This window comes from Diaphorobacter sp. LI3 (assembly GCF_022807955.1).
In the GTDB taxonomy this organism is placed as follows: Bacteria; Pseudomonadota; Gammaproteobacteria; order Burkholderiales; family Burkholderiaceae_C; genus Diaphorobacter; species Diaphorobacter nitroreducens.
The window spans coordinates 3157149-3212672 of the sequence record NZ_CP094346.1 but is presented as its reverse complement, the minus strand read 5'-3'; the positions used below and the strand labels follow the sequence as shown (position 1 = coordinate 3212672).

Sequence of the window (55524 nt, the reverse complement as noted above, 5' to 3'; positions counted from 1 at the left end):
TGGAGTATGTGGTGCTTGACCTTGATGCCGTGAAAGCGGGAATCACGCTCAGCGAAGATGACCTGCGCACCTATTACAAGGAAAACCTGAATCGCCTCGCGGGCAAGGAGGAGCGCCGCGCAAGTCACATACTGATCAACGCCAGCAAGGACGCCCCTGCGGATGCGCGCACCCAGGCCAAGGCCAAGGCGGAGGAACTGCTCGCGCAGGTACGCAAAGCGCCGGGCAGCTTCGCGGAGATTGCCAAAAAGGAGTCGCAGGACCCGGGCTCAGCACCGTCCGGCGGTGACCTCGGTTTTTTTGGCCGGGGAGCCATGGTCAAACCCTTTGAAGACGCCGTTTTTTCCATGAAGAAGGGGGAGATTAGCGACGTAGTGGAAACCGACTTCGGCTTCCACATCATCCTGCTTTCCGATATCAAGACTCCGCGCCAGCCCAGTTTCGAGGAGCTGCGCCCCTCGCTCGAGGCAGAACTCAAGCAGCAGCAGGCTCAACGCAAGTTCGCAGAAGTGGCCGAGGCGTTTGCCAATGGTGTGTATGAACAGGCGGACAGCCTGCAGCCCGTTGCCGACAAGCTCAAGCTCAAGATTCAGACGGCCGACGGGGTTACCCGTACTCCGGCTGCCGGCGGCGCGGGGCCGCTTGCCAACGCACGCTTCCTGGAGGCGCTGTTCCAGTCGGACTCGCTGCAGAACAAGCGCAATACCGAGGCCATCGAGATCGGTACAAGTGTGCTGGCAGCCGGCCGCGTTACGGCATACCAGCCCGCCATGACGCTGCCGCTGGACAAGGCGCGCGACCAGGTGCGCGCGATCTATATCGCCGAGAAGTCCGCTGAACTTGCGCGGCAGGAAGGCCAAGCCAAACTGACCGCTTGGAAGGCCGCGCCGGATGCAGCCTCCGGGTTGACTGCTGCGTTGACGGTGTCGCGGGACCGGCTGCAGGATCAGCCTCGTTCCGTGGTGGATGCCGCCTTGCGTGCCAATGTGGACCAACTCCCGGCCTGGACAGGTGTGGACCTTGGTGCGCAGGGCTATGCCGTGGTGAAAATCAACCGCGTCGTTCCCCGGGACGGTGTGGACGACGCTCGTGCGCGTATGGAGCGAGAGCAATACTTGCAATCGTGGGCGTCGGCCGAGGCGCTAGCGTATTACGATTTGCTCAAGCAGCGTTTCAAGGTCCAGATCAAGGCCCCCCGACCGGTGGCCCAGGCAGAGCTACAAAACTAAGCCGGTTACCTCAGAGGGTAGATTTATCAGGCTATAATTCAAGGCTACGGTGGCTGTAGCTCAGTTGGTAGAGTCCAGGATTGTGATTCCTGTCGTCGTGGGTTCGAGTCCCATCAGCCACCCCAAATAACAAAGGCCCCCGCAGCGCAAGCTGCTGGGGCCTTTTGCATTCAACAAGGTTGGTGTGACCGGTGGCCTGACTGAAGAGGCACTCCCGAACAGCAGACTCATCGTGCTGGAAGCCGTTCACCTGCATACGGTTTTGTCCGACGGGAGTGCCAAGTGCAAAGGCACTACAACCAGCACAAAGGATGCCCCATGCCAGCAACCCCCGCCCCTCAACCGGTCCCGCCCGTCCCGCCAAATCCCGGCGAGGTGCCGCCGCGACCTATTCCCATTGATCCGCCCGACAATACGCCGCCCATCGAACTGCCCGGTGACCCTATGCAAGAACCAAGCTAGTGGAGCCTGCAGGTGGTTTAACCCGGCAAGTTGGCTGGTATTTCCTCGTCGGGCTGCCGCGGGGGCGAGGCCGGTGGTGGGGCCGGTGGCAGATCACCGGGCGGGCGCGGTAAATCGTCTGGCACAGTGTGCAGCGGGTGTTCTTTCGGGTCCTGGGGAGTCATGGCGTGAGTCCTGGGAACGGGGCGGGGTACCAAAGGTTGCTCTGCACAGTCGCACCGCACACTATCCTCCCGCCCCTTGAGGCAGATAAGCTGGCATGCATTGGTGCGGCTCGCGAGGCTTCTTGAGCGGTGTCACACGAGGAATGGGCCCCGCAGGGTCGAGGATCAACCGCGAAGGTATGCCCGCAGTTGCGGGAGCCAGCTCGGCTTCCAGCCGTGCAATGCGCTGCCGGTACATCCGTGCCAGTGCAGCATGGTGTTCGGCAGCGTTTTCGTGTTCGAATGCCGCCATTCGCGCCTCATTCAGGCTGGTCTCGAGACGGTGGGCATACATGGCAGCGGGATCAAAGAGGCGCTTGAGCATGGTCTTCTCCTGTGAGGGGGTAGCAAGACCATAGAGCGCGCTACGCGCTGTAGAGTGTCGGACGGCGTCCCGCATTTCCGCCCGACAGTGGCACCTCGGCCGCAGAAAGATGTCTTCGCAGGATGCCGAGGCACAGCCGAAGTGAGGTGGCCTGCCCGGAGGGACTCGAACCCCCGACCTATTGCTTAGAAGGGGTGTTTTGATCGGCTGCAAACCCGCATGAATGCTTGATTTCGCTTGATGTGGGGTATATTTGTCACCCCATTGTCACCCGGGAAGACGGCATGCCTACGATTCGCAAGCGCGGCGATTATCAGTTTCAGGCCATCGTGAAGCGCCAGGGAATCGGCTTCACGTCGAAGACGTTCACGACGCGAAAAGATGCCGAGAAGTGGGCGAAGATCACTGAGGCTGAAATGCTGCGCGGCGCGTACATCTCACGCAGCGATGCCGAGCGCACGACGCTGCGCGAGTGCATCGAGCGCTACAAGACTGATGCGCTGCCTCTGCTGCGCGGCGTGGGCCATGCGTCGCTGCTGAAGAATCTCGATGAGGCGTTCGGTCACTTGTCGCTCGCGTCGATCACGTCGGCCAAGGTCGCCAGCTACCGCGATGCCCGGCTCAAGTCGGGCCGCACTGCGAGCACAGTCAAGAAAGAGCTTGCGAAGCTGTCCGTTATCTACAGCCTCGCGGCGAAGGAATGGGGCATTTCAGGCCTGGTCAACCCCGTGGCCAGCGTTGCAAGGCCGCAAGAGCGCAACGCGCGCACGCGCCGCCTGGAGGGTGACGAGTTGCCCCGGCTGCTGGCAGTGTGCCCGCCGCACATGGGCTTGCTGGTGCGTTTTGCTTTGGAGACGGCTGCGCGCCTGGGCGAGCTGCTTTCCCTTCGCTGGGAGGATGTAAACACCTCGCGACGCGTTGCGGTGCTGCGCGGCATTGATGGGCGGGGCACAAAAAACGGGGATGATAGCCGCGCGGTGCCGCTGTCATCTGCGGCTGTGACTGTGCTCGATGAATTGCGCAAGCTACCCGCCTCGATTGACGGGCGCGTGTTTTACTGGTGGCAGGCTTCGGACTCGATCAGCCATGTCTGGCGCCGCGTGTGCTCGCGTGCCGGCATCGAGGATCTGCGCTTTCACGATCTGCGCCATGAAGCCGCGTCGCGGCTGTTCGAGAAGGGTATTTTTGAGGGCGTCGAGGTTGCAGCCATCACCGGGCACAAGACGCTACAAATGTTGAAGCGCTACACCCATTTGCGCGCTGAAGACTTGGCGCGCAAGATGGGATGACGGGGCATCCGCACCGCTCCCGTCAGGCAGTTCTGAGTTCGTTGAGCAAATCAGGGTGGCGGTCTAGCAATTTGAATAGTTTGACAAGGGCCAACGGCGGTTTAGTCTTGCCGTTCTCGTAGCGCGAGAAGGCATTGACGCCGCCACCAAAGAGTTCGGCAGCCTGCCGCTGATCAAGATCCAGTTTTCGGCGCACCTTGGCGATGTAGTCTGGATCGACATAGGCGGCATTCACCTGGCGCTGAAACAGCCCGATCAACTCGCTATAGCGGTCGCCGTGCTCACGGTTCAGAACAACTTCCCCGCAAGCGGGACAAAACTCACCTGTCACCGCAGGAATAACGGTGGCTTCGCCCTTGTAGGTGTAGGGCATGTCGCGCGTATCGTGGATCAATTCCGCCGCGCCGCAGCATGGGCATCTCATGGTCACAGCTCCTTGAAAGAAACGATTAACACGTCATCAATGACGGTCAGCTTCAGGTACACCTCATTGCCACTCGCCGTCTTGGTGCGATACACGTCCTGCCAGACGCGATGATCGGCATGCGTCGTCATGCTCTTGTAAAAATTTCCAGGCGAGAGCGCCAAGACTACAGAACACATGCCGGCCAGGTCGTTGATGCCAAGCTCCCGAGCCCCGTTGTAGGCGCTGGCTGTAGCCCTAACCTGTCCTGCCTCTACCAAGGCTCTGATGGCTGGCAGCTTGCAATGAGGGGTGCCTTTTTCCATGCCCTATTTTAACCTAATACGTTAATTTGTCAAATAGGTTAAAACCGCCGTGCGCCCTGGTCAACCGGCAGTTTGCACCGATAGGCACCGAAGGGCTTCGATGCCCCTCCCAAGGGGCCTCCAAGGGCCTTCAAAGGGGGCGTCCGTTATGGCCACAGCTCATCTTTCAGCTTGCCAATAACAGCATTCAGGCCGTCGCGCTCGTCCTGGTCGAGTGCGTCTAGGCCACGGTCATAAGCGCCCAGTAGCGCGGCCATTTCGGCGGCGGCGATGCTCACGGTAACGGTGGCATCGCGGGCAATATGGGAGTAGTCGGCTTTGCAAAACATGGCGGCAAGTGCTTCGGTCATCGTTCGCCTTTCTGCCCTGCTGTTGAGATCGGGAGGGCACGGGATGACGCTGGAGATATGCACCAGCCGAAAAAAGCGGCCCGTGTGGTAGGCCAGCTCCAGGACGGCGCCGTCCACGGCTCGGACGGTGTAGATGCCGTCCTGGTAGACAACCTTGCTCCCTGTGGCGACGGCCCCCGTCATTGCTCGCCCTCCCGGCTTGCTGCGCGTGCCGTCGAGATCGAAAGCACCTTCGGCCGCTGGCCAAGAATCACGATTTCGTCCTCCCCCCTGTCGAGTTTTAGCGCCGTGACGTACTGTTTTCCAATCGTCGCCTTGATCAGCAACGGTCGGCCATCCTGCCGGTAGCGCAACAGAAACGGAAAGCGCTCCGCGACATCTCTGTCGAGTGACCAGCTCGCGCCGTACTTGCTGAACGCGTAGCAGCCTCGGTAAATCGTCAAAGTGTCTGGCAGCGACTCGAAAGCCGCGCGCTCTGTGGCGTTCATCATCTGCATGGCAGGGCCGATGCCGACAGTCGCGGCAATGAAGTCTTGCAGCGTGTCAAGGTGCTCCGCTACGTTGTCGAAGCGGCTCCAGTGCTGGCCGAGAATCTTCAGCCAAACGCCCTCCGGCACTTCACAAAAAAGGTCGAGTAACGCGGGCAGCGCGTCAAAGCTGCCACGCTCGCTAGCGTAGCGATTCGCTTCCTCGAAGTTCATTGCTCGCCCTCCCGGCCTACTGCCGCAGCTCGCCGCGCTGCCGCCTTCATGCGCTTGTTGTGCTGGTGCTCCTGCCAGCGGCGGCGCAGCACGCGGCAGGCGTGCACGTACTGCATCATTGCGTATTCCACGCGATGGCGGACACGATTCCATGCTGATGGCGGACAGTGTTCCAGCGTGATGGCGGACAGTGTTCCACGCTGAAGGCGGACAGCATTCCAAACTGATGGCGGACACCTGCGGGGTGTTCTGAGTGACCCGAACGCGGCATACGCTGCCCGGTTTTTTGACCGGAACCAGCGATGCCCACACCCAGGGTCACCATGAGCAAACTACGACACACACTGCAACTGCTGCACCGCGGGGCCTTGAGCACCCGTCAAATCGGTGCCGCCCTCGGCATCTCCAAATCCACTGTCAGCGAGATAGCCAGCTACGCGCGCGTGGCCGGCGTGGACTGGGCACTGGCCCAGAGCCTGAACGACGACGAACTCCAGGCCCGGCTCTACAAGCCACCCGTGGCGCGCGAGTCCCGGCACCTTGAACCCGACCACGCCCACATCCACCGCGAACTGCGCCGACCTGGCGTGACGCTGCAGTTGCTTTGGGAGGAATACCAGCAACAGCACAGCGGGCAGGCGTACAAGTACAGCGCCTTCTGCGAGAAGTACAAGGCCTGGGCCCGGCGCCTGCAGCGCTCCATGCGCCAGACCCACACGGGCGGTGACAAGCTCTTTGTGGACTACGCCGGCCAGACCGTTCCCGTGGTGGATGCCGACACTGGCGAGATACGCCAGGCCCAGGTCTTCGTGGCCGTGCTGGGCGCATCGAACTACACCTACGCCTGCGCCACCGCCAGCCAGAAGACCACCGACTGGGTGGCCAGCATCATTAGCGCGCTGGAGTTCATCGGCGGCGTGCCCCGCCTGCTGGTGCCTGACCAGCCGCGCGCCCTCATGGCCCGACCCGACCGTTACGAGCCCACCGCGCACCGCCTGCTCGAAGAGCTCTGTGCGCACTACAGCCTGGCCGTGATGCCCGCGCGCCCGGCCAAGCCACGCGACAAACCCAAGGTGGAGGTCGCTGTGCAGGTGGTCGAGCGCTGGATTCTGGCCAGGCTGCGCCACCAGACCTTCTTCAGCCTGGCCGAGCTCAACCGGGCGATTGCCGCCTTGCTGGTGGACTTGAACCAGCGCGCGTTCAAGAAGCTGCCGGGCAACCGCACTAGCGCCTTCGCCGAACTCGACCGGCCAGCCCTGCGCCCCCTGCCGCCGGTGCGCATGCCCATCGCGCGCTTCAAACCCGCCCGCGTCAACATCGATTACCACGTTGAGCTCGATGGCCACTACTACTCGGTGCCCCACGCCCTGGTGGGTGAGCCGGTGGAGTTGCGCATCACGGCCGGCACGCTCGAAGTCCTGCACGGCAGCAAACGCGTGGCCGCCCACGCCCTCAATCCCCGACGGGGTGCACACACCACCACGCCCGAGCACATGCCGGCCTCGCACCGGGCGCACCTGCAGTGGACGCCGGCCAAGCTCATCGCCTGGGGTGAGCGCGTGGGCGCGGCCACCGCCGCCGTGGTGCGCTGGCAGATGGAGCACCGCCAGCATCCCGAGCAGGGTTACCGCTCCTGTCTGGGCCTCATGCGCCTGGGCCGTGAGTACGGGGCTGACCGGCTGGAGGCCGCCTGTGCGCGGGCGCAGTCGATTCGCTCACCGTCCTACAAGAGCATCGCCTCCATCCTGGGCTGCGGCCTGGACCAGCGGCCGCTGGATGCGCCGATGGCCGCACAGGCGAGCCTGCCGCTGCACGAGAACGTGCGCGGGCCGGGCTACTACCACTGAACTCCAACGTGCAAGCAAACCTAACAAGGAAGAACCATGCTCAACGAACAGACCTTGAACCAACTGCGCGCCCTGCGCCTGGACGGCATGGTGGCCGCCCTCAGCGACGCGGCCACCCACATCACGGCCAGCGAGCTGCCCTTTGAACAACGCCTGGCGCTGCTGGTGCAGCGCGAGGTGGACTGGCGTGACAGCAAGCGCCTGGAGCGCCTGTTGAAGGCGGCCCGCCTGAAGGTCTCCAGTGCCTGCCTGGAGGACATCGACTGGCGCGCCAGCCGGGGCCTGAGCCGAGAGGTCATCACCAGCCTGGCCGGCGGGGACTGGCTGCGCCATGGCCACAACGTGCTGCTCACCGGCGCCACCGGGTGCGGCAAGACGTGGCTCGCCTGCGCACTGGGGCAGCAGGCCGCGCGCCTGGGCTTCTCGGTGCTCTACACCCGCGCGCCACGGCTGCTGCAGGAGCTGCACGTGGCCCACGGCGATGGCAGCCTGGGCAAACGGCTGGCGCAACTGGCGCGGCTGGACCTGCTCATCCTGGACGACTTCGGCATCGCGCCGATTGCCGCGCACGAGCGAAACGACCTGCTGGAATTGCTGGACGACCGGGTGGGCACGCGCTCGACGCTCATCACCAGCCAGTTGCCGGTGACGGCCTGGCACGCCTGGCTGGACGAGCCCACGCTGGCCGACGCCATCCTGGACCGCATCGTGCACGGCTCGCACAAGATAGCCCTCAAGGGCGAGTCGATGCGCAAGCTCACCAAGGCCGTCTGAGCCGGCCGCGCCGACCGCCATTCCACGCTGATGGCGGACACTTCGGCTACGATTTGAGCGTCACTCAGGACACCCGCGCAACGTGTCCGCCATCGCCTGGAACGCTGTCCGCGATGGGAATGGAATCACTGTCCGCCATCAGTGGAATGCGCAGCATCAGCATTCCGCGAACCAGCACGAAAGCGACTTTGAGAATCATCAGCAGCACGCCGCCGATGACTTTGAAAACCAGTCCGAAGACCGCGACGAACATTTCGATAAGTAGAAGCAGGCCCATTTCGTTTCTCCCGGTGTTGATGACTTCAGCAGTTCGCGGCCACGCCGCGCCCCTGCTTTTTGGTGAGCCTCGCGGGGTCCAGCCGAAGCGGCTGGTCAAGGCCGCTTGCGGCCGCGAAGTCGTTGTGTGGTCTTGCTTGCATGTCCATTTCGTGCCTTTCGTCGTAGTGGATTTCTGCTTTTCGGAGCCGCCTCACAAAGAGCCGGGGCCGCTGGTCGCCGCGCAGCGGCGATGCCGAGTTGCAGCCGACATGACAACCCCACTTGCCCCCGCAGGGGGTCGGGAGGGAGGGATAAAAAGGCCGCTTGCGGCCGGCTTTATGCTCACTCCCGATGGGGTTGGCGTGGCGGGTGCAAATGCGAGGCAAAGCGGCCCAGGCCTGGGCGGCTCCGAAAAGCAGAAATCCACGGCAGGCCCCATGGGTGCGTGCAAGCCGGCAAAGCGAAAAGCGCCCATGCGCTGCAGCTTTGCCCCGTGTCTGCGCAGTCCGCGCACGCGGTCTGCGCCTGGCTGAATGTGAAGAAGCCGGGAGTCGCGCGCAGCGTGTCTCCCGGCTCTGTGTTGCGCCTGCAGGCGCTGCTACTTCTTCGATAGCGTTGGCTTGCCGGCCTTGCGCACGACCTCGCCGCGCAGGTTCTTCGCGCCGTGCATGATGCCGCTGGCAACGGCTCCCGAGCCGCTGCCGCCGCCCCCAATCAGGCTGCTGGCGATGTCCTCGGCCCGCATCAGGTAGAACGCAACAAAGATGATCACGGCCGCGCTGCTCATGAACGCGCCCGCGCGCACCATCAATTCCATGTACCAGGGCAAATTAGGGTCCTTGCCGATGGTCGCCATTTGCGTGGCAAAGTCTCCGATGACGCCCGCGCCCAGCGTGGCCAAGGTCACGCCGATGACCAGCGAAAACCCGTTCGCAAGCATGAAGCGCAGCCAGTTATGGAACAGGTGCGACATGGGTTGCCAGGGCAGCCAGGCCACCAGCAGCGGCCCGAAGATCACACCCAGCTGCAGGGCCAGTAACGGCCCGTACAGGGCCAGCAGCAGGGCAAAGGCGACCAGGCCCGAGATGAAGAAAAGAATCAGGTCGAACAGTGCTTGCGTGAGACTGCCGACGAGGGCTTTGCCGATGCTCGCATCCCCGGTCACGAACTCCCATGCCTTTGACCACGCGCTTTTGCCGTCGTCTTTCTGTGCGCTCGGAAACATGGCGGTGTTGAGCTTTTCGATAGCCGTTTTCACGGCCTCGCCGGCATTCCCGACGCCCGCCGCGTTGACGATGGGGGCCGTTAGCTCAGTTGTGAAAAACTTCGTCGTGGTCTGCATCCACGGCGCCCAGTTCAGCAGCAGCGCAAGCGGAAGGATCAGCACCAGCGCGCCCCGCGTCACGCGCGAGAGTGCGCCGGATACGCTGCCCATCCACCAGTCAAAGACGGCCAAGGCGATATTGATCACCAGCGCCAGGCCAAGGAAGGTTTGGCCCAGGGGCACAAACGCGCCGCTCATGCCGGCCGCTTTCTCAATGAGGGGGTCGAGTAGTCCCGCAATATCGCCGAGTGCCATCTTTCACCCTCCGAAGAAACGAACGACGACGGCATGAAAGCCGTCGATGACCCAGCTGCCGGCCAGCAGCAGCCAGCACAGCAGCGACAGCGGCGCAATGGCGAAGATGAAGGGCTCGCGCCGTGCGAAGTCCACCAGCCAGGCGCGAAGCTGAAAGCGCCCCGCATCGTCGATTGCCGGGTCTTCGTTGGCTTCATCGCGCTGTTCGATCTCCTGCAGGAGCTGCGCGCGGCGCTGCTCGTCGGGCTCGATCAGGCGCCGCAAAAAGTCCTGAAAGTCTTTCTCTTTCTGCATGGCACCCTCACTTCACGAGCTGGTAATCGCTGGGCAGCTTCAGCGTCGGCGCCGCGTCCTTGCGCTGGGCGGCGGCATTGCGCGCGTCCCGGAACCTGGCTTCATCGTCCGCGCGCTGCTGCTCGCGCTCCTGCGTGCGCTGAGCCTCCATCGCCGCATTCGCGTTGGCCTGGGCGATGGAACTGGAGATGTCGCCCAGCAGCGCCTGAACCTGCATGTTTTGGCTCGCCAGGGCTTGCAGGCCGCCCACGTTGGAATTGATGCCGCGCACCGTCGTCGCCTGCTTCTGCACGTCCGCGGCCGTCTTGGAAAGCCGGTTGAGCTTGGCGATTTCGGACTCGTAGGATTGCTGATAGACGCCGCCCAGCTTCTGCGCCGCTGCGGCCTTGTAGCGCAGATAGTCGGCGGGCTTGAGCTTGAGGTTCTCGCCCTCGCGCTTGGCCTGCTCCAACACTTTGACGGCATCCCGATAGACATTCCCGGCCCGGGTCATGGTCTGGTAGGCACTGGCCAGTGCCTGCACCTTCTCCACGGGCAGGCCAGCCGTCAATTCGTTGACCACGGTTTCGGGCAGACTGCGCAGCATCTGCATGGTTTGCTGCGCCGTCATGAGGGTGTTTGCCGTGGTGTCCACGGCCTCACTTACCTGGGCGATCAGTTCGGTGTTGTTGGCGATCTGCGTCCATTCCGTGGCGCCGCCCGTCATGGAGCCGCCCGCGAAGGCGGCAGGGGCGGTGGCGATGGCTGCCACTGTGATGAAGTGCTTCATTGCTGGGACTCCTGTTGCTGTTGCAAGGCTGCGCGGCCTCGCTCAATGACGGTTGCGCGGGCGCGGCGCGCAACGCCGTTGTGCTCGTCGTAGAGCGCTGCAAGGGCGCCGATGCGGGCGACATTGCCCCCGCCGTCACGCACTGCGGCGGCGATGCGGGCGCGCATGGCTTGCTTGTTCTGCTTGTAGTCGTCGCGCGCGGCCATGATCCAACGCTCGCCAGCGCTGGGCGCGCGTGGGCCTGCGTTGGCGGCGGCGTGTTGGCTCTCGGGGTTGGCCATGTCAGCACCCCCAGACGGCCAGGCCGGCAAGCGACAAGAGCAGGACGAGATTCAGCAGCAGGCTACCCACCAGGGCGCCGCCTACGGTGACGCGCCCCAGGCGGGCGAAAACGGCATCGAGAAACTGATCGCGGAACATGAACGGCCTTTCGTAGATGCCACCCCGACTGCCGGGGCGGTTATCTACTTCTGCAGTTCGCGGACATTTTTTGCCGCGCGGTCACATTTCCATGCCGTTATCGCGCGGCGGCTTCGCTGTCGGCGTTGGCGTGGGCGTGCTCATGGTCTTCTGCTGCGTGGCCTGCTTCGCCTGGGCCTGCATCCGCTCGCGCGTCTCCGCGCGCAGGCGTGCGCCCTCGACGGCCGCGCCCAGCTTGGCGCGGATGGATTCTTGAAGCGTGGCCTTGCGGAATCCCTCGGCATTCAAGCCCTTGTAGGCCGCATCCTGGGCCTTGGCCCATGCTTTGCTGGCCATGCCCGCTTCCGGGTTGCGCAGGCGCTCGCGCAGCTCGTCGCGGTCGGCCCCGGCGCGGCGCTGCAGGCTGGTTTCTCGGGAGATCAACACCTCGCGTTTCTCACCGTACTTGATGCCCATGAATTTCTGGTCACGGGTGACGATGGTTGCGCGCTTGGTGGTCAGGCCCAGCGTAGCGGCCTGCCGCAGATCTACCGATTGCGGGCCGCGTGCGTGCAGATCGCGGTGGTACGTGCGCCCGTCCCGGTACTGCAGGAAGCGGTCGCCTCGGCTGTTGTACTCCCACCGGGCGCGGCCCTTCTCAATGTCGCGGTTGATCTTCGCCGCCTGGGGCATCGTGCCCCCGGTCTTGAGTGCTGCGCGTGCTAGATCCGCGTCGTGCTCGCGCTGCTCGGGCGTGCGCCGGTCGCGTATCAGCTCGCGCGCTGGCTGCTGTGGTTCCTGGCTGCGCTCGCGGTCGCGCTCGGCCTGGTCGCGCTGGTAGTCCTGCGCGCGGGTGCGGTCGCGGTCTGCCCATGCTTCATGCTCCTGACGGCGCTGCGCGTCGGTCTGCGGGCGCCGTGGCTGCTCGTCGTCGTGCTCTTGCTCGGCCTGGTTGCCCTTGGCTCCGGCGCCACCCTCGGGGCCTGGCCCGTCGTGGCCTGGCGGCTGGGCGCGCTCATAGTCGGCGCTGGTGTCCTTGTCGCGGGCGCGGCCAATCTCTTTTTGCAGCTCGTCGCGTTGCGCGCTGGTGTGGTGGTAGCTCATGGACTCGCGGTGCCGCGATGCAGCGACGTAGCTCAAGCTGCGGTCGCTCATGGCGCTGTCGTGCGCGACGTGGGCACGGTCAACGGTCACGCCCTGGCTTTTGTGGACGGTCGCGCAGTAGGCGTGATCGAGGGCTTTGTATTGCTTCTGGCTGATGCTCTGCTCCTTGCCGTCGCCATCGCGCTTGAGGGTCAAACGGCCGTCGCGGGCCTCGGTGACTGTCCATGTTTGACCGTTCTTCAGGTCTAAGCTGCGGTCGTTCTTGAGCGTGATAACGCGGTCGCCCACGGCAAATACCTGGGCGCGCTCTGCGCTCTCGGGCGTGCGCTGGGTCGTAAACGTGCGGTCAGGGCCGTGCAACAGGCCAGCGTCCCTGGCCTGTGAGCGTGCGGCCTGGTTGATGGCCTGCACTTCCTGGCGACGTGGGGCCAGGCTGATTGAGGTCTTGCCTTCGCGCAGGTCGTTGACAACGTTGCGCGCGATGGCCTCGCGCATCTGCTCGGGCGTGGCGTGCTCACGCAAGTAGCCGCGCTCCTGCATCGTCTCCAGCGCCTTGCCGGCCTCGCCGTTCTTGAGGTCGGTCACCATCTGGCGGTCTGCCTCGTGGTGCTGGCGGCGGATCTCGGTCATCTCTGCGGCCTGGCCGGCTGCGGTCTTCATGCTGCGCATGGCGCCGCCTGCGTCCACTGGCTGCAGCTGCCGGGTATCCCCGACAAGCACCACCTTGGCGCCGGCCTGCTGCGCCAGGTCGCACAGGCGCGACATGAGGCGAGAGCCTGCCATGCCGGCTTCGTCCACGACGACGACGGTTTGCTTGTCTAGCTGCAGCTCGCCGCGCTCGATGCGCTGCAGCGTGCCGTGAATCGTGTCCGACTTGATCCCGCTGCCTTCCTCTAGGCCGCTAGCGGCCTTGCCGGCCAGGGCGCAGCCGACAACGCGGGAACCGCTGGCCTCCCAGGCTTCGCGGGCCGCGCCCAGCATGTAGGACTTGCCCGCCCCGGCCGTGCCTTCGACAACCGCAAAGCTGTTGCGACTGTCGGTAATGTGGCGCATGGCCTGCGCCTGGTCATTTGACAGCCCTTTCTTTTGAATCAGGTCTTCGACGTTGCGGGAATCCGCGCGGGCGTCGGTGGGCGTGTGCGCAGCGGCTTTGGCATATTGCGCCAGGCCGGTTTCGATTTCCAGCATTTCGCGGCTTGTCCAGCGCGTGTTTCCGTCTTGGTCGCGCAAGCGGATCAGCTCGCCGGAGTTTTCAAGCTCTTTCAACTTTGAAAGCGCTTCACCAGCTCGCATAGAACCCGCTGCACTCTCCAGCATCTTCCGGTGTAGCTGGGGCGTGCTGAGTGTCGATGCGTCAGAAAATGCCGATTCAAGAGATTTGCCGGCCTCCCAAGGGGTCTTCTCTGCCTCGCTATGGCGGATGGCCTCGGCGTCAAAGCCGTGGCGCTGTGCAGCCTCACGGGCCATCTGAAAAGCGGTTTCTCGCGGGTTTTCGGCTTTGCCCTGGCGGGTCGCCAGTTGGTGCATATCGCCTGCGCGCTCGCCTGTCAGTCCGGTTTTTTTCTCGCGCTCGGCAATCTGCGCGGCCCTGGTCGAAAGCTCCTTAGAGATTTCATCGGTAACACCCTTGATTTCAAATGCGCGCCCTGTACGCTCAATTTCAAAGCCCATTCGTTGCAACTCGGCAGCGAATTCGGCTTTGTAATAACCGTCAATCGCCCCGGTGTGCCTAGTGTCAAAATCGACGCGCTTGCCGTTCTCGCTGACGTTTGCAACAACGCAGTGTGTATGCAAATGCGGCTCGCCGCTGCGGTTGCTGCTGTGCTCGAAAGTCGCCGCGACAATTTCATGGTGCGCAACCTTGATGACTCCGGCGTGGCCTTCCCGCTGCTGAAAAGCACCGATAATCTCGGCGTATTTCATGGCGCTTTCAATGCTGCGTTGCTGTGCTTCGCTGATTGCCCTTTGTAATTCAGGGGTGGCGCTGGCCCAGGCGACGGAAACGGATTTCGGCGCGGAAAACGTCAGGTCGTAGCCGGGCTTATGGCGTTCATCGCCTGCATTATTTGAAAGCGCTTGGCCCGTTTTAGGGTCGTAGCCTCTCAAGGCGTTTTCGAGTTCGCCACGGTGAACGATGGAATCCATGAATCCCAAGCGCTCAGAATATGAGCCTATCCATTTTCCAGATGGCTCGTCGTGCTGCTTTGCGGTCGGGTCTTCGGCGCCAATCTGGTAGCCTTCATAATAGCCTGCAACCTTGGAAACACCCCCGGCGGCATTCATTGATTTAATTGATAGCATTTCAAGAATCCTTGTTTGATAAAATACGGTCAAGGTCTGCGATGGTGAGATTGTGGCGTGCGAGTATTTCCAATGCCTGCCGCGCTCGGGTTTCATGTTCCCGTCTCGCTGCTTTCTCTGTCGCTTCGATTTGTTGATCGAGGGCATGCGCCTGCAAAAGCAGGTCATCGCGTTTACGCGATAGGGCCATTAGTTTGTCGTGCATCATGATTTAGGCTGTCGGCTTGGTCTTGGGGAATTTGGCCAGGTCTGCGCCTGGTGCGGGGCCAAATGTGGCCTTGTCCTCGGCGTTCGGCCAAACCTGGTATTGAATGAAATACCTGTGCGCCAGGCGCAGCAAATAGGCGTCTTCCGCTTCCCCGTCGCGCTTGATTGAATCCCCCGCTACGTCGCGGGCGCGGTATTCCCGGAAACTCGGTATGCGCAGGAACTCATTTAAGTTCGTCATCAGCGCGGCAAACGCTGCGGCTGAATCGTTGAGGGCCATTTGAATATCCCTCTGCCCAGCCTCCAGCGACGCCAGGCGTGAATCGTCCATTGCCGCCGCAGGCACGGCAGGGGGTGGGCCGATGGGCTTTGATCCGCCCAGGGAGACGGCGCGCAGGTAATCGGTTTTTGATAGGCGCAGGGTCTTGCAAATGCGCTCGATTTCGGTCATTTCGTCGCCATCGAGGCGAAACGTGATAACGTGTTTTTTACTCATTCGGGCGTCCCTTCGTGTAATACGGCGCAACCCCGCGCCGCTACTACACTTCTGCAGTTCGCGGACATGATTTGTGATACGGCTGTAGAACCGCTGTATGACGCGCAAACCCGCTCCCACATTGGGCGCAGCGGTTGCGGCACACTCACCCTCGGTGGGTAGTGTGCATACCTTGATACTGAGCTTCTGTTGTGTCCTCGGGCTGCTTGGAATCGACGAAAAAAAGCCCAGCGGCAAAGGCTGGGCAAAGGGGTGAAAGCGGCTGCCTAGATCACGTCGTTGGATTCGATGCCAGGCAAATCGGATTCGCTGACGGTGCTTTGTGTTTCCGTAGGTTCTTGAGTCTCGGCGGCTTTGGCTGGTGCCGCAATCTTGATTGCCTCGCGTTTGGCCTTCTGGAAGGTTTCGGCCACCTTGGCGCGGTCGCGGGGCTCCAGCAGGATCGGTGCTGCGGGAATATCGCCGGCCAGGTTGAGAATTGCATTCAGCGTTTCCATATTCTGCAGCTGCGATGGCAGAATAACGCGCTCGGTCGTGATTTGCTGGCTCCAGTTTTCGGATTTGCTGCCGCCCACTTGCATGGATTGCGACGATTCACCGCCAGATTGAATAATGCGGCTGATTTGTTGATCGCCGAGCATTCGGCTCATAATGTCTGCGGTTTCCGGGTCTGGGACTCGGAAAACGACCTGACTGGAGCAGTTGGCCAGCAGGGTAGAGGCGTCGGCCATGCCGTAGGCGCTTTTCAGTTGGGAAACCGTTTGTACGCCAATAACTGCACGGCCACCGTTTTTGCGGGCCTTTGTCAGAAAATCGAGAATGGAGCTAATGCGTCCCAGGCTGGCGAATTCATCAAGGATCAGCCAGAATTTTCGGTTTGCGTCTGCCTCCATCGACAAAATCGACTTGCTGATAATGTCGGTCATCGCGGCAATGATCGGCGCCAGGGTCGAAAGCTGATCGTCGCGGAAATTGAAGAATAGCCAGTTCTGCGCATTATCATCTTGGATAACGCTTTTCAGCGAAAAGCCGTTATTTGCGCCGGCTGCTGGGTCGAGGTACTGGAACGGGCTAATTTTCGTGCCGATGATTCCGCGCACGTTGCCAAACATTCTTTCGTTGCCTTCTGCCACCAGCGGTTGCGCTGGCGTGCCGGCGAAAATCTCGCGCAGCTCGGTGACATCGGCAATGATGGCGATTCTGAAAATATCGGTATTCGTCAGTTTGTTTTGCCAGCAGTGTTTCAGGATTGCGGAGGTTATTACTTGCGCGTATTGGTTCCATTCGGTGCTACTACCCTCGCCATCCGGGATAATGGATTTTGCGATTTGGTCGGCGTCCCAAACGCCTTCTATTTCGGCCAAAGGTGACCAGCCCACGGCGCGGGCATCAAGAGGATTCAGAATCAGGTCGCCGCGATCTGCGTTGAAATATGCCTTCAGGTAGTTGCCTCCAGCGTCGGCCAGAAAAACGCGGTCGCCGCGCTGGGCGATGCTGTCCAACATTTCAGAGATTGCGGCGGCGGTCTCAAATCTGAAGTGCAACACCCTCACCAAGGGTAATGTACGCAAATGGGAACGAGATACGAGCACTTGCAGCCAGAAGACAGAGTGACGCTGGCATCGCTGCGCCAGCAGGGCTGGAGCATCAGGGCCATAGCCCGCCTTCAAGGCCGCAGCCCCAGCACCATCAGCCGTGAGTTGCGGCGCAACGCCTGCCACGGCGGTTACGCCAGCGCGCCTGCGCAGCGTCTGTGCCAGCTGCGGCGCATTCAGGCCAAGCCATACCCCAAGCTGCACAGCTGCGGGGCGTTGTGGACTCTTGTGACCACCATGCTGTGCTGGCTGTGGTCGCCCCAGCAGATTGCACGCACACTCCAGCGCATGTATCCCCAGGACCCAACCATGCATGCCTCGCACGAGAGCATCTACACCGCCATCTATGCATACCCACGCGGTGAGTTGCGCCGCCAGCTCATCGCACTGCTGCGCCAAGGCAAGAGTACACGCCGCCCGCGTTCAGCAGGCTCTGATCGGCGTGGTCAGATTCCAGACATGGTCTCTATCCATGTTCGCCCACCCGAGGTCAATGATCGCGTGATCCCGGGGCATTGGGAGGGGGATCTGATCAAGGGTGCTGGCAACCAATCGGCGGTGGGTGTGCTGGTAGAGCGCTCAACGCGCTTGGTGCTGCTGTGCAAGATGCCTGACGCATCCGCAGACAGTGCGCTGGCCGCGTTCACCAACAAGCTGCGCCAGATCGCACAGCCGATGCGCCAGACGCTCACCTACGACCAGGGCAAGGAGATGGCCCGGCACAAGGAACTCGCCCAAGCCCTTGGCATGCGGGTGTACTTTTGTGATCCGCACAGCCCTTGGCAAAAAGGCAGTTGTGAGAACACGAATGGGCTGCTGCGCCAGTTCATGCCCAAGGGCACAGACCTGAGCATGCATGACCAGGATGCGCTGGACTCCATGGCCGATCTGATGAACAACCGTCCTCGTCAGACTCTCGGCTGGGATTCTCCCTACCAGGCTTTTCAGCGATTCATGGCGGCTATCGCCGAGAAAAGCTCCGCTACCATTCATTGAATATCAACCAGCGGTGTTGCACTTCAGATTTGAGACCGCCGACACTTTTGCCAACGCCGGTTGCGCCTGCAATCAGAAAATGCAAGGCTTCAAGCCGTTCGGGGATTCTTTGCTCCCCGATGGTCAGATCGCCGGTTTCGTTCTTGAGGATCTTTTGCAGTTGTTTGCCGTTAACGAGTTTGGCGCCCCGGATGTGGTCGCCTCCGGCGCCGCTCGCGTCGGCATCGCTACCGCCAAAGTTGAAATGAATGCCGACTTTGGCCAGGACATTCAAGATTAGATAGAAGATCAAGAATTGCGCGATGGCGCCTGCCAGCAGCAGTTGCGGCAAGCTATAAGCGTCGCCCTTTATCGCGCTGCCGGCTGCAACGATAGTGCAGGCCATCAACCATTGACGCACGAGAGGAAAGACTTTGCCATCACGGCCACGCAGAATCCAGTAACCGGCAAAAGCAATGATCCCGGTGATTGCAAATAGAAAAATATTGATCATGTCAGAACCTTACTTTTTGAGAAGAAAAACAACCGGGGGCAAGCCAGCTATTAGCGCCCCGACGATTGCGGCCAGGCCCATTTGAATCAAGCCGCCGTGGTATTTGGGATTGGTGAATAACTCGCGGAAAAAATTAAGGTAGTAGCCTGGGCTTGCAATGCGCCATTGGAGATGCCATTGAATAAACACTGCTACGGCCAGCACTGCGCCCAGTGCGGCCAGGATCAAGGCCCACTTCAAAAGCCAAAACGTCTCGTGTATCTCTTGCCTTGCCATCAATCACCCCTTTCTTGATCGCCCGCCAGGGCGGCGGGCTTGTCTACTTCCGCAGTTCGCGGACATGCGCGCCGGCCTGGTGCTGGGCGTGGGTGTGCCGGCCTGGTGACTGATGGGGCATTGAAGGGACATCGAAGGGGCTTCAATGGCCCTTCGGGTTTTTCCGATTGCCGCTTCCGATGGCGCTTTCGGCTTTGGATTTTGGTTTGCTATTTCCGAAGTGCATTTCCGAATTGAAAACGGATTTCTGAAAGATGCTTCGGAAGTGGACTTAGGAAAATTCGATTGGTGTGTTTCGTATCGCCGCGCCGCCGACTGGGCGTGGCTTTCCCTCTGAAAATGCCTTGGGTCGGCGGTATTTCATATCGTATTGATACGATACGTTATGAATCAATCCGAATCGGATAAAGGTTTCGGAAATCTATTTCGGACTCAGAAACGCATATCCGAAGCGGGTTCGGAAGCTGGTTTATCAGGGCGCGCAGTAAGCCGGGTAGGGGCGCGGGCTCCCGGCCACGCGGCGAGATTGGCCCGAGCACATAGGCCGTGAAGCGGCAGGGCCTGCCCGGGCAGCGCTGGCATGGGCAATGGGGGCGCGCTGGGCACGCTGCGCCCTATGCTGTGGGGCACGTCGCGCGGCGTGGCGGTGACATGGGGCTTTGCCCCATTCTGCGAACCCCACGGGAAGGCCCTAAATCGGGCGCTGGCGGGCCTTTGCGGGGTGCGCATGCGGGGCGGCACCAGAAAAGCCCGTATGGATGCCGTAATGCCCTGTTGCTGGTCTTCTTGCTCATCTGCTCCCGTAGGCCCGCCCCTGCGGGCCTGTTCCCGTCCAGTCGCGCGGCGTGCCCGGTGCCATAGGGCAGAACGTCACCAGCGCGCCTGCAGCAGACTTAGGGCGTCCCGCTGGATCGAACCCTGAGCTATGCCGCAGGGCTTGCAGTGGCGCAGCGTCTGTCGCGTGGCCCTACGCATGCGCCCCGGCCCGGCTTACTGCGCGCCTTGGTCAACTCGCGGCGTAGCCGCCCCCGGCCCGTGGTGGCGGCTGCCGTGGATCTTGGCTTGCAGGGCTGCGATTGACGCTTTGCCGGCCGCTAGGCCCTCTGGGGTCGTCAGCCCTCGGGGCTCGGGCTGGTACACCTGCACCGGCGCCGGTGCAGGTGCGGCACTGGCGGGCGGCGTGAGTTCGCCAGCAGCGGCGCGCTTGGCCAAGCGCAGGGCGTAGCCTGCTGGGGCTTTGACCTTCCCCTCAGCCGCCAGGGCGGGCAGTTGCTCCAGCAGCAGCGCCAGCAAGGCTTGCTGTTCGGGCGTGGCGCCTTCGGCGAGTTGGTCAACTCTGCGGCTAGTCGCCGGGGGCAACTTGGCTTTGCGGGCCGCTTCGCAAAGAAAATTTTCATCGCCACCACCACCATCAGCCGGCAGGCTGCCGGTCTGCTGGTCCCCCTGCGTGTGTGCGTGTGCGCGCGGGGGTGGTGGTGTTTCTTCCTGATTTTTCTCTCTAGTTTTTCTGGTAGCGCCTGGTTTTCCGACGCCCGGATCACCGACGGCCGGGTTTTCAGGCGTCGGTGAGCCGACGCCTGAAAACCCGACGTCGGTGGCGAAAGGCTGCGGCGTGTCGAAGATGTAAAGCTCGGTCAGCCAGCGGCCCCGCTCGTCTTGCCGCTTTTCACGCTGCAGGTAGCCGCGGCTTGCAAGCTCCGCCAGGCCTGCTCGGACAGCATCTCGGCCTTCACGCGCGCTCTCGCGTGCGAGATCATCGGCGTTCATTGCAAAGCCGTCGGCGTTACTGAGCAAGCGCGCTAAAATACCTCGTGCGCGATAGCTCAACCGGCTGTCGCGCAGGACGGAGTTTGCAATTTCCGTCCAATTTTTTTGTGGCCGGGGCGCTCTGATAATCTTGCTCATATCGCACCCCCTGCAAACCCGAAAAAGTCGCCCTGCTCGGCCTAGCCGTTCCGTTAAGGTGTTGCTAAGCCCTTGATTCAAGCCCCTCTGCTTCGGCACGAGGGGCTTCGTTTCTTTGGTCGCTATAAGGGACATGCTGAATTTCAAGCCCCTTTCCCTAGGCGTCGCGCTCGTGTGTGCCGCCAGCTTCCTCACTGCCTGCAACGACGAGCCCGCTCCGGACTTCAGGGGCAGCACTCCCGTGGCATACGGCAATCGGACTGTCTCTCTGAGCGTTGAGGCTTGGCGAGACAATGGCAGCCAGCCTTGTCGTGTCCTTATCAGAGGCGCTGAAGTAACAAATTGGGTCAAACCAACCGGTATTCTGCCGCGGATGACCCTAGCCCCGGCAGTAGTGCTGGCCTGCACAGGGCGGAGCCCGTACCTTTCCTCGGTGAGCGGCGAGGGTGAAGGGGGTGTAGCCGAATGGGAAGAGTCCTCGGGGCCTGAATCGGGAGCCCCCCTCTCTGTCTACCAAGTGCGAGTGAGCTCCCTGACTGCGGACCAAGCTCACCTCGAACTACGGGTCCTACGCGGCAAGTGACTCGCTTGCGTGAGCCACGGGGCCGGAGGGCTTGAGCGACCGAGCGGCAGGCGCGCGGCGTCTTTCGGGCGGTTCGGGAGTGAAATAGATGATGTCTTCGGGCGCTATGGGTCCGCGCGCCAGCCCCAGCCGCATTGCCGGCGTTTTCCCGTCCCGGCCAACCTCGCAGTAGTTGAAGTACGTCCGGAAGATGCCGAGCACCTTCACCAGGACTTCGGGGTTGTAGGCGCTCTTCCCGAACCAGAGACGTCGGTCGGTGTTGGCGCTGGCCACCGCGCGTTCTGCCAGCGTGAGGCCTCGCCGGACCTGCATAAAGAAGCGGTCGACAGCGGTAAGGGTGGCTTTCAGGTGCAGTAGCGCCTGGTGGCTAAGCTGGAGCCGACGCTTGTCCGGTTCGGTTTCGACCGGGTCGATATCGGTCAGCCAGCAAACGGATTTCTCAGGCTCACGCATCTCCGATATGGGATGGCGGAACCAGCGGTCCCCCCACTTGCCGATGGCAACCATGCGCGCCAGTTCTTCCTCGGCAGCCAGAAGTTCTGCAGCCTCAGGGGTTACCCCGTATTTCTCCGCTAAGCGCGCCAGACGCCGCTTGGTTGCACCAACCAGCGCGCGCTTCATGTCCACTGACATATCTTTGAGCACCTTGACATAGAAAGCGTCAGCCGTCCGGTCCAGAACCCTTTTCGGCACGGCCGTCAGAATGGCCGCACGTATGCCCGACTCCTGGTCTGTGAAGAAGCGAATCTTCTTGGCACGGCAGAGCAGTCGAGTGACAAGCTGGATGTGGGCGTACATCACCACTTGCTCATGCAGCAGCATGCCCTTTACGGGGGCACGGGATGAGTTCGCGGGGCCTTCACCATCTTCTATATCGGGGCGACCTAAGGCTGCGTCGTACGTCTCTTCGATGACCGATTCCATAGGCTTTCGGGAGGTACCTCCGCGAGGCGCCGCCCTCTCAGCCGCAGCATTCCAATCAGCCGGTAGCCAGACTCTCGCGTAGCGGCGAAACGCTCTGGCAAGTGCATGGTCGCCAAAGCGAACCATGTCCTTCTCTACGTCAGCAGAGTCCAGCGCAGGGTCAAAGTTGACGTTGACCCCGAACACATAGCCCGTAGCCTGGTCGGCCGTTGCAATGGACAGCAAAAGTGTGTTCTTTCGCACCTTCTTAGAGTGCCAGTTCACCACCAGCTTTTGCCGGTCAACCGACAGATATCTTGAGCCTAGGTCGTCGCGTCCCATGAGGGTTCGCTCACGCTCGCCGGCGAACATCTGGGCCTGCTCATAGAGGAAGTCGATGCGGTCGTATAGCTGGCTGGGGGAGATATCGAGGACCTTGATGATGCGCCGCAGCGGCATGGCGTTCATCAGATGCACCAAGATATCGCGATTGGAGTGACTGCGACGTTGGCGCTTGGTTGACCGGCCGCCGAAGGAGAACGCCTTCTTGCAGCCGACACACTTGAACCGGGGAGTTCCGTGGGCGTTGGTGCCGAAGCGAGTCACATTCTCAAGGGATGGCGCCCCCTCCGATAGAGAGCAGGCCTCGTTCGGACACTGCGGGAGTACTGGTTCAAGGTACTCCGACATGCGCATAAGCTCCTCGGCAATCGCCAAGTTGCTCTGCATAGGGGTGATTTCCTCGCACAGGCGGCACTTCAGTGCCGGCTGGTCCTTACCGGTAGCGACCACGGTGTAGTCGCCTGGGCCAACGGAAGAAGCTGGAGTACCGGCCCCGCCTCGGGCAACCGCAAGCTTGGGCGGTACGCCGAAGTTACCGCACTTGGGGTTCTTGCAGTGATTGACTTGAATACCCGCCGCGGCCGGCGGAAATCTAGGCGGCCACTTAGTCGGCTTTACTGAAGTTGGATGAGATTTTTCCTTGGACAAAGAAACGCCCTAGTCGTTGACTAGGGCGGAATTTTGAGCCATTACAGCTTTCTTAGCAACACTTTAACAGAACGGCTAGCCTGCTCGGCGGCTTTTTCTTTTTGGGCGGCCACAATGCGCCGTGCCTGGCGTAGGCCCACGCGTAGGCTTCCGGCAACGGCTGCAACGGCGTCGCGCTGCTGTGCCCGGGTGCCCTCCTTTGCCTGTAGCTGCAACGCCTGCTCGTCTGCCTCGTCTTGCGCGCCGTCGTGCGCCCACCCGCGCAGCGCGTAGCGTCGCGCCTCCGCCCGGGCGCTGGCAAAAACTTTACGCAGGTCTGCTTCAGGTCCCGCTTCAAGCAGGCGGCGCCAGCAGCCTTGACCAAGATCCTCTCGTTCGCCCGGGTAGGGGTGGGCCTTGACCATCACCTGCAGCGTGGGTGGCAGCGCGGCCAGGGCGCGGGCGTTGAGGTCGGCGCTCATGCTGCACCCCTCTGCCGTTTTGCGGATGCGGCGCGGGTTCATGCGGCACCCCCTTGCCGCGCTGCTGCTGCGCGCTGGCGCTCGATCTGCTCGCGCTTGGTGGGGCGGCCACGGCGGGGCGGCTCGGGTTCAACCGGATCGGGAGCGGATGGGCGCTGCACTGCCGGTTCGCGGTGTGCCGCTAGCCAGGCGAGCACGTCGGAGAGTAGCCAAACCGGCGATTTAGAACCGGGGATGCTGCCGGCCGGGGGCAGCGCCCAGGGGCGCCGGCAGCGGTCAGATTGAAGGCTTGCAACAGACTTCCCGAGCAAAATGCTCAAGTAGTTGTAACCAAAGGATGGGGGGATCGCTGCAACGTCACCGGCAGTGACGTGCGGGGTTTGCTGTGCAGACACGACAAGCTCCTGCGCGTGACGATTAAGTCACGCGAGAAGAGCCTTAGTCTGCAAATGTGCTGCGAAGCTGAGAACTTAGCTCGTCACGCTCTCAGTCTTGTTGCCCGCCGCTGTGCGGCACGCCGTCCAGGCAACTTGTCATGGTTGAGGTTCACGAGCAGTTATCAGACCGTCTTTCTTCCCCGCCCGCCAGCGCTTGAGCACTGGAACTGCGTTCGCAACCTCCCGCAGTGCTACGAATTGTAAAACAGTCCGTGAAAGCAGGCAAGCGAGTGCAAAGAAAATGGGGTGACAAACGCAAAACGTCTGTCACCCCATATCTACGGCGCTTGTCGCCTGGCTTGTCACCCATTTGTCACCCCGACGGGTGACAAGCGAAAGCAAACGAGTGCAATTCAAAGCAAGCCAAAGCAACGAAAAAAGCGCGTAAGCCATTGATTATGCTTAATTAATTTTGGCCTGCCCGGAGGGACTCGAACCCCCGACCTATTGCTTAGAAGGCAATTGCTCTATCCGGTTGAGCTACGGGCAGCTGATGCAGGTATGCGGTGCGAGCGGTGATGTGCGCGCTCGGAGTGCAGGATCATACAGGCGCCCGGAGCGCTCCCGCACCAGCCTCCGCAGCCCATGAAATAGAAGACGGCATGCGGGTGCTGTGTATGATGCCAAATATGCCTTTAGCGCTTATCCAGCAAGCGCAAGCAGCTATCATTTAAAGAGTGGCCGCAGTCTGGCGTGCTCTTCAGTCCATCTCCTCAAACACCAGCGATGGAGGTGCCATGACCCGTGCGACATCGCCGAGCTGGCCGATGACATGGTTGGCGAAATAGCTGTTTTGCGTATCGGGCTCCAGCGCTGCCACGGCCAGATTGGCCAAGGGCTGGTTGAGAGACACGTAATAGCTGCCTCCCGGCACGTCGATGGCGCTGCGCATGGGGGTCACGGTGGCGCGGATGATCGGGCGGGCGCCAGGGATGGCTCCGCGCACGTCCTCTCGCTCGGAGCTCTCCCGGCTGGTTTCCTCATAGATGTCCGCCAGTACGGAGCCCGCCTCGGCGACGTGCATCACCTGGATGCCCAGCAGCTTCAGGCGCTCCACTGCATCCGTTGCGCCGCTTGCCAACCAATAGCCGCAGGGGCGGTGGCGTTTTTTGACCGGCTTGAGTTGCAGCGAGGAATTCCAATCCACGCGCAGGGTCCGGTCTGCGCCGGTCTGTGGGTCCAGCATGACCAGGTCGCGCTGGCCGGGGGTTTGCGTGGCTTCCACCACGATCTCGCCGCGGCATGCCTGGGAGGCAATGTCCCGCGCTTCATAGGAGCGCACCTGCTCCAAGTCGGCGGCGCGGTCCACGGTGCTGCGCAGTGCACTGGTGAGGGCCGTCACCTGCGAGTGCACGCGCCGCTGGATGTGGGTGCGGCCAATGCCCACGCCGCGCGTTTCCACGAGCATGCTGACGGCGTTCTTCAGACCATTCACGTTGCGGCCGGTATCGGGTTGCGTCCCTCCCATGGACAGGCGAAGGTCTTCGGCGCGGGTCGAGGTGGTGTAGTACCACTCCTGGCTCAGGCCTTCCGCTTCCAGGGCCCTGATCATGGGGTGGTGGAACCATTCCAGAGCTGCCTTGGTCATGAATTCCGGCAGGTTGGCCGTCGTTGCGTGCTGCAGCAGCACGTCGTAGCGTTGGATGGCATGGAATTTCTCGAGGAACCGTCCGGTGACGGTGTATTCATGCGCATCGAAAATGGCGATCGGGCGATAGTTGCGCACCAGTTTGGCGAGTGCCTGGGCCTCCGGAGTTTGCAAAAGCAGGTGGTCCCGGTTCATGTCGATGCCGTTGGACGTGGCTCGTGTTCCGGCCTCGGCTCCGTCGGGATTCGCGCGGGGAACGACGATCACGTTGATGCGCTCCAGCATGGGCTCCAGCAGCCCTTGTGCCAGTTCGCGCGCCAGTACGAGCAATGCCTCGCTGCCGGCGGGCTCGTCGCCATGTTGCTGCCCAAGCAGCAGCACCGTGGGGCGGCGGCTGGCGTCCAGCGCGGCCACGTTGGTGCCAGCCGCGCGGGTCAGCACCAGGCCGTGCAAGGGTGTGCCGCGCTGCGATACCCCCAGGTCCAGCATTTGCACACGGGTCGTGCCGCGCTGCGCCGTGGCCAGATTACGCAGCCATTGGGTGAGTTCAGCGTTGGTGGTGAAAGCCTGGCGCCCCTCGGCGAGCCCCGGCGTTTCGTACCGCACGGAAGGCGCGGGAAAGCGTGCCGCGACAGCCGCGCTGTAGGGGAGCGCGGTGGAGGCCGGCTCGGTGGCCGGGGCGACGGGCGTTACCGTGACCGGACTGGGGCTGGGGCTGGGCACGACTTCGCCACGCTGCACTGTTCCCAGCGGCGGCGGTACGGCGCGGGACGTTTGCGGACCAGTGGGCGTGGGGGGGGAGGACTGCGCGGGCCACGGAGGCAGGGGCGTGCTGGAGCAGGCGGACAGCAGGAATGCGCCCAGCAGCGCGGTAGCGCGGTGCCGTGCAGCCATTGCGGCGATTGGCAGCGCGTAAGTGTGGGAGAGCAGATTCTTCGGCGTCATGGTGGGCGTGGCGGAAGTGGTGCTGGGGCGGATGTTACCCGGCAGCTTTGATGTCCTGCGCGTGCGGCGGGGTGGTTGGCCCAGGGGCCATGGAAAAAAGCCCGGCTGTGCCGGGCTTTCTGTTGTCGTGAAGGTCTCAGCGGCCGAAGCCGCCGCCGCGTGGGCCGCGGCCACCACCGCCGCCGCCGTTGCCACGGCCGAAGCCGCCCCGACGCCCGCGGTCCGCCATGCTGTCCACGCTGGTGCGCATGGGGTCCGGCTGGCTGGCACGGCCGCTGCCATGGCGTGGGCCGATGCCAATGTTGCCGAGCTGCGTGCCCAGGTGGGCGTTCTCGCTGCGAGGCTGGCTGTCGTCGAAACGGCGATTTCCGCCATTACCGCCGCCATTGCCTGCACCCGCGGGACCGCCGCGGCGGCGGCCACCGGCCGTGTTCTGCGGACGTTGCTGATCACGTGGACCGGCAGTACGGCCTGCATTGCCTGCGTTGCCGCCGCGGCCCCCGCTGCCGTTCTGACCCCCGGCGCGCTGCTGGCCTTCGCCCTGGCCACCGCCTTGGCGCGAACCGCGCTGGCCGCCAGTGGCCGCCTTGTTGGTGCGGATGCGCTCCATCATCTCCTGGCGTGCCGCCTTGGCCGCCGCCTGCATGACTTCGCGGCTGGGCGGCTTGCCCGCGCCGCCCCAGATGGTCTGGCGGCCCATGGCGATGGGCTCGGCCTTCTCTCCCTCGTCCGGGCCAAAGCCGTCGATCACCTGCACGGGGATTTCCTGCTTGGTGAAGCGCTCGATCTCCATCATGAAACCTTCCTCGTCCATGCAGACGAGGCTTACGGCATGGCCCTCGCGCCCGGCGCGGCCCGTGCGGCCAATGCGGTGCACGTAGTCTTCGGGGACGTTGGGGATCTCGTAGTTGACGACGTGCGGCAGGTCATCGATGTCGATGCCGCGTGCCGCGATGTCAGTGGCCACCAGGGCGCGGATCTGGCCCGTCTTGAAGCCCTCCAGCGCCTGGGTGCGGGCGCTCTGGCTCTTGTTGCCATGCAGCGCCATGGCCGAAACGCCGTTCTTGGTCAGGTACTCGGCCACGTTGTTGGCGCCGAACTTGGTGCGCGTGAACACCAGCACCTGGCTCCAGTCGTGCTCCTGGATGATGTGCAGCAGCACCTGCTTTTTCTTGCCGCGCCCCACGGGGTGGATCACCTGGCTGATGCGTTGCACCGTGGTGTTGCGCGGGGTGACCTGGATGCTCTGCGGGTTCTTGAGCAGTGAGTTGGCCAGTTCACGGATGTCGTCGCTGAACGTGGCCGAGAACAGCAGGCTTTGCTTGGACTGGGGCAGCAGCGCCAGCACCTTCTTCACGTCGTGGATGAAGCCCATGTCGAGCATGCGGTCGGCTTCGTCCAGCACCAGGATCTCGACGGTGGACAGGTCCATGAAGCCTTGCTGCTGCAGGTCCAGCAGGCGGCCAGGGGTGGCCACCAGCACGTCCACGCCGCGCTTGATGCGTTCGATCTGCGGGTTCATACCGACGCCGCCGAAGATCACGGTGGAGTTCAGATCCAGGTATTTGCCGTAGCCGCGCACGGATTCTTCGACCTGCGCTGCCAGCTCCCGCGTGGGCGTGAGCACCAGGGCGCGCACCCCCTTGCCGCCAAACTGGCTGCGTGGGGCTTGGCCTTCGGCCAGGCGGTGCAGCATGGGCAGCGTGAACGCGGCGGTCTTGCCAGTGCCGGTCTGTGCCCCGGCGAGGAGGTCGTGTCCAGCGAGGACGGCCGGGATGGCCTGGGCCTGGATAGGGGTCGGGTTGTCGTAGCCTTGTTCTTGCACGGCCCGCAAAATGGCCGGCGCCAGCTTCAGTTCTTCAAATGTCATGTAATTGGATGCGCCCATCCGGGGCGCTGGGTATCGGCCTGTCGCAGGCGACTTTACGGGCCGCCGAGCCAGTTTGTTAGGCAGATGATTGCAAGGGTGGGAGCCCGGAAAATTCTTCCTTCGTCCCCAGCTTGTCTAGGCTGATGCCGTGGGCAACTGGAGCCCAAGACGGGGTCTATTGTCGCATGCGCCGATAATCCGCGTTTGTGCGCAAAAAATTTTGGCGCCTTCTTCTGCCCGTTTCCTGAATAAATCCATGGCCCAATACGTTTTCTCGATGAACCACGTTACCAAGACCGTGCCGCCCAAGCGGCAGATCTTGAAGGACATTTCCCTTAGCTTCTTTCCGGGCGCCAAGATCGGCGTGCTGGGCCTGAACGGCTCCGGCAAGTCCTCTCTGCTCAAGATCATGGCGGGCGTGGACAAGGAATTCGAAGGCGAGGCACTGCCCATGCCCGGGCTGTCGATCGGCTACCTGCCCCAGGAACCCCAACTCAATCCCGAGCACACCGTGCGGCAGGCCGTAGAAGAAGCCATGGCCGAGGTGAACAACGCCAAAGCCCGCCTGGAAGAGGTATACGCTGCCTACGCGGAAGAGAATGCCGACTTTGACGCGCTGGCTAAAGAGCAGGGTGAATTGGAAGCCATCATCGCCGCGGCCGGCACCGATTCCGAACACCAGTTGGAAATTGCGGCCGACGCGCTGCGTCTGCCGGCGTGGGATGCGGTGATCGGCAAGCTATCGGGTGGCGAAAAGCGTCGCGTGGCCCTGTGCAAGCTGCTGCTGTCCAAGCCCGACATGCTGCTGCTGGACGAACCCACCAACCACTTGGACGCCGAATCCGTGGACTGGCTGGAGCAATTCCTGCACCGCTTCAGCGGTACCGTGGTGGCGATCACCCACGACCGCTACTTCCTGGACAACGCCGCTGAGTGGATTCTGGAACTGGACCGAGGCCACGGCATCCCCTACAAGGGCAATTATTCTGACTGGCTGATCCAGAAGGGCAACCGTCTGGAAGCCGAGCAAAAAGGCGAGGAGGCTCGCGCCAAGGCTTTGAAGAAGGAACTGGAGTGGGTGCGCCAGAACGCCAAGGGCCGCCAGGCCAAGTCCAAGGCGCGTATTGCCCGCTTCGAAGAGCTGAGCGATTACGAATACCAGCGCCGCAACGAAACGCAGGAAATCTTCATTCCTGTAGCGGATCGCCTGGGCTCTAAGGTCATCGAATTCAAGAATGTCTCCAAGGCCTTTGGTGACCGCCTGCTGATCGACAACCTGAGCATGAACATCCCTGCCGGCGCCATCGTCGGCATCATCGGCCCGAACGGTGCCGGCAAGTCGACCCTGTTCAAGCTGATCGCGGGCAAGGAGCAACCTGATTCCGGTACCGTGGAAATCGGTCAGACCGTGAAGATGGCCTTTGTCGATCAGCACCGCGACGCACTGGCCGATGACAAGACCGTGTGGGAGGACATCTCCGGCGGGCTGGACATCATCAACGTGGGCAAGTTCCAAATGGCGTCGCGCGCCTATGCCGGGCGCTTCAACTTCAACGGCCAGGACCAGCAGAAGAAGGTGGGCAACCTGTCCGGGGGCGAGCGCGGCCGCCTGCACCTGGCCAAGACGCTGATCCAGGGCGGCAACGTGCTGCTGCTGGACGAACCGTCCAACGACCTGGACGTGGAAACCCTGCGTGCGCTGGAAGACGCGTTGCTGGAATACGCTGGCACCGTGCTGGTCATCAGCCACGATCGTTGGTTCCTCGACCGTATCGCGACGCACATCCTGGCAGCCGAGGGTGACAGCCAATGGGTATTCTTTGACGGCAATTACCAAGAATACGAAGCTGATAAGAAAAAACGATTGGGTGAAGAGGGTGCGAAACCGAAGCGTATGCGCTACAAGGCACTCAAATAAGTACTTACAGGTAGTAGCATCGGGCGGACCGCCGCCCATTCTTCGTCCGTCCCCACCATGTCCCTTTCCGCGTCCCGCGCCCGTACGGTTTTTCGCGCCTGCGTTGTCAACGCCGTCAGGGACAGCGAGGCCCTGATGGAGGCGCTGGTGACTGGTACGCGCGAAGCGCTCACGGCGCAGGAATCCTCCACCCGCGACCTTCACAAGCGCACCCAGATCAGCGACGCCTTGCGCCTGCTCAAGCAGCACGAGGCGTCGTTGCCCAAGGCCTACCCCATGGCCTTGTTGGAGATTTTTGCCGAAGGCCCCTCGGCCGCGAAGACGAGGGCCGGGCAGCCCGGCGGAATGGACCTCGGCGAGCTCGCCCTCATGGACGATGCCGACGTGCTGGTCCAGGTGGAACTGTCGCGGGCGCAGCAGATCGCCGCTCTGGCGACAGAGGCAACGCTGGCGGAACTCAACACGCTCGTCAGTTCGGCGCAGGGCCTGCACAGCGTGCAACCCGAGAGCAACCCTTTCCGCCCCGAGAACTACATCCGCGCGCTGCAGCAAGTGGTGAGCGATACCGGTGTAAGCGGGGAAGTGCGGCAGCTGTGGATGAGCCAGATGCGCGAACTGCTGGGCATGCAACTGGTAAGCGCCTATAAGCGCGCCGCCCAGAGCCTGCGCGAGCATGGCGTCGAGCCCGTGGGCTATGCGGTGGCGGGAGCCCCGGGTGTGCGCAGCGGGCATGGTGGTGGATATGCCCACAGTTCCCAGATGGGCGTGGGCTACGCGCCGCCCTCGGCCTATGGTGCGCCGGCCAGCGAATATGGTGCCGCGAGCGCCTATGGCCAAGGTTACGGGGCAGGCTGGGGAGGCGCCTCGGGCAACGTGGCCTTGGCGCCGCAGGCCGAAGAAGCGCTGCTGACGGTGGGTATCCTGCGCCAGATGCTGGCCGGTGGTGGGGATCCTTTCGCCTACGATGCACGCGGCGGCTATACGGCAGCTACTCCGGCCAACGCGTACGTCATGCCGGCCGCGGCGGAAGCAATGGAAGACATTGCGCAGCTGGAACGCATCGTGGGCCGTCTGTCGGGAGGGGCTGCGGTCCCGGTGACGGGCTGGAACGGCACCTCTGCACATGCGCCGGTGGCGGCCTCCCCCACGCGGACGGCGCATGAGGTCGTGAGCCGCATGATGGACAACATTGCGCAGGATTCGCGGCTGCTGCCCCCCATGCAGCGTGCCGTGCAAAGCCTGGAGCCCGCGCTGAAGGAGTTGGTGCAGCACGACACGCGGTTCTTCACGGATGAGCAGCACCCCGCCCGGCGCCTGCTGGACGAGTTGACCCAGCGCAGCCTGGCATTCAACGCCGAGGATGGGCCCGCCTTCAGCCGCTTCATGCGGCTGGTGAACGAAGCCGTAGGCCACCTGGCTTCCATCGAGATCCGGGATGCCGCACCGTTCGCCCAAGTGCTCAAGGCGCTGGAAAAGGCCTGGACCACGCAGGAGCGTCGACAGCTTGAGCGCCATGAAGCGCAGCAGCGCGAACTGCTCCAGCGGGAGCAGCGGGAATTGCTGGCCGAAAAGATTGCCGCCGACTTCCGCCGCCTGCCCGATGCGGACAAGGTGCCGGCCGACCTGCTGGCCTTCGTGACCGGCCCGTGGGCGGACGTGGTGGCGCAGGCGCAAAGCAGCCAGCCCCAAGAAACCGGCGGAGATCCCGGAGGCTATTTGGCGTTGGTGCCGCTGCTGCTGTGCTGCGCGCAGCCCGAGCAGTTGCGCTCGGACCCGGAGCGCCTGGGCCAGGCCATTGCCGACATGGTGCCGGTGTTGGTGCGTGGGCTGGAGAGCATTGACCACCCGATCGAGCGTATTGCCGAAGTGACGCAGCGCTTGGCGCAGCTTCAGGGTGAAGCGCTGAACTACGCAGCGGCGAGCGTCTTCGGCGACACGCCGGCGGAAGAGGTCAGCCCTGAAACCCGCGCTGACGATGTGCTGTCTTCCGATACGGCCGCCGCGGCGGACCCGTCGATGGCCGGAGCAGTGGCTCAGCCCGCATTGCGCATCGGCCAGTGGGTGGAAATCATCACCAACCAGCGTGCGGTACGAACCCAGCTCACCTGGTGCAGCCCGCACAACACGCTGTTTTTGTTTACCGGAGCCGACGCGAGCACGCAGTCCATGACGCGGCGCATGATCGACAAACTGTCCTCTGACGGGGCATTCCGCCTGATTTCCGACCAGCCGGTGGTGGACCGCGCTTTGCGCGCCGTGCGCACCAAGCCTGCCAAGCTGCGCTAGGGCGCTCCGCCGGTCGCGGGGACTGCCGTTCAGCCTGCCGCGCGTGGCAGGCGCCGGCGCACCAGTTGGATGTGGTTGCGCAGGGCGTAGAGCTCGTCGGCATAGGACAGTGGCACGCTCACTTTTTCCACCTGCGCCTCCATGCGGTCCAGCCGTTCGCGCAGCGCGTCGGGGGTGGCCTCTCCTCGTTCCATGTCGTCTTCGATGTCGCGCAGATGCCCATACCAGCGGAACACGCGCGAGCGCACGCGGAACTGGTACAGCGGCGGCACCACGCGCGATAGCGGCAGCATGATGGCAATCAAGATACCCAGTACCAGCCACATGCGCTCGACGAGGTTGGCGATCCAGAATGGCAGATAGCGCTGCATCAGCGGCGCCGGCTCGTTGATGGCGCGCTCGCCCTCCTTGGCAATGGGCAGTTCCGCGTGCCGGGTGCTGGGGAATTCGCGCGCACGGTTGAACCAGCCCGCATTGCCATGGATGCCCTGCGCGCTCTGGGCAAATAATTGCAGCAGGGCGGGGTGGGTGCCTTCACGCGCCAGCAGGGATGTGGTGGATGCCACCAACCGTACGTCGCGCGGGGGTACGTTGGCGGCCAGGTCCACCACGCCGCGTGGCAGCACTACCGGCGTGAGGAACGGAAAACGGCGGCTGTAGGCCTCGTTCTGCGGGAAGTGCATGAGCTGCACGCCGGGCGTTTGCAGCAGCATCTGCACCATCAATGACTCGGGGGCGGAGGCAAACACCAGGGCGTCCAACCGCCCCGCCAGGAACGCCACCGTGGCGGGCGTCTGCTCCAGACGGGTGAGCGTCAGGGCATCCAGCGGAATGTGGTTGGCGTCCAGCAGGCGCTCCATGAGCGTTGGTACGCCGCTGCCGGGCGAGCCGACGTTCACGCGCAGCCCGCGCAGCTGATGCAGCCCCTCCAGCCGGGCCGATCGGTGGATGCGGCGCGCCACATCGCCGCGGTAGAACAGCCAGATGGGCTCCACAAAGAGGCTGCCCAGCGAGACCAGCTCATCACTGTCCTCGGGACGCAACTCACCCGTGCCACCTTGCACGAAGGCGAGGTCGGCGTGGCCATCGCGCAGCAGCTGCAGGTTGGATGACGAACCATCGCTGGGCAGCAAGACCACGTTGATCCCGCTTGCCGCCAGTGCGTCACGATAGCGCTGGCCGAAGGCCTCGTAGGCGCTCTGCGCGGGGCCGGTGGCCAGCGTCACCGTGCGCGGCGGCGTGGGGTTGAGCCACCAATAGGCCAGTAGCACCAGGCCCGCGCCCAGTAGCGCCAGCGGCCCGGCAGACACCAACAGGTCGCGCAGCGACAGCAGCGCCATGCGCAGGCGGCGTGACATCTGTCCCATGGTTAGCTCCCGGCAGCCAGATCGGCATGGCACGGAAGTGCCAGGCCCTCGGCCGTGCGCAGGGTGCGCGCGGCGAGCACGGCGCGCACGGTGGCGCGGGCCACCGCCTCGGCCGCCATCGTGGCCAACACCATCATGCCGGGGTGGTGCGGCACGTGGCCCGTCGCCAGCGTGAACAGCGTATCTCCGTCGCTCATGGTGTGCACGGGGTTGATGCTGCGGGCCAGGCCGTCGTGGCCGGCAACGGCCAGTCGCTGAGCCTGAACCTTGGTCAGCCGCGCGTCGGTGGCGATCACGCCGATCGTGGTGTTGCTGCCGGCCAGCAGGGGATGAGGGGGCTCGCCGCGCAGCAGCGCGTGCCGTGTATCGCGCAGCGTCAGCCCGTCGGCAGCGCGGGCGCCCGCCAGTGGGCGCCCGGTGTCCGGGTCGACCACGTCGCCCACGGCGTTGCAGGCAATGAGCGCACCCACCGTGACGCCCGCGACGGTGACCGAGGCTGTGCCCACGCCGCCCTTCATGGCGTGCTGCAGGCCGAACATCTTGCCCACCACGGCGCCAGCGCCGGCGCCTACGTTGCCCTCGGCTGGCGGCTCGCATGTGGCGGCGGCGCAGGCCGCATAGCCGGCCGCCGCATCGGGACGCACCTTCATGTCGCCCACGTGCAGGTCGAACAGCACGGCCGCTGGCACCAGTGGCAGGCGGCCCACGCCCACGTCCAGCCCTACGCCGTGCTCCTCCAGCCAGCGCACGGCCCCCGTGGCGGCCTCCAGCCCCCAGGCGCTGCCACCCGCCAGCATGATGGCGTGCACCTGCTCCACCAGGTTGCCCGGGGCCAGCAGGTCGGTCTCGCGCGTGCCGGGGGCGGCGCCGCGCACATCCACGCCTGCCACGGCACCCTCGCGCGCAATCACCACGCTGCAACCGGTGGGGCGGCGTGGGTCGGTGAAGTGGCCGACCTCGATGCCGGCAACGTCGGTGATGGCGCCGCAGGCGCTGTGCAGGGAGCAAGCTTGCATGGGCGCCGATTATGGTGCCGCGCCGGCACCTATCCCCGCGTCTTGCGGGGTGCTCTCAAAGCCGTGCGCGGCGCAGCCGCAGGGCATTCGTGATCACCGAGGCCGAGCTCAGGCTCATGGCCAGCGCCGCGATCATCGGCGACAGCAGCCAGCCCGTGAACGGGTAGAGCAGGCCGGCGGCCAGCGGCACGCCGAGCGCGTTGTAGACGAAGGCAAATCCCAGGTTTTGGCGCATGTTGGCCACCGTGGCCTGCGACAGTGCGCGCGCCGTGGCGATGCCGCGCAGGTCGCCCTTAACCAGGGTGAGCTGGGCGCTGTTCATGGCCACGTCCGTCCCGGTTCCCATGGCGATGCCCACGTCGGCGCGCGCCAGTGCCGGCGCGTCGTTGATGCCGTCGCCGGCCATGGCCACAGTGCGTCCCTCGGCCTGCAGGCGTTCGACCAGGGCCAGCTTATCGGTGGGCAATACCTCGCCGTGCACCTCGTCGATGCCCAGGCGCCGTCCCACGGCACCTGCCGTGGTCAGCCCGTCGCCGGTGGCCATGATGATGCGCAGGCCGGCCGCATGCAGGGCGGCCAGCGCGTCGGGCGTGCTGGCCTTGATGGGGTCGGAGACAGCCAGCAGGCCCGCCAGTTGCCCATCCACGGCCAGGAACATCACACTGGCGCCTTCGCCGCGCAATGCCTCGGCGGTCTGCGCCAGCGGTCCCGTATTCACGTTGGACTGCTGCATCAGCACCGTGTTACCCAGCGCCAAGGTGCGGCCCGCGATCCGGCCGCGCACGCCGATGCCCGAGGCCGAGTCGAACTGCTCGGCCGCGTCCAGCGCCAGCCCCTGCTGGCGTGCCGCAGCGACGATGGCCGCCGCTAGCGGATGCTCGCTGCCCTGGTCCAGGCTGGCGGCCAGGCGCAGCACCTCTGCCTCGCGCCAGCCGGGCGCGGCCACGGTGCGCTCAAAGCGTGGCCGGCCCTCGGTCAGGGTGCCGGTCTTGTCCACGATCAACGTGTCCACGCGGCACATATGCTCGATGGCGGCCGCATCGCGGAACAGCACGCCCTGCGTGGCGCCGCGCCCCGTGGCCACCATGATGGACATCGGCGTAGCCAGGCCCAGCGCGCAAGGGCAGGCGATGATGAGAACCGCCACAGCGTTGATCAGGCCGTAGACCCACCTGGGCTCGGGCCCGAACAGTCCCCAGCCCAGCAGCGTGAGCACAGACACGCCGACCACGGCCAGTACGAACCAGCCCGCAACGCGGTCGGCCATGCGCTGCATGGGCGCGCGCGACCGCTGGGCCTGCGCCACCAGTTGCACGATCTGCGACAGCATCGTGGCCGCACCCACGAGTTCGGAGCGCATGACCAGCGCCCCGCTGGTGTTGAGCGTGGCGCCGATCAGCTTGTCGCCCGTGCGCTTGCTCACTGGCAGCGGCTCGCCCGTGAGCATGGACTCGTCCACGGCGCTGCTGCCTTCGACGACCACGCCGTCCACCGGCACCTTCTCGCCGGGACGCACGCGCAGCAGGTCGCCCTCATGCACGTGGGCTAGCGGCACGTCCTCCTCGCTGCCGTCGGCGGCGATGCGGCGCGCAGTCTTGGGCGCCAGGCCCAGTAGCGACTGGATGGCGGCCGAGGTCTGTGATCGCGCCTTGAGCTCCAGCATCTGGCCCAGCAACGTCAGCGAAATGATGACCGCGGCCGCCTCGAAGTACACGCCCACGCGGCCCATGGACTGGAACGAGGCCGGGAACACGCCCGGCGCCACGGTGGCCACCACGCTGTAGACGAAGGCCGCGCCCGTGCCCAGGCTGATCAGGGTCCACATGTTAGGGCTGCGCTGCACCACGGACTGCCAGCCGCGCACGAAAAACGGTGCGCCGGCCCACAGCACGATGGGCAGCGTCAGCACCAGCTCCACCCCGCTTTGCGTGGCCATGCCGACCCAACCCAGCCGGTGCCCGGCCATGGCGAGCGTGGTGACGATCACGGTGAGCGGCAGCGTCCACCAGAAGCGGCGCGAGAAGTCGCGCAGTTCGGGGTTGTCATCGGCTGCGTCCAGGCTGGGCAGTACCGGCTCCAGCGCCATGCCGCACTTGGGGCAGTGGCCGGGGCCGCTCTGTCGCACCTGCGGGTGCATGGGGCAGGTGTAAACCGTGTCGGCGGGTGGTGGGACGGGTGAAGCGGCCGATGGCCGGGGCACTTGGGGGCTGTGGTGTAGGTGCTGCCCGTGTGGCGTAGCTGCGGGCGGCGTGCTGTGGGAATGCATGAGGGCTCCTTGGTGCGGCAAGGGGCCGGGCAACTGCCGCCCGGTCCGTGGGGCGTCAGCGCAATGGTTCGATATGGGTGACGACGAATACGCCCTTCACCCGTTCGGCCCGAAAGCGCACCTTGTCGCCGGGCTTGAAGGTGGCCGCCTGTGCCGGGTCGCGCAACGTGAACACCATGGTCATGGGCGGCATGGCAAGGTTCTTGAGCTCGCCGTGGCGCAGCGTGATCTTGCCGCTGCGTGCATCCCAACGCGTGACTTCGCCCTCGCTGAGATCCTGCGTGCTGTCGCCGGATGCGGCGGGCGTCTCGGTGTGATGGGCGTCGTGGTCCGAGCCCTGGGCATGTGCCCAGCTGCCGGGCAGGCCCAGCAGTGCCAGAGCGGCCACGGGTGCGAGGGCGATGCGCGGCGCGCGCGCAGGCAGGGTGTGCGATGGCATGGCGTGGCCTTTCATGGTGTGCATCAACGGTAGCTGGTGAATACGCGTGTGGAGACGTCGCTGTTCATCAGGTTCTTGGTGACCAGCAGCACGTCGTACGGGTCCTTGCGGCCGTTGTACTCGGGCCCGTCCATGCCGGGGCTGCCCACCGGCATGCCCGGGACGGTGAGGCCCAGGGCCTTGGGTTTGTCCTTGAGCAGCTTGCGCACGTCGGCAGCGGGCACATGGCCTTCGAGCAGGTAGCCGCCCACCAGCGCGGTGTGGCATGAGCCCAGGCGCGTGGGCAGGCCGAGCTTGGCGCGTACGGCGGCGTTGCCCGTTTCGTGCACGGTGACCGTGAAGCCGTTGGCCTGCATGTGGGTCACCCAATCCTTGCAGCAGCCACAGTTGGGGTCTTTCCAGACCTCCACGGCAGTCTGCGGGGCGGCGGCACGGGCCAGGGCGGGCAGGGCAGCGCCGGCCAAGCCGGCGGCGAGGGCCGTCATCCATTGGCGGCGGGTGGGTTGCGTGATTCGCATGGTGGACTCCTGATGATGCGGGTGGTGGTGTTGTTCAGGGCGTGACGGTGAAGGTGCCGCGCATGCCTGCTTCGTAGTGGCCGGGGATCAGGCAGGCGAAGTCGAAGCGGCCGGGCCGGTTGAAGTGCCAGACCAGGTCTTCCTTGGCGCGCGGCGCCACGTGGGCCATGTGGGGTTCGGCGTGCTCCATGTCGGGGTACTGGCGCATCATGGCCGCATGCTGGTCCAGCGTGCCCTGTGTGCCCAGCACCACCTCATGCATGACCTGGCCCTTGTTCTCCACGCGCAGGCGCACGGTCTCGCCTTGCTTGACGGTGAAGTGCGAGGGGGTAAAGCGCATGTCGTCCGTCATGTGCAAGGTGATGGTGCGCTTTGCGCTCTTGGCCTCGCCCGCAATCCCCCATTCCTGCTGCTGCGGGGCGACGGCAGGGTGGCTGTTGTGCATGTTCTCATGGCTAAAACTGGCTGTAGCGCCCGCCAGTAAAGCGCAAGCAGCTATGAATTTGATAGATTTCATGGGTTTCTCCGAGGGTTTCAATGGTGTTCGTGGTCGGCGCCCGGCTTGCGCACGCTGGGGGCGCCGGGGACCCGGCCGGGCGGGGTCTGGCGCGGGGCTGTGGCGTCCAAGGGCGCACCGGCCCATTCGTGCGCCACCGTGCCCGCCGGGTGCCGGTACCAGCCCGGGTCGCGCCAGTCCTGGGCGGCCAGGCCCTGGCGGACCTTCAGGGTCGTGAACATGCCGCCCATCTCCAGCGGGCCGAAGGGGCCGGTGCCGGTCATCATGGGATAGGTGTTGTCGGGCAGCGGCATTTCCATCGCGCCCATGTCGGCCATGCCGCGCTCGCCCATGACCATGTAGTCGGGAATGATCTTCTGGATCTTCCCGACCAGGCCGCGATGGTCCACGCCGATCATGGTGGGCACGCCGTGGCCCATGGCGCCCATGGTGTGGTGGCTCTTGTGGCAATGCAGCGCCCAGTCGCCGGGCTCGTCGGCGATGAACTCCAGCTGCCGCATCTGGCCCACGGCCACGTCGGTGGTCACCTCGGGCCAGCGCGCGGCCTTCGGGGTCGGCCCGCCGTCGGTGCCCGTGATCTCGAACTCATGCCCATGGATGTGGATGGGGTGGTTGGTCATGGTGAGGTTGCCCACGCGGATGCGCACGCGGTCGCCCTGTCGTGCCACCAGCGGGTCGATGGCGGGGAACACCCGGCTGTTGAAGGTTCAGATGTTGAAGTCGGTCATGGTGTTGACCTTGGGCGTGAGGCTGCCCGGCTCCACGTCGTAGGCGCTGAGCAGGAAGGCGTAGTCACGTTGCACCTGAGCGATCAGGGGGTGGTGCGCCTTCGGGTGCGTGATCCACAGGCCCATCATGCCCATGGCCAGCTGCACCATTTCGTCCGCATGCGGGTGGTACATGAAGGTGCCGGGGCGGCGCGCCGTGAACTCGTACACAAAGGTCTTGCCCGCGGGGATGTGCGGCTGGGTAAGCCCGGCCACGCCGTCCATGCCGCTCGGCAAGCGCTGGCCGTGCCAGTGCACGCTGGTGTGCTCGGGCAGGCGGTTGGTGACGAAGATGCGCACGCGGTCGCCTTCCACCACCTCGATGGTCGGGCCCGGGCTCTGGCCGTTGTAGCCCCACATGTTGACCATGAAGCCGGGCGCGACTTCGCGCACCACCGGCTCGGCCACCAGATGGAATTCCTTGACGCCGGCGTTCATGCGCCACGGCAGCGTCCAGCCGTTGAGCGTGACCACGGGCTGGTAGGGCCGGCCGCTGGACGGGGCCAGCGGCGCGGCCGTGTCGGCAGAGGATTGCGAGGGTGCCTCGGGCAGTGCGGCCAAGGCCACGCGGCTCACCGATGCGGCGGAGGCGGCGACCACGGCCGTGGCGGCGCCGGAGAAGAAATGGCGGCGCTGCATGTCAGTGGCCTTCCGAAGGGGCGTTGGGGGTGGTGGGAGCGGACGGCAGGTCGGCGGGCGCGCCGGGCGATGTGCCCGTGAGAGCCAGTTGCAGGTCGGTCTGGGCGAGCCAGAAGTCGCGCTGCGCCTCGGTGGCGGCGGCCACGGCCTGGCTGGCGCGGCGCGCCTCGGCCAGCAGCTCCCACACGCTGATGAACATGCCGTTGTAGCGCAGCACGGCCTCGTCCTGCATGAAGCGCGCCAGCGGCAAAGCCTCGGCCTGCTGCTGGTGCGCCAGGTCCCAGGCGGTGCGGTAGCGCAGCCAGTGGCTGCGTGCCTCGCTGCGCGCGCGGATGGCGGCATCCTGCAGTTGTGCGGCGCTGTGCTGCAGCTCGGCCCGCGCGCGGCCCGTGGCGGCTGCGCCCCAGTCGAACAGCGGCAGAGGCAGCTCTACCTCCCAGCCACGTGTGGTCTCGCGGTGGCCGGAGGCGCGCTCGGTGGCAGTGTTGCGGCTGTAGCTCAGGCCGATGTCGCCGAACACGGATCCAACACCGGCCCAGCCGCTGCGGTCGGCGGTGGTGTCCAGGTCGCGGCGCAGCGCGCGCAGGTCCAGCCGCTCGCGCAGGGCCGTGGCTTCGGCGTCGTCGCCGCTGCGCAGTGCATCCGCCGCGGGCAAGGCGGGGAGCGCATCCGGCAGCGTGAAGTCGGCCTGCGCGCCCCACAGCCCCATCAGCCGCGCCAGTTGCTCGCGCTCCAGCGCGGCATTCAGCCGCGCGCGGGCCAGCTGTGCTGCCGCGTCCTGTGTGATGGCGATTTCGCGTGCCTGCTGCAGCCGGCTGAAGTTGCCCACGCGCGCCATCCGCCGCGCCAGCTCGCCGCCGGCCTCGGCCGCCTCGTGCATGCGTTCGCGCGCGGCCAGCACCTGCCGGGCGGCCACGGCGCGCAGCCAGGCGCGGCGTGTGTCCGCGGCCAGGCGCAGCACATCCTGTGCAGCGGCCAGCGTGGCCTGCTCCATCTGCCAGCCTTGCCAACGCGTGCGTCAGGGCAGGGTGATCACGTTGACCAGGCTGAAGCCGAGCTGGCGCTCGATCTCGCGCTCATGCCCGCTGGTGAATCGCCCCAGCGTCAGCGTGGGGTTGAACAGGGTCAGCGCCTGTGCGCGCTGCGCATCCTGCGCGGCCAGATTGGCCAGGCGGGCCTGCAGCGCGGGGCTGTTCAAGAGCGCCACGCGCACGGCGGTGTCCGCATCCACGGGAAGGCGCAGCCATTCGGTGATCTGGGCCTGCGCGTCCCCGCGGCTTTGCGCATCGGGCGCGGGCAGTTGCGCGCCGTCGGGCAGGCGGGGCTGGACATGGCTTTGCACGTCGCCGCGCAGCCCATCGGGGGCGACGCTGGCGCAGCCGGCCAACACCAGTGCAGCGGCCAGCGCAGCCAGGGCGAGCGGAGGGCGCCTCATGGCCGGCCTCCGTGGTGGTGTTTCTGGATGGGCATGCCAGGGCTGGGCGGCGCGGCGCGTGCCTGCTCGGCTTCCCAGCGCACGATGTCGGAGTGGCCACCGGGAAAGGCGCCCACGGCGGTGTTGGCGGCCTTCCAGCCGATGTCGGCCTCAGCCACGTCGCCGCTGGGGAGCAGGGGCTGGTGGTGCAAGGGCAGACTGGGGGCCTGTGCCGAGTCGGCGGTGGCGGTCTGCGATGGGGCGGCAGGAACATTGTCAACCTGCGCCCAGGTCGGCGGTGCGATGCCGGCCAGTGCCGCCAGTGCCATCATGGCCGCAGGGCTGGTGGGGTGCGCGAAGCGCATGGGAGTCTCCCGTCAAACATGACAAAACCGCGTCCGCGACGCTCGGCTGCGGCCCTGTCGGGGTACATACAGCCGATTGCGGACGCACTTCGGGCGTCAGTGCTCAGGAGATGGGTGGCTTGATGGCTTGCGCAGCCGTGGCGCTGGCAAAGGGGGTGCCATGGTGCGGTTGCAACGTGCTGTCGTGCCGTCCATGGAAGGGGGGCGCCCAGACCGGCGCGTAGAAGGCCGAATGGCAGGCGCCGCAGGCCGAACAGCCGGCTGGGTGTTCCGCGTGGACCGCCCCGCCGGTATCGCAGCAGTGCGGCTGTGCTGATGCGCTGGCATGGTCGCCACCATGACCACCGTGGTCGTGCGTGTCGCTTGCCATAACGTGGTGGGTAGCAGCTGCCGCGATGGTGGGCTGCGCGGGCGTGGCCGGTGCAACGCCCATGGCCATGGCGTCGCCCAGCAGGCCCCGCAGGACCAGCAGCAGACCCAGGATCATGGCAACGGCGTGGCGCATGCAGCGAATGATACCGGCGCGGTGCAGGAAGTTCCCGCCAGAGCGAGCGCCGGGCGATGGCCCGGCCGCGTGCCGTCAGACCGCCATGTAGCGCCCTGGCCGGTGGTTCATGGCCAGCACCAGGTTGAGCGCCACGGCGCCGATGACCGACCACAACACGCGCAGCGGCTCCACTGTGACCAGCGCCGCCAGCACGATGCAGCAGTCCACGGCCATCTGCACCTTGCCAGCGCGCCAGCCGAAGCGGTCCTGCAGGTACAGCGCCATGATGCCCACGCCCCCCAGGCTGCAGCGGTGGCGGAACAGCACCAAGAAGCCCATACCCATGATCAGCCCGCCGGTGATGGCCGCATACAGCGGCTGCAGTTCGCTGATCTGCAGGAACTGCGACTGCAGCTCCGACAGCACCGACAGCAGCGCCACGGCCGCGAAGGTCTTGAGCGTGAAGGCCAGGCCCAGCTTGCGCAGCGCCAGCCAGTAGAACGGCAGGTTGAGCGCGAAGAACAGCTTGCCGAAGCCGATGCCCGTGGCGTAGTGCAGCACGAAGGCCAGCCCCGCCATGCCGCCGGTGAGCAGCCCGGCGCTGGCGAGGAAGGCCACGCCCACGGAGATCAGCGTCACGCCCACGCCAATCGCCACGGCGTCTTCGGTGCGGGTGTGCGGGACCATGGCGGGAGCGGCGTTGGCGGTGGTGGTGGACATGGGCGGGATCGGCAGTCGCCGTGGTGACCGGCGGGGGCGCGATTGCACCACGGCATCGGTCGCTGTGTCTTGCGCTGGGTCAAATTCCCGTGTCTGGGTAGTGTGATGCTCCTAAAAGGTGAGCTGTTTACGCTTGTCAGGCGGGCGCTAGAGGTCGATTTGACTCATCTCTTGCGCGCCCGGCGTGCCGGGGGGCTGGGTGGCCTGCATGGCTTCGGTGATGCATGCGCGCACGGCCACGCTGGGCACCATGGGCCGCAGCGCGGGCACGCTGGCACGGCCGATGTTGCCCTGCGGCAGCCGGCGCACCAGGTGGCCCACCAGCGTGAGGCCCAGCCGCGCCCATTGGCCCCGAGCCTCCGGCGCGTCGCCCAACTGGCGCGCAAAGCGCAGCATCTGCCAGTGCGCGCGCCAGTGCAGGCCGAGGCGGTTCTGGCCCACCACATGGGCGGCCTCCAGGTAGCGCCAACGCTGTTCGGTGGGCGCATCCACGCTGGTGCGCCAGCGCTGCAGCAGGTAGTCGTAGGCGGCGCGCTGGCGGCTTTGTGGTGATTGGGGCATGGTCATGCGGCCTCCTTCGCCGCGATAGAGGCACCGCGGCGCAGGCGCAGCCCGTTGGCCACCACCAGCAGGCTCACGCCCATGTCGGCTGCCACGGCCATCCACATGCTGGCCATGCCCAGCAGCGCCAGGGTGAAGAACGCGGCCTTGATGCCCAGCGCCAGGGTGATGTTCTGCCACAGCACGGCGTGTGCGCGGCGTGCCAGCCGCACGGTGTCGGGAATGCGGCGCAGGTCGTCGTTCATGAGCACCACGTCGGCCGTCTCCATGGCCATGCCGGTGCTGTGTGCGCCGCCCATGGCGAAGCCCACGTCGGCCTGGGCCAGCGCGGGCGCATCGTTGATGCCGTCGCCCGCCATGGCGGTGGGGCCGCGCGTGCGCTGCAGCGCGACCAGGGTGTCGAGCTTGTCCTGCGGCAGCAGGCCGCCGAGCGCGTCCTGCGCGTCGGTAATGCCCGCTTCGGCCGCGATGGCCTGCGCGGTGGCCGGGTTGTCGCCGCTCAACACCACCGGGTGCACGCCCAGCGCGCGCAGTTCGGCGATGGCCTGGCGCGCGTGGCCGCGCAGCGGGTCGGCCACGGCGAACAGCGCGCGCACGGCTTGCGCGTCGGCCAGCAAGGTGACGGTGCGGCCCTGCCGCTCCTGTTGGGCCAGGGCGTCTTCGAGCGCAGCGTCGGCCAGGCCTTGTTCGCGCATCAGGCGCAGGTTGCCCAGCCACCAGCGCTGGCCGCCCACCTCGGCCTGCACGCCGCGACCGGGCAGGGCCTGCAAGTTCTGCACGCCGTTGTGGGTGGCCGCGGGCAGGCCGGCTGCGATGGCGCGCGAGACGGGGTGCTCAGACCGGCTGGCCAGCTGCCAGGCCACATCTGCCACGGCGTCGGCATCGGCGCCGTTCAGGGCACGCCACTGCACCAGGGCAGGGCTGCCGGTGGTCAGCGTGCCGGTCTTGTCCAGCGCCACCACGCGCAGGCCGCGCGCGGCCTCCAGCGCGCTGCCGCCCTTGATGAGGATGCCGCGCCGCGCGGCGGCCGTGAGCGCGCTGACCACCGTGACCGGCGTGGAGATGACGAGCGCGCAGGGGCAGGCGATGACCAGCAGCGCCAGCGCCTGGTAGGTGGACTGCGTCCAGGTCCAGCCCATCAGCGGGGGGGCCAGCAGCGCCAGCAGCACGGCCAGTGCGAACACGACGGGCGTGTAGATGGCGGCAAAGCGGTCCACGAAGCGCTGGATGGGGGCCTTGCTGGCTTGCGCCTGCTCCACCGCGCGCACGATGCGCGCAATCAGCGTGTCGCCGGGCGGGGTGTTCACCTGCATCAGCAGCTCGCCCTGCTGGTTCACGCTGCCCGCGTACAGCGGGTCGCCGGCGGCCTTGTCGGCGAGTTGGCTCTCGCCGGTGATGGGGGCCTGGTTCACGCTGCTGCTGCCGTGGGTGACGGTGCCGTCCAGCGGCACATGCGCGCCCGGGGCGATGCGCACGGTGGCACCCAGCGGCACCTGGTCCACAGGCAGGCTCAGGGTGCTGCCATTCGGCTGCAGCACGTCGGCCGTGGCGGGCGCCAGTTGCAGCAGCTGGCGTATGGCATGGCGCGCGCGGTCCATGGCGCCGTCCTCGATGCGCTCGGCCGCCACGTACAGCGCCATGACCATCGCCGCCTCGGGCCACTGGCCGATGAGGAAGGCGCCCGTCACCGCCACGGCCATGAGCGCGTGGATGCCCAGGCGCAGGCGCGCAAGGTCTTTGAGGCCCACCCGGTACACGCCCAGGCCCGACAGTGCAATCGCCACCACGGCCAGGGCCATGCCGGCGTAGTCCTGCTGCATCCAGTGCGCCGCCTCGGCGCCCGTGGCCAGGGCCAGCGCCGCGGCGATGCGCGGCCAACCGGGCAGGGTGCCGTGGTCGTGGCCGTCGCCCGCCGATGTGCTGCAGGCGCAGCCGCTGCATGCGGATGCAGGCGAAGGAGGCAGGTTTGCCGCGCCCGGGCCATGGGAATGGGACGCGGAATGGGAGGAATGGCTTTGGCTCATGCCATGATTGGAAACCTTGAAGCCACTCGAAGGTCAAGCCATGCTGCGACAAAGCCCCCGCCACCGTATCGGTGATGCCGCCCGGCTCTCGGGCGTGCCACCGGCCAACATCCGCTATTACGAAAAGGAAGGCCTGCTGCCCGCGCAGACCCGCGCGGACAACCGCTACCGCCTCTACAGCGACGAGGAGGTCCACCGCATGCGCTTCGTGCGGCTGTGCCGCGCCATGGACATGTCGCTGCAGGAGGTGCGCGGCCTGCTGGCATTGGACGCCTGCAGTGCCACCGACGGCCATGCCGCCTGCGTCACGCTGGACGAGCACCTGGCGCACGTGCGCACGCGCATGGCCGAGCTGGCGACGCTGGAGCAGGAACTGCTGTCGCTGCGCAGCCGTTGCGACGGCACGGGGGGGCAGTGCCACGTGATCGAGGCTTTGCACGCACGCGCCGATGCCGATCCCGTGCCGCCCGCAGGGCCGGCGGCCCGCAGGCATGTATGAGGCCCATGGCACAGGTTGCTATGGTGTTAATAGCTGCTAGCGCTTGCTGCATAAGCGCTAGCGGCTAATTTGTTACTTATCGAATGCAGCCTTCGCCTATGATCCGCGCATGAACGCCAGCCTGCACCCTTCCATCGTGCCCCGGCGCCTGTGGGCCCAGGCGCGGCGTTGGGCCGTGGCGTGGTGGCGCATCATCTACCTAGGCGCAGTGGTCATGGTGCTGATGCTCTCGCCGTCCAGCTACGGCCGCGCCACGCGCTGGCGGCTGGCGCGCCACATGTACCAGGACACCGCGCCCATCCTGCTGGGCTTCACGGTGCTGGCGGCGCTCATCAGTCTGGTCATCACGCGCATCGTGGTCGTCACGGCGCTCAGCTACGGCCTGTCGCGCTATGCGCTGGAGATGGTGATCCGCGTACTGGTGCTGGAGCTGATTCCGCTGACCGCCGCGCTGTTCGTGGCGATGCGCGCCACCATCCCCAACGGCACGCAGCTGGCGCTGATGCGCCAGTCGGGCCACCTCCAGGCCCTGCGCCAACGCGGCGCCGACCCCGTGCGCATGGAGCTGCTGCCGCGCGTGGTGGCTGGCGTGTATGCCAGCATCACGCTGGCGGCGCTGTCGTGCGTAGTGGCGCTGGTCATGGCCTACCTGGGCGTGTACGGGCTCAACACGGCGGGGCTGCCGGTGTACACGCGCATGTTCGGCCATGTGTTCGCGCCGCAGATCACGCTGGTGTTCGTGCTCAAGACCGTGTTCTTCAGCCTGGCCGTGGCGCTGATTCCCATGGCTTCGGGGCTCTACGAAAGCGGCGACGCACGCCGGGCCCAGCAGCCCGACTCCGAGCTGGGCGGCTTGGCGCGCATGTTCGCCGTGCTGCTGCTCATCGAGGTGATCTCGCTGATGGGCAATTACTACTGATTTCATGGCCACGCGATGACCGATCCGCAACGTCCCCAACCCCCGCTGTCCGAACCGCCGGCGAACGCGCCGGTCGAGCTGCTGCGGCCCGTGGCCCATCTGGAGCGCAAGGCCGCGGCGCTGCTGCTGTTCACGCTGGTGCTCGTGCTGGGTGCTGGCCTGTACCTGCTGTACGCGCGCGGCGCGTTCGAGCCCACGCAGCGGCTGGTGCTCACGGCCGAAGATTCCGAGGGCGTGGTCGTGGGCATGGACATGACGTTCTCGGGCTTTCCCATCGGCCGGGTGCGGCGCATCGAACTGGCCGAGACCGGCAACGTGCGCATCCTCATCGACGTGGCCCAGCGCGACGCGCACTGGCTGCGCACCTCCAGCGTGTTCACCCTGGTCAGCGGACTGGTGGGCGGCACCACCATCAAGGCCTACAGCGGCATGCTGGCCGACCCGCCGCTGGAGGACGGCGCCGAGCGACCCGTGCTGCGCGGCGACGCCACGGCGGAGATTCCCCAGCTCATGTCATCGGCACGCCAGCTGCTGGACAACCTGAACGCCATGACCGGCGCAGAGTCCGCCCTGGGCGGCGCCATGGCCCAGGTGCGCACGCTCACCGAGCGGCTCAACGCGCCTGGCGGCGCCCTGGGCGTGCTCATGGGCAACGAGGCGGACGCGAAGAAGATCCTCACCACGCTGGAGCGCACCAACCAGTTGCTCGCTCGCATCGACGGCATGGCCGCCAAGGCGGACAGGCAGGTCTTCGGTGCACAGGGCGACCCCGGCCTGGTGCCCGAGGTACGCGCCGCCGTGGTGCAGCTCAACGGTTTGCTGGCCGACGCGCGCCAGAGCCTCACCAAGGTGGACGCCGTGCTGGCCGAGGCCCAGGCCGTGGGCGCCAACGCGCGAGAGGCCACGACCGACCTGGGCGCATTGCGCGCCGAGGTGGAAGGCAGCCTGCGCAAGGTAGACGCGCTGGTGAACGAGATCAACCGCAAGTGGCCCTTTGCCCGCGAAACGGAGCTGAAACTGCCATGACCTCCCTGCAGCTTCTCTTGTGCCGGGGCTTGGCACCCGCGCTGGCCGTGGTGCTGTCGGCCTGCGCCGGCAAGGCGCCGGTGCCCGACTGGCAGATGAATGCCCACGGCGCGGCCGAGCGGGCGACCGAGGCCTACCTGTCCGGCAACACCCGCGTGGCCGACCAGGAATGGACCCGTGCACGCGCCGAGGTGGCACGCACCGGCCGGCCCGAGTTGCTGGCGCGGGTGGAGCTGATGCGCTGCGCCGCGCAGGTCGCCAGCCTGCAACTGCAGCCCTGCACGGCTTTCGAGCCGCTGCGCGCCGATGCGGCGCCGCCGGAGCGGGCCTATGCCGACTACCTGGCAGGCCGCGCCAAGGCCGCGCAGGCGGCGCTGCTGCCCGAGGCACAACGCGCCGCAGCAGCCAGCCCCCAGTCCATTGCCGGCATTGCCGACCCCTTGGCGCGCCTGGTGGCAGCGGGTGCGGCCGTGCGCGCCGGGCGCGCTACGCCGGAAGTCATGGTGGTGGCCACCGACACCGCCTCGGCGCAGGGCTGGCGCCGCCCGTTGATGGCCTGGCTGCTGCTGCGCGCCGAACGGGCGGGTGCGGCGGGCGATACCGCGTTGGAGGCCGCGCTGCGGCGGCGCGTCGCTGTGGTGGAAAGCGGCGGCGCACCCGCCAGCGCCGTGCCCTGAAGCCCGGCCCGGGCGGCCCGCAAAAAAGCCGCCCGAAGGCGGCTGGAGGGGAGGAGTGAGAGGGAGCTTGTATCTTTAAACCAGACCAGCGCGGTAGAGTCTGAACGCCGTTGAGGCGGCCAGACCGGCCCGTGCAGTTTGGTAGGCGCTGGGGTGATAGAGCCCGTGACTGAGTACAGAACGCATGGCCGCCGCGCTGGTCTTCGTGAAGCCCGAACGGTTACGCGCGCCTTGATTGAGCGCGCATGCACAAGCAAGGGATCTGAAGATCATGTCTGTTACCTCAGTGACGGTGGGCATCGACGTGGCCAAGGCGCACGTGGATGTCTGTGTGCTGGGTGCCAAGAGCAGCGCCCAGCGGTTTGACAACGATGCCGAAGGCCACTCGGCGCTGGCGGCTGCCCTGCAGCCCCTGGACGTGGGTCTGGTGGTGATGGAGGCCACCGGCGGCTACGAGGCCGCGTTAGCGTGTGCCCTGCAGGCCACAGGCCTGCCCGTGGCGGTCATCAACCCGCGCCAGGCGCGCGACTTCGCCAAATCCATGGGACGCCTGGCCAAGACCGACGCGGTGGATGCGCGCACGCTGGCCGAGCTGGCAGCGGTGCTGCTGCGCCGCGACGATCTGCAGCGCTTCTTGCGCCCCCTGGCCGATGAGCGCCAGCAGTGGCTCGCGGCCCTGGTCACGCGCAGGCGCCAGTTGCTGACCATGCTCCATTCGGAGCGCCAACGGCTGCAGATCACGCCCAAGAAGCTGCACGCCAGCATCGAGGCCATCGAGGCGGCGATCAAGGCGCAGCTCGATGAGATCGAAGAGCAGATGGTCACGCATGTGCGCGAGCACTTTGGGGAGCTCGACACGCTGCTGCAGTCGGCTGCGGGAGTCGGCCCGGTGGCCAGTGCCACGATGATTGCCGAGCTGCCAGAGCTGGGCCGGCTGAACCGGCGCGAGATCGCTGCATTGGTGGGCGTGGCGCCCATGGCCAATGACTCCGGCGGCAGCAAGGGCAGGCGGCGCGTACAAGGCGGGCGCTTCGAGATCCGCCGCGTGCTGTACATGGCAACGCTCACGGCCACCCGCTACAACCCGGCCATCAAGGCCTTCTACGAGCGTCTGAAGGCCGCTGGCAAGTTGCCCAAGGTCGCCCTGGTCGCTTGCATGCGCAAGTTGCTCACCACGCTCAACGCCATGGTGCGCACTGGAAAACCTTGGGACAAGTCGCTTCATTGCGCTTGACTTCGAAGACGGTTACTCAGTCGAAGACGCCAGCGGGAACGAGTTGCTCCAGCTGGCTGTGCACCTGCGAGTCGGCCACCTGGGTCGTCTGGTGGGGCACCAGGGTCATGACGCTGGCCGCGAAGGCCAGGACCACGGTGACCACAAAGGCCGCGTAGGCGCGCGATCCGGGGCGGAAATGGCGTTTCATGGCAGTACCTCAGGTGGGTGGAACACACGGTATGCATGCATACCAAGACATGGAGCGATTAACAGGCCGTTGAAAAAGTGCTTTTCGAACGCATCAGGGACGCTGAGTGCGAAGACACGAGCTGCCCAGACGCGTCTGCGCAGCGATTGCAACGGCCCATCTGGCCGGTTTGCAGGCCCTCCCGCCCATTTCGGGCGCACGTATCCCTGGGCTCACGCATGATGCGCGTCCCACCAGCCGCCGATGCTGCCCATTCGCACAAGGTTGTAGGTGGCAAAGCACAGCAGCGCCTGGCCCGTGAGCTTGGCCTGACCGATCAGCTTGGTCTTTGCCAGACCACCGACGGTCTTGATCCAGCCAAAGGCCTCTTCGATGCGCTTGCGCACCTTCAGGCTGGTCTTGTAGCCCTCGTGCCGTGTCACTCGCGCATCCACCGCCGAGTGTTTGTCCTTGGCCGCCACGTGGGGCGTGACTTTGAGCTTTCTGCAGCCTTTGATGAAGGCCTTGCTGTCGTAGCCCTTGTCGGCACCGACCGTGGCCCGTTTGTTCCTGTTGCCCCGACGCTCCAACATGGCCAGCGCCGCCTCGCGCTCGGCCGTGCCGCTGGCGTGGGTGATCTCGACATCCACGATCAGCCCGTTGCGGTTCTCCATGAGGATGTGCCCCATGTGGCACAGGCGGGATTTGTCGCCCTGGCTCTTCTTGAACAGCCGGGCATCGGCGTCCGTGGTGCTCTCGTGGGTGTCGTTGCAGCGCTCCTGCCCCTTGAAGTCCACCTCGGGGTTGCGCCCAGGCGGCGTGCCGCTGTCGTCGTCTTTGCGCTTGAAGCTCTTGTGCGAGGCCCAGGCGTCAATGAGCGTGCCGTCCACGCTGAAGTGCTCGTCGCTGGCGAGCTTGCCCCACTGGGCACTGAGCTTGACGCGCTCGAAGAAGGCGCGGGCGAGGTCTTCGTTGAACAGACGTTCGCGGTTGGCGCTGAAAGTGGAGTGGTCCCAGACCTTGTCTTCGATGTTCAGGCCCACGAACCAGCGGTACAGCAGGTTGTAGTTGATCGCTTCGACCAACTGGCGCTCGCTGCGGATGGAGAACAGGATCTGCAGCAGCAAGGCCTTGAGCAGCATCTCCGGTGGCACCGATGGGCGGCCACGGCGGGCGTACACCGCTTCGAACTCGCGGTTCATGGTTGCCAGCAGCGCATCAACCACCGCGCGCAACTTGCGCAGCGGGTGTGCCTGCGGCACGCGCTCTTCAAGGCTGATGTAGCTGAACATCGCCCCCTGGAAATCTTGACTGCCTCTCATCGTCCTCGTCTGGGTCGTTCACCGATGGCTTCAGATCGTAGCGGCCAACGCGGGCGTCGGCGGGGGATTTTTCAACGGCCTGTTAAAGCGCTTCAGTCCGCATACCGTCTGTAAGACAAGGTAGATATGCGCAGCTTGGAAACCACCGTTACCGTTGGATGCAATCCCTCCGGCGGCTGGACCGCGCGGCGCGCTGCGCGGTCAACCAGCGTTCAGTGCGCGTGCGAGCGCTCCCGCGGTGAGGGACCTCCCGGCGGGCCAGCGGTCGGCGGTAGCGCCGTGCTCCCAGCAGGCGCGGCCCGCCGCCGCAAATGCCGCACCGGCCTGTGCAGGCTCCGCGGCCAGGCGCGCTCCCACCAGGCCGGCCAGCACGTCACCGGTGCCGCCCGTGGCCAGGCGTGCGTTGCCCGTGGGGTTGATGAGGGACGTGCGCCCCGGTGCGGCAATCACGCTGCCCGAGCCCTTGAGCAGCACGGTGCAGCCGTACTGATCGGCCAGCGTGCGCGCGGCGGCCAGGCGGTCGGCCTGCACGGCGGCCGTGGTGCCGGCCAGCAAGCGCGCGGCCTCCAGGGGGTGCGGAGTCAGCACGGTGGGGCGGCCCTGCCGGCCACGCTCGCGCAGCAGATGCTGCAGATGGGGGTCGGCGGCCACGGCGTTCAGCGCGTCTGCGTCCAGCACCAGGCGTGTCGATTGCTGCAGGACGTCTGGCAGCACGGCCGCCACGGCCGCGCCGCCGCCACAGCCGCAGACCACGGTGGCGTGGTCCAGCGCCAGCGCGTCACAACGGCGCAGCATCAGTTCAGGCTGCTGCGGCAGGGCGGGGAGTGCGCCGGCGTCCAGCAGCGCCACCATCACGCGGCCCGCGCCGGCGTGCAACGCCGCGCTGGCGGCTAAAAGGGCTGCACCGGTCATGCCCATGCCGCGCGCCTGCAGGCCTTCGCCGCCGATGACGGCCACGTCGCCGTAGCTGCCCTTGTGGCTGGCATGGGCGCGCACTGCCGGGGCGGGGGGGCCGGCGAGCCAGGCGCAAGGGGTTTCGGTTGCTGCCGACACGCCCAGGTCATCAAACCACACGCTGCCCGCTGCGTCGCGGCCCTGGCCGGTGAACAGGCCTGGCTTGAGCGTGAGCAGGCTCAGCGTGTGGCGCGCCGCCGTGGCACCTGGATGGGCTGGCGCCAGCCCCGGGATGTACTGGCCTGATTCCGCTACCAGGCCGGAGGGCAGGTCCACGCACAGCGTGGGTGCCGCGCAGGCGTGCATGCGGGCCAGCCATTGCAGCAGCCGCGCGTCGGGCCTGCGGGGGCGCGGATCGGCGCTCAGGCCGATGCCCAGCAGCGCATCCACGCACAGGTCCTGCGGACCGAGGGAGGGCGGCTCAGCCGCGAACGGCACGCCTGCCTCTTGTGCGCGCTGCCAGGACTGGCGCGCGTCGGCAGGCGCCGTCTCGGGCGTTCCCAGCCAGGTCACCACGACCGGGTGGCCGCCGCGGTGCAGCAGCAGGGCGGCCTCCAGCCCATCGCCGCCGTTGTTGCCGCCGCCACAGGCGAACCAGAAGGTGCGCGCATGCGGAGCCAGCGCGAGCGCCAACCGGGCCGTGGCCTGGCCGGCGCGCTGCATCAGCGTGTGGGGCGCGAGGGCAGCGGCGGCGCTGGCCTCCAGGCGGCGCGTGGCCGCGGTGTCGAACAGGGGATGGGGCTGGTCAGGTGCGATGCGCTGCATGCCCGGCATTGTGGCGCCGGGCGGGGGCCGTGCGAAGCGCGCTAGAAGCGCTGCGGCGCAAAGGGCTGCAGGTCAATCGCCGGGGTGCGCTGGGCGATCAGGTCCGCCAGGGCGCGGGCACTGCCACAGGCCTGGGCCCAGCCGCAAGCGCCGTGGCCGGTGTTGATCCACAGGCCGGACACACCGCTCGCGCCGATGGCGGGGGCGCCATCGGTCAGCGTGGGGCGCGCGCCGCGCCAGACCTGCACTTGCGGGGACGAGGTGAGCGCGCCGCCCGGGAACCAGCCCGACAGCGCGAGGTAGAGCGTCTGCAGCGTGGGCGCGTGGTGGCTGCCGTTGCTGTGCCCGATCTCGGCGCCGCCGGACACACGCACGCGCTGACCCTGGCGGGTGATGGTGATGCGGTGCAGCGGATCGATCACAGAGCCCTGGGGTGCATGGCTGTCCTCGCGCACCGGCGCGCTGACGGTGTAGCCATGGACGGCCTCCAGGGGCAGGTGGCGCCCCAGCGGGCGCAGCAGCGCGGCGCTGGCCACGCCGGCGCACAGCACCACGGCGTCGGCCTGACGCGGGGCGGCTTCGCCTACGACGTGGACGCCGGGCGGCGATGCGCTGAGAGCGCGGACATGCGCGCCGAACACGAACTGTGCGCCGCGCTCCTGCGCCGCGTGGCGTAGGATCTGCGCAAACAGCCGGCAGTTGCCGGACTCGCCATCCGGTACATGCACGGCGCCCGCCAGCGGCACGTCGGTGGACAGGCCGGGCTCGATGAGCCGCGCGGTGTCGGCATCCACATCGCGCAGGCCCACGCCCGCGTCGCGCAGCACCTTCAGCGCGGGCTGCAGGCGCTCCACATCTTCGGGGCGGCGCAGCAGCACCAGAGTGCCGCGGCTGGTTTCCAGGTCCACGTCCAATTGGTGGATGAGTTCGCGCGTGCGTGCCAGGCTGTAGCGGCCCAGACCTTCCAGCGCGGCCAGCCGCGCCGCCGTCTCGGGCCGGCGACCCGCCTGGGACCAGCGCCAGCGCCAGTGCCGGCCTGCCATGCCGGCGCCGCGTACCAGGCGCAGCGTGGCATCGCGGCTCCAAGGCCAGCGGCCGAGCGGCCCGCCCAGGCCCGGCACCGCCCACGGCATGAGTAGCGAGGGCGCCAGCAGGCCGGAGCTGCCGAAGCTCGCCTCCTCTGCCGCGGCGCCGCGCTGCTCGACCACGGTGACCTGATGGCCGTCCGCGGCCAGTTCATAAGCAGTGGCCGCGCCGACGATGCCGGCGCCCACGATGATGATGTGCATGAAAATTGAAGCGAAATATGCCTCTAGCGCCCGTAGGGTAAGCGCTAGTAGCTATTGTTTTTGTAGTTCTTGTTCGATCAGCAGGCCGATGTTCAGCACCGGGTCGTCGCGCAGTGCGCCGTGCCACACCATCAGGCCTACGGGCAGTTCGCCCGCTTCGTGACACGGCAGGGACAGTGCGCAGCCGTCCAGCATGTTGACCACGCTGGTGTTGCGCAGCAGCAATCCGTTGACGCGGAAGAACTCCGCGTCGCGCTCGCTGCCCGGCGCGACCGATGCGATGGGGGGCGCCACGATGGGGACGGTGGGCGAGAGCAGGGCGTCGAAGTCGGCCATGGCGGTCTGCATGCGCGCGATCCAGGCGCGCCGCGCGTGCAGCAGATCGATGTAGTCGGCCGCGGACATGCCAGCGCCGCGCTCGATGCGGCTCTTCACGCGCGGGTCGTAGGCGTTGCCGTGCCGTGCCAGCAGCGTGCGGTGCCACGCGTAGCTTTCGGCGGCGGAAAACCCGCCGGTGGCGTTCACATCGGCCAACTGGGCGGTTTCTGCCAGGGCAATCTCGGTGATCTGGGCGCCGGCCGCGCGCAGGCGTGACAGCGTGCGCGCGAAGGCGCGGGCCACGGTGGCGTCCAGTCCGTCCAGGAACAGTGTGGCGGGCACCGCCAGCCGCCAGGCCGACAGCGGTGCGGGGCTGCGCGTGACGCGCCGTGCCGCCAGGATCTCGTGCGCCACGACGGCATCGCGCACCGTGCGGGTGAGTGCGCAGGCCGTGTCCAGCGTCGTGGACAAGGGGACGGCGCCTTCGGTGGGCACGAGGCGCGCGGTGTTCTTGAAACCCACGATGCCGTTCAGCGCGGCCGGGATACGGATCGAGCCGCCCGTGTCGGAGCCCAGGCCAATGAAGGCCGCGCCCGTGGCCACCGACACCCCGGCGCCCGACGATGAGCCCCCGCACACCCGCGCGGGGCCGGGCAGCGCGCCGTGGCGGGCGTCAAATGCGGCGGGCGT

At 65.8% G+C, this 55524-nt stretch carries 52 protein-coding genes, 2 tRNA genes and 2 pseudogenes (2 of these 56 running past the window's edge); 14 read left to right on the top strand and 42 right to left on the bottom strand.

What is annotated here, in order from left to right:
* A protein-coding gene (locus tag MRB47_RS15000) for a SurA N-terminal domain-containing protein (protein WP_135149264.1) crosses the window boundary here: on the top strand, positions 1-1229 show its 3' portion. The gene continues 694 nt to the left of window position 1, outside the view; the window shows 1229 of its 1923 coding nt (coding positions 695-1923); its start codon lies off the left edge, out of view; its stop codon occupies positions 1227-1229.
* Positions 1230-1278: 49 nt separating this feature from the next.
* Positions 1279-1354 (top strand) — tRNA-His (locus MRB47_RS14995).
* Positions 1355-1916: 562 nt separating this feature from the next.
* Here MRB47_RS14995 and MRB47_RS14990 read toward each other — a convergent pair.
* Positions 1917-2219, bottom strand: coding sequence for a hypothetical protein (locus MRB47_RS14990; protein WP_252101098.1), 303 nt, complete (start codon positions 2217-2219; stop codon positions 1917-1919).
* Positions 2220-2503: 284 nt separating this feature from the next.
* Between MRB47_RS14990 and MRB47_RS14985 the strand changes: the two genes are divergently transcribed.
* Entirely contained in the window at positions 2504-3508 is a 1005-nt protein-coding gene (locus MRB47_RS14985) for an integrase (protein ID WP_252101097.1), read from the top strand.
* A 22-nt stretch (positions 3509-3530) separates the two neighbouring features.
* On the opposite strand, the gene MRB47_RS14980 is transcribed toward MRB47_RS14985, so the two are convergent.
* The 5 genes from MRB47_RS14980 to MRB47_RS20015 form a co-directional block, all read right to left on the bottom strand.
* The gene (locus MRB47_RS14980; RefSeq protein ID WP_252101096.1) at positions 3531-3932 is read right to left on the bottom strand and encodes a type II toxin-antitoxin system MqsA family antitoxin; all 402 of its coding nucleotides are present in this window, start codon (positions 3930-3932) and stop codon (positions 3531-3533) included.
* A gap of 2 nt (positions 3933-3934) precedes the next feature.
* The gene (locus MRB47_RS14975) at positions 3935-4237 is read right to left on the bottom strand and encodes a type II toxin-antitoxin system MqsR family toxin (protein WP_252101095.1); all 303 of its coding nucleotides are present in this window, start codon (positions 4235-4237) and stop codon (positions 3935-3937) included.
* A gap of 146 nt (positions 4238-4383) precedes the next feature.
* On the bottom strand, positions 4384-4770 hold the full coding sequence (locus MRB47_RS14970) for a hypothetical protein (RefSeq protein WP_015913139.1): 387 nt from the start codon (positions 4768-4770) through the stop codon (positions 4384-4386).
* Complete coding sequence (locus tag MRB47_RS14965; protein WP_252101094.1) at positions 4767-5288, bottom strand: hypothetical protein; 522 nt, start codon at positions 5286-5288, stop codon at positions 4767-4769. Before MRB47_RS14965 ends, MRB47_RS14970 begins: the two co-directional genes overlap by 4 nt.
* Positions 5285-5407 carry a hypothetical protein gene (locus MRB47_RS20015; RefSeq protein ID WP_411275701.1) on the bottom strand — a complete coding sequence of 41 codons (123 nt, stop codon included), beginning with the start codon at positions 5405-5407 and terminating at the stop codon, positions 5285-5287. The genes MRB47_RS14965 and MRB47_RS20015 overlap by 4 nt, the downstream gene beginning before the upstream one ends.
* 183 nt (positions 5408-5590) lie before the next feature.
* Here MRB47_RS20015 and istA point away from each other — a divergent pair, with 183 nt between their 5' ends.
* Complete coding sequence (gene istA / locus MRB47_RS14960) at positions 5591-7135, top strand: IS21 family transposase (protein ID WP_252100662.1); 1545 nt, start codon at positions 5591-5593, stop codon at positions 7133-7135.
* 36 nt (positions 7136-7171) lie between these two features.
* Entirely contained in the window at positions 7172-7909 is a 738-nt protein-coding gene (istB, locus tag MRB47_RS14955; RefSeq protein WP_011805003.1) for an IS21-like element helper ATPase IstB, read from the top strand.
* 64 nt (positions 7910-7973) lie between these two features.
* On the opposite strand, the gene MRB47_RS14950 is transcribed toward istB, so the two are convergent.
* From MRB47_RS14950 to MRB47_RS14905, 10 genes are all read right to left on the bottom strand, one after another.
* Positions 7974-8186: a hypothetical protein gene (locus MRB47_RS14950; RefSeq protein ID WP_252101093.1), complete on the bottom strand. Its 213-nt coding sequence runs from the start codon at positions 8184-8186 to the stop codon at positions 7974-7976.
* Positions 8187-8765: 579 nt separating this feature from the next.
* Positions 8766-9746, bottom strand: a complete 981-nt coding sequence (locus MRB47_RS14945) for a type IV secretion system protein (protein ID WP_252101092.1) — start codon at positions 9744-9746, stop codon at positions 8766-8768.
* Between the two features lie 3 nt (positions 9747-9749).
* Complete coding sequence (locus MRB47_RS14940; RefSeq protein WP_252101091.1) at positions 9750-10040, bottom strand: hypothetical protein; 291 nt, start codon at positions 10038-10040, stop codon at positions 9750-9752.
* Between the two features lie 7 nt (positions 10041-10047).
* Positions 10048-10809, bottom strand: coding sequence for a hypothetical protein (locus MRB47_RS14935; protein ID WP_252101090.1), 762 nt, complete (start codon positions 10807-10809; stop codon positions 10048-10050).
* On the bottom strand, positions 10806-11090 hold the full coding sequence (locus tag MRB47_RS14930) for a hypothetical protein (protein ID WP_252101089.1): 285 nt from the start codon (positions 11088-11090) through the stop codon (positions 10806-10808). Before MRB47_RS14930 ends, MRB47_RS14935 begins: the two co-directional genes overlap by 4 nt.
* A 1-nt stretch (position 11091) precedes the next feature.
* The gene (locus MRB47_RS14925; protein ID WP_252101088.1) at positions 11092-11229 is read right to left on the bottom strand and encodes a hypothetical protein; all 138 of its coding nucleotides are present in this window, start codon (positions 11227-11229) and stop codon (positions 11092-11094) included.
* 81 nt (positions 11230-11310) lie between these two features.
* Complete coding sequence (gene mobF / locus MRB47_RS14920; protein WP_252101087.1) at positions 11311-14646, bottom strand: MobF family relaxase; 3336 nt, start codon at positions 14644-14646, stop codon at positions 11311-11313.
* The gene (locus tag MRB47_RS14915; RefSeq protein WP_252101086.1) at positions 14615-14821 is read right to left on the bottom strand and encodes a hypothetical protein; all 207 of its coding nucleotides are present in this window, start codon (positions 14819-14821) and stop codon (positions 14615-14617) included. Before MRB47_RS14915 ends, mobF begins: the two co-directional genes overlap by 32 nt.
* A 3-nt stretch (positions 14822-14824) precedes the next feature.
* The gene (locus MRB47_RS14910; protein WP_252101085.1) at positions 14825-15316 is read right to left on the bottom strand and encodes a hypothetical protein; all 492 of its coding nucleotides are present in this window, start codon (positions 15314-15316) and stop codon (positions 14825-14827) included.
* A gap of 266 nt (positions 15317-15582) precedes the next feature.
* Positions 15583-16821 (bottom strand): type IV secretion system DNA-binding domain-containing protein, encoded by a 1239-nt coding sequence (locus MRB47_RS14905; RefSeq protein ID WP_252101084.1) that lies wholly within the window; start codon positions 16819-16821, stop codon positions 15583-15585.
* Positions 16822-16887: 66 nt separating this feature from the next.
* Here MRB47_RS14905 and MRB47_RS14900 point away from each other — a divergent pair, with 66 nt between their 5' ends.
* Positions 16888-17907: an IS30 family transposase gene (locus tag MRB47_RS14900; RefSeq protein WP_252100635.1), complete on the top strand. Its 1020-nt coding sequence runs from the start codon at positions 16888-16890 to the stop codon at positions 17905-17907.
* Here MRB47_RS14900 and MRB47_RS14895 read toward each other — a convergent pair.
* Complete coding sequence (locus MRB47_RS14895) at positions 17894-18400, bottom strand: hypothetical protein (protein WP_252101083.1); 507 nt, start codon at positions 18398-18400, stop codon at positions 17894-17896. The genes MRB47_RS14900 and MRB47_RS14895 overlap by 14 nt on opposite strands.
* 9 nt (positions 18401-18409) lie before the next feature.
* A complete protein-coding gene (locus tag MRB47_RS14890; protein ID WP_252101082.1) occupies positions 18410-18628 on the bottom strand; it encodes a hypothetical protein in 219 nt (72 codons plus the stop codon).
* A gap of 193 nt (positions 18629-18821) precedes the next feature.
* On the opposite strand from MRB47_RS14890, the gene MRB47_RS14885 reads away from it, so the two are divergent.
* On the top strand, positions 18822-19013 hold the full coding sequence (locus tag MRB47_RS14885) for a hypothetical protein (RefSeq protein WP_252101081.1): 192 nt from the start codon (positions 18822-18824) through the stop codon (positions 19011-19013).
* 653 nt (positions 19014-19666) lie between these two features.
* Here MRB47_RS14885 and MRB47_RS14880 read toward each other — a convergent pair.
* The 6 genes from MRB47_RS14880 to MRB47_RS14855 all read right to left on the bottom strand — a co-directional run bounded on the left by MRB47_RS14880 (position 19667) and on the right by MRB47_RS14855 (position 28358).
* Positions 19667-20581: a hypothetical protein gene (locus tag MRB47_RS14880; RefSeq protein WP_252101080.1), complete on the bottom strand. Its 915-nt coding sequence runs from the start codon at positions 20579-20581 to the stop codon at positions 19667-19669.
* A gap of 568 nt (positions 20582-21149) precedes the next feature.
* Positions 21150-23057 carry a hypothetical protein gene (locus tag MRB47_RS14875; RefSeq protein WP_252100595.1) on the bottom strand — a complete coding sequence of 636 codons (1908 nt, stop codon included), beginning with the start codon at positions 23055-23057 and terminating at the stop codon, positions 21150-21152.
* Positions 23058-23098: 41 nt separating this feature from the next.
* On the bottom strand, positions 23099-23518 hold the full coding sequence (locus MRB47_RS14870; protein ID WP_252101079.1) for a hypothetical protein: 420 nt from the start codon (positions 23516-23518) through the stop codon (positions 23099-23101).
* 850 nt (positions 23519-24368) lie between these two features.
* Positions 24369-24445, bottom strand: a tRNA-Arg gene (locus tag MRB47_RS14865).
* 210 nt (positions 24446-24655) lie between these two features.
* A complete protein-coding gene (locus tag MRB47_RS14860; protein ID WP_252101078.1) occupies positions 24656-26488 on the bottom strand; it encodes a M14 family zinc carboxypeptidase in 1833 nt (610 codons plus the stop codon).
* A 136-nt stretch (positions 26489-26624) separates the two neighbouring features.
* Positions 26625-28358 carry a DEAD/DEAH box helicase gene (locus MRB47_RS14855; RefSeq protein ID WP_252101077.1) on the bottom strand — a complete coding sequence of 578 codons (1734 nt, stop codon included), beginning with the start codon at positions 28356-28358 and terminating at the stop codon, positions 26625-26627.
* Positions 28359-28614: 256 nt separating this feature from the next.
* Between MRB47_RS14855 and ettA the strand changes: the two genes are divergently transcribed.
* Together ettA and MRB47_RS14845 are read left to right on the top strand one after the other, a co-directional pair.
* Entirely contained in the window at positions 28615-30276 is a 1662-nt protein-coding gene (gene ettA / locus MRB47_RS14850; protein ID WP_015912846.1) for an energy-dependent translational throttle protein EttA, read from the top strand.
* Positions 30277-30333: 57 nt separating this feature from the next.
* Positions 30334-32562 carry a DUF1631 family protein gene (locus MRB47_RS14845; protein WP_252101076.1) on the top strand — a complete coding sequence of 743 codons (2229 nt, stop codon included), beginning with the start codon at positions 30334-30336 and terminating at the stop codon, positions 32560-32562.
* 29 nt (positions 32563-32591) lie between these two features.
* Here MRB47_RS14845 and MRB47_RS14840 read toward each other — a convergent pair whose 3' ends face one another.
* The 13 genes and pseudogenes from MRB47_RS14840 to MRB47_RS14780 form a co-directional block, all read right to left on the bottom strand.
* A complete protein-coding gene (locus MRB47_RS14840; RefSeq protein ID WP_047351132.1) occupies positions 32592-33929 on the bottom strand; it encodes a TAXI family TRAP transporter solute-binding subunit in 1338 nt (445 codons plus the stop codon).
* A 2-nt stretch (positions 33930-33931) separates the two neighbouring features.
* Positions 33932-34945 (bottom strand): P1 family peptidase, encoded by a 1014-nt coding sequence (locus MRB47_RS14835; protein WP_011805800.1) that lies wholly within the window; start codon positions 34943-34945, stop codon positions 33932-33934.
* Between the two features lie 55 nt (positions 34946-35000).
* Positions 35001-37211 carry a copper-transporting P-type ATPase gene (locus MRB47_RS14830; RefSeq protein ID WP_411275700.1) on the bottom strand — a complete coding sequence of 737 codons (2211 nt, stop codon included), beginning with the start codon at positions 37209-37211 and terminating at the stop codon, positions 35001-35003.
* A 55-nt stretch (positions 37212-37266) separates the two neighbouring features.
* Positions 37267-37650 carry a copper-binding protein gene (locus MRB47_RS14825; protein WP_041836328.1) on the bottom strand — a complete coding sequence of 128 codons (384 nt, stop codon included), beginning with the start codon at positions 37648-37650 and terminating at the stop codon, positions 37267-37269.
* 23 nt (positions 37651-37673) lie between these two features.
* The gene (locus MRB47_RS14820; RefSeq protein WP_172209192.1) at positions 37674-38135 is read right to left on the bottom strand and encodes a DUF411 domain-containing protein; all 462 of its coding nucleotides are present in this window, start codon (positions 38133-38135) and stop codon (positions 37674-37676) included.
* Between the two features lie 67 nt (positions 38136-38202).
* Entirely contained in the window at positions 38203-38685 is a 483-nt protein-coding gene (locus MRB47_RS14815; protein WP_252101074.1) for a plastocyanin/azurin family copper-binding protein, read from the bottom strand.
* Positions 38686-38702: 17 nt separating this feature from the next.
* Positions 38703-40091, bottom strand: a pseudogene (locus MRB47_RS14810) (multicopper oxidase family protein).
* A 1-nt stretch (position 40092) separates the two neighbouring features.
* Positions 40093-41526: pseudogene (locus tag MRB47_RS14805) on the bottom strand (TolC family protein).
* A complete protein-coding gene (locus MRB47_RS14800) occupies positions 41523-41870 on the bottom strand; it encodes a hypothetical protein (RefSeq protein WP_252101073.1) in 348 nt (115 codons plus the stop codon). Before MRB47_RS14800 ends, MRB47_RS14805 begins: the two are co-directional and overlap by 4 nt.
* 103 nt (positions 41871-41973) lie before the next feature.
* On the bottom strand, positions 41974-42375 hold the full coding sequence (locus MRB47_RS14795) for a hypothetical protein (protein WP_252101072.1): 402 nt from the start codon (positions 42373-42375) through the stop codon (positions 41974-41976).
* A 75-nt stretch (positions 42376-42450) separates the two neighbouring features.
* Positions 42451-43077, bottom strand: coding sequence for a YitT family protein (locus MRB47_RS14790; RefSeq protein ID WP_011805791.1), 627 nt, complete (start codon positions 43075-43077; stop codon positions 42451-42453).
* 147 nt (positions 43078-43224) lie between these two features.
* Positions 43225-43644 (bottom strand): DUF3703 domain-containing protein, encoded by a 420-nt coding sequence (locus MRB47_RS14785; protein ID WP_252101071.1) that lies wholly within the window; start codon positions 43642-43644, stop codon positions 43225-43227.
* Positions 43641-45662 carry a heavy metal translocating P-type ATPase gene (locus tag MRB47_RS14780; RefSeq protein ID WP_252101070.1) on the bottom strand — a complete coding sequence of 674 codons (2022 nt, stop codon included), beginning with the start codon at positions 45660-45662 and terminating at the stop codon, positions 43641-43643. Before MRB47_RS14780 ends, MRB47_RS14785 begins: the two co-directional genes overlap by 4 nt.
* A 40-nt stretch (positions 45663-45702) precedes the next feature.
* Here MRB47_RS14780 and MRB47_RS14775 point away from each other — a divergent pair, with 40 nt between their 5' ends.
* From MRB47_RS14775 to MRB47_RS14755, 5 genes are all read left to right on the top strand, one after another.
* The gene (locus MRB47_RS14775; RefSeq protein ID WP_252101069.1) at positions 45703-46161 is read left to right on the top strand and encodes a MerR family transcriptional regulator; all 459 of its coding nucleotides are present in this window, start codon (positions 45703-45705) and stop codon (positions 46159-46161) included.
* A 109-nt stretch (positions 46162-46270) separates the two neighbouring features.
* Positions 46271-47080, top strand: a complete 810-nt coding sequence (locus tag MRB47_RS14770) for an MlaE family ABC transporter permease (RefSeq protein WP_252101068.1) — start codon at positions 46271-46273, stop codon at positions 47078-47080.
* 15 nt (positions 47081-47095) lie between these two features.
* Entirely contained in the window at positions 47096-48106 is a 1011-nt protein-coding gene (locus MRB47_RS14765) for an MlaD family protein (protein WP_252101067.1), read from the top strand.
* The gene (locus MRB47_RS14760; RefSeq protein ID WP_252101066.1) at positions 48103-48783 is read left to right on the top strand and encodes a hypothetical protein; all 681 of its coding nucleotides are present in this window, start codon (positions 48103-48105) and stop codon (positions 48781-48783) included. Before MRB47_RS14765 ends, MRB47_RS14760 begins: the two co-directional genes overlap by 4 nt.
* 271 nt (positions 48784-49054) lie before the next feature.
* A complete protein-coding gene (locus MRB47_RS14755) occupies positions 49055-50017 on the top strand; it encodes an IS110 family transposase (protein ID WP_011804582.1) in 963 nt (320 codons plus the stop codon).
* Between the two features lie 16 nt (positions 50018-50033).
* Here MRB47_RS14755 and MRB47_RS14750 read toward each other — a convergent pair whose 3' ends face one another.
* From MRB47_RS14750 to MRB47_RS14730, 5 genes are all read right to left on the bottom strand, one after another.
* Positions 50034-50207, bottom strand: a complete 174-nt coding sequence (locus MRB47_RS14750; RefSeq protein ID WP_011805784.1) for a hypothetical protein — start codon at positions 50205-50207, stop codon at positions 50034-50036.
* A gap of 212 nt (positions 50208-50419) precedes the next feature.
* Positions 50420-51508: an IS5-like element ISDisp1 family transposase gene (locus tag MRB47_RS14745; RefSeq protein WP_011803559.1), complete on the bottom strand. Its 1089-nt coding sequence runs from the start codon at positions 51506-51508 to the stop codon at positions 50420-50422.
* A 201-nt stretch (positions 51509-51709) separates the two neighbouring features.
* Positions 51710-53227 (bottom strand): NAD(P)H-hydrate dehydratase, encoded by a 1518-nt coding sequence (locus MRB47_RS14740; protein ID WP_252101065.1) that lies wholly within the window; start codon positions 53225-53227, stop codon positions 51710-51712.
* Between the two features lie 41 nt (positions 53228-53268).
* The gene (locus tag MRB47_RS14735) at positions 53269-54516 is read right to left on the bottom strand and encodes an FAD-dependent oxidoreductase (RefSeq protein WP_252101064.1); all 1248 of its coding nucleotides are present in this window, start codon (positions 54514-54516) and stop codon (positions 53269-53271) included.
* 51 nt (positions 54517-54567) lie between these two features.
* Positions 54568-55524, bottom strand: partial view of an amidase gene (locus MRB47_RS14730; protein ID WP_252101063.1) — the 3' portion only. Its footprint extends 390 nt past the window's final position; the window shows 957 of its 1347 coding nt (coding positions 391-1347); the start codon falls outside the window, past its right edge — the gene reads right to left on this strand; the stop codon is at positions 54568-54570.

Coding starts and splice junctions, on each gene's coding strand:
- MRB47_RS14790 (WP_011805791.1), bottom strand. CDS start 43,077: ATGTCCACCACCACCGCCAACGCCGCTCCCGCCATGGTCCCGCACACC.
- MRB47_RS14735 (WP_252101064.1), bottom strand. CDS start 54,516: ATGCACATCATCATCGTGGGCGCCGGCATCGTCGGCGCGGCCACTGCT.
- MRB47_RS14950 (WP_252101093.1), bottom strand. CDS start 8,186: ATGGGCCTGCTTCTACTTATCGAAATGTTCGTCGCGGTCTTCGGACTG.
- MRB47_RS14905 (WP_252101084.1), bottom strand. CDS start 16,821: ATGTTGGACAGCATCGCCCAGCGCGGCGACCGCGTTTTTCTGGCCGAC.
- istB (WP_011805003.1), top strand. CDS start 7,172: ATGCTCAACGAACAGACCTTGAACCAACTGCGCGCCCTGCGCCTGGAC.
- MRB47_RS14925 (WP_252101088.1), bottom strand. CDS start 11,229: ATGTTCCGCGATCAGTTTCTCGATGCCGTTTTCGCCCGCCTGGGGCGC.
- MRB47_RS14745 (WP_011803559.1), bottom strand. CDS start 51,508: ATGAGAGGCAGTCAAGATTTCCAGGGGGCGATGTTCAGCTACATCAGC.
- MRB47_RS14830 (WP_411275700.1), bottom strand. CDS start 37,211: ATGCATTCCCACAGCACGCCGCCCGCAGCTACGCCACACGGGCAGCAC.
- MRB47_RS14800 (WP_252101073.1), bottom strand. CDS start 41,870: ATGCGCTTCGCGCACCCCACCAGCCCTGCGGCCATGATGGCACTGGCG.
- MRB47_RS14940 (WP_252101091.1), bottom strand. CDS start 10,040: ATGCAGAAAGAGAAAGACTTTCAGGACTTTTTGCGGCGCCTGATCGAG.
- MRB47_RS14930 (WP_252101089.1), bottom strand. CDS start 11,090: ATGGCCAACCCCGAGAGCCAACACGCCGCCGCCAACGCAGGCCCACGC.
- MRB47_RS14815 (WP_252101074.1), bottom strand. CDS start 38,685: ATGAAATCTATCAAATTCATAGCTGCTTGCGCTTTACTGGCGGGCGCT.
- MRB47_RS14795 (WP_252101072.1), bottom strand. CDS start 42,375: ATGCGCCACGCCGTTGCCATGATCCTGGGTCTGCTGCTGGTCCTGCGG.
- MRB47_RS14820 (WP_172209192.1), bottom strand. CDS start 38,135: ATGACGGCCCTCGCCGCCGGCTTGGCCGGCGCTGCCCTGCCCGCCCTG.
- MRB47_RS14770 (WP_252101068.1), top strand. CDS start 46,271: ATGAACGCCAGCCTGCACCCTTCCATCGTGCCCCGGCGCCTGTGGGCC.
- MRB47_RS14780 (WP_252101070.1), bottom strand. CDS start 45,662: ATGAGCCAAAGCCATTCCTCCCATTCCGCGTCCCATTCCCATGGCCCG.
- MRB47_RS14740 (WP_252101065.1), bottom strand. CDS start 53,227: ATGCAGCGCATCGCACCTGACCAGCCCCATCCCCTGTTCGACACCGCG.
- MRB47_RS14860 (WP_252101078.1), bottom strand. CDS start 26,488: ATGACGCCGAAGAATCTGCTCTCCCACACTTACGCGCTGCCAATCGCC.
- MRB47_RS14785 (WP_252101071.1), bottom strand. CDS start 43,644: ATGACCATGCCCCAATCACCACAAAGCCGCCAGCGCGCCGCCTACGAC.
- MRB47_RS14880 (WP_252101080.1), bottom strand. CDS start 20,581: ATGAGCAAGATTATCAGAGCGCCCCGGCCACAAAAAAATTGGACGGAA.
- MRB47_RS20015 (WP_411275701.1), bottom strand. CDS start 5,407: ATGATGCAGTACGTGCACGCCTGCCGCGTGCTGCGCCGCCGCTGGCAG.
- MRB47_RS14980 (WP_252101096.1), bottom strand. CDS start 3,932: ATGAGATGCCCATGCTGCGGCGCGGCGGAATTGATCCACGATACGCGC.
- istA (WP_252100662.1), top strand. CDS start 5,591: ATGCCCACACCCAGGGTCACCATGAGCAAACTACGACACACACTGCAA.
- MRB47_RS14885 (WP_252101081.1), top strand. CDS start 18,822: ATGGCCCTTCGGGTTTTTCCGATTGCCGCTTCCGATGGCGCTTTCGGC.
- MRB47_RS14750 (WP_011805784.1), bottom strand. CDS start 50,207: ATGAAACGCCATTTCCGCCCCGGATCGCGCGCCTACGCGGCCTTTGTG.
- MRB47_RS14975 (WP_252101095.1), bottom strand. CDS start 4,237: ATGGAAAAAGGCACCCCTCATTGCAAGCTGCCAGCCATCAGAGCCTTG.
- MRB47_RS14825 (WP_041836328.1), bottom strand. CDS start 37,650: ATGCCATCGCACACCCTGCCTGCGCGCGCGCCGCGCATCGCCCTCGCA.
- MRB47_RS14915 (WP_252101086.1), bottom strand. CDS start 14,821: ATGATGCACGACAAACTAATGGCCCTATCGCGTAAACGCGATGACCTG.
- ettA (WP_015912846.1), top strand. CDS start 28,615: ATGGCCCAATACGTTTTCTCGATGAACCACGTTACCAAGACCGTGCCG.
- MRB47_RS14895 (WP_252101083.1), bottom strand. CDS start 18,400: ATGATCAATATTTTTCTATTTGCAATCACCGGGATCATTGCTTTTGCC.
- MRB47_RS14855 (WP_252101077.1), bottom strand. CDS start 28,358: ATGACATTTGAAGAACTGAAGCTGGCGCCGGCCATTTTGCGGGCCGTG.
- MRB47_RS14990 (WP_252101098.1), bottom strand. CDS start 2,219: ATGCTCAAGCGCCTCTTTGATCCCGCTGCCATGTATGCCCACCGTCTC.
- MRB47_RS14835 (WP_011805800.1), bottom strand. CDS start 34,945: ATGCAAGCTTGCTCCCTGCACAGCGCCTGCGGCGCCATCACCGACGTT.
- MRB47_RS14985 (WP_252101097.1), top strand. CDS start 2,504: ATGCCTACGATTCGCAAGCGCGGCGATTATCAGTTTCAGGCCATCGTG.
- MRB47_RS14945 (WP_252101092.1), bottom strand. CDS start 9,746: ATGGCACTCGGCGATATTGCGGGACTACTCGACCCCCTCATTGAGAAA.
- MRB47_RS14775 (WP_252101069.1), top strand. CDS start 45,703: ATGCTGCGACAAAGCCCCCGCCACCGTATCGGTGATGCCGCCCGGCTC.
- MRB47_RS14900 (WP_252100635.1), top strand. CDS start 16,888: ATGGGAACGAGATACGAGCACTTGCAGCCAGAAGACAGAGTGACGCTG.
- MRB47_RS14935 (WP_252101090.1), bottom strand. CDS start 10,809: ATGAAGCACTTCATCACAGTGGCAGCCATCGCCACCGCCCCTGCCGCC.
- MRB47_RS14845 (WP_252101076.1), top strand. CDS start 30,334: ATGTCCCTTTCCGCGTCCCGCGCCCGTACGGTTTTTCGCGCCTGCGTT.
- MRB47_RS14765 (WP_252101067.1), top strand. CDS start 47,096: ATGACCGATCCGCAACGTCCCCAACCCCCGCTGTCCGAACCGCCGGCG.
- MRB47_RS14970 (WP_015913139.1), bottom strand. CDS start 4,770: ATGACGGGGGCCGTCGCCACAGGGAGCAAGGTTGTCTACCAGGACGGC.
- MRB47_RS14760 (WP_252101066.1), top strand. CDS start 48,103: ATGACCTCCCTGCAGCTTCTCTTGTGCCGGGGCTTGGCACCCGCGCTG.
- MRB47_RS14910 (WP_252101085.1), bottom strand. CDS start 15,316: ATGAGTAAAAAACACGTTATCACGTTTCGCCTCGATGGCGACGAAATG.
- MRB47_RS14965 (WP_252101094.1), bottom strand. CDS start 5,288: ATGAACTTCGAGGAAGCGAATCGCTACGCTAGCGAGCGTGGCAGCTTT.
- MRB47_RS14840 (WP_047351132.1), bottom strand. CDS start 33,929: ATGGGACAGATGTCACGCCGCCTGCGCATGGCGCTGCTGTCGCTGCGC.
- MRB47_RS14755 (WP_011804582.1), top strand. CDS start 49,055: ATGTCTGTTACCTCAGTGACGGTGGGCATCGACGTGGCCAAGGCGCAC.
- MRB47_RS14870 (WP_252101079.1), bottom strand. CDS start 23,518: ATGAGCGCCGACCTCAACGCCCGCGCCCTGGCCGCGCTGCCACCCACG.